The sequence below is a fragment of the Glycomyces luteolus genome, assembly GCF_027622875.1.
Lineage (GTDB): Bacteria > Actinomycetota > Actinomycetes > Mycobacteriales > Micromonosporaceae > Glycomyces > Glycomyces luteolus.
On sequence record NZ_JAPZVP010000008.1, the window covers coordinates 178161 to 233806 of the forward strand.

Below are 55646 nucleotides of genomic sequence, written 5' to 3' on the forward strand. Positions count from 1 at the left end.
CCCGACGGTCCCGGCGCCCCCACCACGGCGACGGGGGGGGCGCCCCCACCGGCCCCCCCGCCGCTTCGTGTCTGCGGTGCTTTAGCGCCGCTTGCGCTTCTTCGGCCCGCCGGAGCGGGCACCGCCCGAGCCGCTGGCGGCCTTCTCGGGCTCCTCCAGCAGTTCCAGCGGGAGGTCGTCGCTCTTGGCGAGCACGAGGCGGTCGTCGTCCTCGTCTTCGGCCTTGGCGCTCTTGCGGGCGGGCTTCGCGCCCTCGTCCTCCGCGTCGGTCCCGGCGCGCTTGTTGGCGATCTTCTGGTTGTGGCGCTTGTAGACCGCGCTGCGCTCGGCCATGTCGACCACCCAGGGGGCCGCCAGGAAGATCGAGGAGTAGGCACCCACGATCATGCCGACGAACAGCACCAGCGCGAGGTCCTTCAGCGTGCCGACCCCGAGGATGCCGACGCCGACGAACAGCAGCGCCGCCACCGGCAGCACGCCGATGATGGTGGTGTTGATCGAGCGCATGAGCGTCTGGTTGATCGCGTCGTTGACGCCCTCGGCGAAGGTCTTGCTGCGGGTCTGCAGCAGCTGCGCCGTGTTCTCCTGGACCTTGTCGAAGACCACGACCGTGTCGTACAGCGAGTAGCCCAGGATGGTGAGCATGCCGACGATGGTCGAGGGCGTGATCTCGAAGCCGACGAGCGAGTAGATGCCCGCGGTCAGCACGAGGTCGTGCATGAGCGCCCCGAACGCGGCCACGGCCATGCGCCGCTCGAACCTGATCCAGATGAACAGCGACACCAGGACCATGAAGACGATGAGGGCGATCAGCGCCTGCTTGGACACCGAGGCGCCCCAGGTCGCCGAGACCTCGGAGACCGAGATCGAGTCGACCCCGACCCCCGCCTCCTCGGCGATGGCGGTGCGCACGGCCGTCTGCTCGTCCGAGTCGAGCTCGCCGACGCGGATGATGAAGGCGCGGCCGTCGCCCGAGCCGGCGATCTGGCCGGAGGCGACCTCGGCCCCGGCGTCGGCGGCGGCGTTCTCGACGTCATCGAGGCTCACCGACGAGTCGGTGGCCGGCACGCTGTACTGGACGCCGCCCGCGAAGTCGATGCCCAGGACGAAGCCCTTGACGAGCATGACGACGACGAGCGCGCCGAGGATCACCGCGGAGGCGATGTAGAACTTCTTGCGTGCGGCGACGAACTGGAAGTCCGTCTCGCCGCGGTAGAGCTGGCTGAGGATGCCCGGCCGCTTCTCGTTCTGCTTGGTGCTCATGTGCGTTCCCTAGCCCTTCGCGGCGGCTTCGCCGGCGGCCGCCGGGGCGGTCTTGGTGTGCAGCCCCGAGAGGCTGGGCTTGTTGAGGAGGTTCCCGCGCGAGAGGAACTCGGCGATCGGGTGGGTGAACAGGAAGACCACCATGATGTCCACCAGAGTGGACAGGCCCAGCGAGAACGCGAAGGCGCGCACGGGTCCGATGGCCAGGATGTACAGGACGACCGCGGAGAGCATCGAGACGGCCGCGGCCGACAGGACGGTCCTCCGCGCCCGGACCCAGGCCCGGGGGACGGCCGAGCGGGCGGATCTGCCCCCGGCCATCTCCTCCTTGATGCGTTCGAAGTAGACGATGAAGGAGTCGGCGGTGATACCGATGGAGACCACGAAGCCCGCGATGCCCGCGAGGGTCAGCGTCAGGCCGATCTGGGAGCCCAGAAGCGCCACGGTCGGGTAGAGCACCGCGGTGGCGACGATGAGGCTGCCGAGGACCACGAAGCCCATGAAGCGGTAGTAGACCATGCAGTAGAGGAACACCAGGATCAGGCCGAGGACCATGGCGATCATGCCGGCCTTGAGCTGGTCGACGCCGAGGGTCGCGGTGACCTCGTTGACGGTCTCGACCACGAAGTTCGTGGGCAGCGAGCCGAAGTTGAGCTGGTCGGCCAGCTGGTTGGCCTCGGCCGCGGTGAACTCACCGGAGATCTGCGTCGAGTTCGACGAGACCTCCTGGATGGTCGGGGCGCTGACGACCTCGTTGTCGAGGACGATCGCGACCTGCGACTGCAGGTTCTCGGTGGTGAGGGCGCTCCACTTCTCGGCGCCTTCGGTGGAGAACTGCACGTTGACCACGAACTGGTTGAGGTTCGCCTGGTCGGTGCCGACGTCGGCGGAGGTGACGTCCGAGCCGAGCACGGTGGCCGGCTGCAGGAGGTACTTGTACTGGAAGGTCAGCGACGGGTCGTCGGCCGCGGCGGCCTCGGGGGCCGAGCACGCGGTGACCTCGATGTCGGGCTGCTGGACGGCGCCCGGGGGGCGCGAGTCGAGGGTCTCGCAGGTGATCTGCGGGAGGTAGAACTGGACGGTGGCCGGCAGGAGCGCGACCTCTTCGGGCTTGAGCGCGCCGAAGGGCTCCAGGAGGGCGCTGGTGGCCTCGTCGGGAGCGGCGGTGAGCGCCTGCGCCGCGGCGGCGGCGTCCGGGCCGACCTTGGCCCACACCTCGTCGAGGGTGGCGGCCGTGTCCTCAGTGGTGGGCGCCTGGCCGGAGCCTTCGGAGGTCTCCTCGGCCGCTTCGTCGGTCGGCGCCTCGGAGGCGTCCCCCGCGGGGGTCTCGGTGGACTCCGCGGTCGGCGTCTCGGACGCGCCGTCGGTGGGCTCCTCGGTCGGCGTCTCCTGCTCGGCGAGCTGCTCTTCGAGCGCGGAGGTGTCGGCGACGGAGTTGGTGACGATGCGGAACCGGAGTTCGGCGGGGGCGCCGACGGCGCGGAGGGCTTCCTCGTCGATGTCGTTGCCGGCGACATTGACGACGATGTTCTCGCTGCCCTCGACGTAGACCTCGGGCTCGGAGACGCCCGTGGAGTTGACGCGGTTCTCGATGATCTGGCGGGCCTGCTCCATGGTCTCGGGGGCAGGGGGCTCTTCGGTCCCCTGCTGGTACGCCGAGAGCGTCATGGACAGGCCGCCTTGCAGGTCGAGACCGAGCTTCGGCGTGGGGAACTTCCATCCGGAGCCCGCGATCGCGGCGACCCAGAGGAGCGCGAGCACCAGGATCAGCCCCACGAAGTAGGGGGCGACTGGCAGGCGCTTGCGCTGGATCTTCTTCCGTGGGCGGTCAGCGCCCGTTACTGAAGCCAATGGTCGGTCTCTTCCTCAGAACTCGAATAGGGGCGGGCGCGAGGACGCCGCCGCGCGCGGGTGGCGCGCCGCGGCTGTGCTCTCGCACACGTACCCTCGGCGGGGCTCATTCTAGGACGGGTGCCTCAAAGGCGGTGCAGGGCCCAGGGGGTGGCCTAGTACTCCTTGCGGTCCGGGTTGCCCGCGTGCTTGCCCTTGTCGTCTCCGTCGGTGGTCTCGTCGCTCGCGCGGAGCTTGTCGAGGTCCTCGTCGGAGAGGGTGGCGTCCGCTTCGGCGATCTCCTCGGCGGGGGCTTCTTCAGCGGTCTCGGTCTCGGCCGGGGTGACGACCTTGGCGATGGCCTGGCGGGCGAAGACCAGGAAGTTGTCGTCGCTGGCCTCGAGGGTGACGGTCTCCTCGTCGGAGTCGACGACGGTGCCGTAGAGGCCGCCGATGGTCATGACGCGGGCACCGGGGGCGACGTTGCTCTGCATGTCCTGCTGTTCCTTCTGCCGCTTGCGCTGCGGACGGATCATCACGAAGTACATGAGGGCGATGAAGCCCACGATCATGATGAGGAACATGATGTTCGAGGAGCCGCCGGCGCTGTCCTGCGCGAGGACGTCTGCGGATGCGAGCACGATAGTGCCTTTCGTCGTTGCCGTACAGAATGTCGATATCGTCGGTGGTGACGTTGGCGGAGTCTATCCCGCCGGGCGTGACGCTCCGTCCCCCCTAGGTCCCACCCTACGCGTCTCCGGTTCCGAAGAGCCCTTCGGCGTTCGGGGGGTTGAGTCCCAGGTGGTGCCACGCGGCGGCGGTGGCGACGCGGCCGCGGGGGGTGCGGGCGAGGAGTCCGGCGCGCACGAGGAAGGGTTCGCAGACCTCTTCGACGGTGTCGCGCTGCTCCCCCACGGCGACGGCCAGGGTGGCGACGCCGACGGGGCCGCCGTTGAAGGTGCCGGTGAGGGCGCGGAGGACGGCGCGGTCGAGGCGGTCGAGGCCGAGCGCGTCCACGTCGTAGAGGGCGAGCGCTTCGGAGGCGACCTTCGCGGTGATGACGCCGTCGGCGCGGACCTGCGCGAAGTCGCGGACGCGACGCAGGAGCCGGTTGGCGATGCGGGGTGTGCCGCGGGAGCGGCCGGCGATCTCGGCGGCCCCGGCGGGGGCGATGGCGACGTCGAGGATCCCGGCGGAGCGGGTGACGATGGCCTCGAGTTCGGCGTCGTCGTAGAACTCGAGCTGGCCGAGGAAGCCGAAGCGGTCGCGCAGGGGCCCGGTGAGGAGTCCGGCGCGGGTGGTGGCGCCGACGAGGGTGAACGGTTCGAGCTCGAGGGGGATGGCGGTGGCGCCGGGGCCCTTGCCGACGATGACGTCGACGCGGAAGTCCTCCATGGCGGTGTAGAGGAGTTCCTCGGCGGGGCGGGCGATGCGGTGGATCTCGTCGATGAAGAGGACTTCGTTCGGCCCGAGGCTGGTGAGGATCGCGGCGAGGTCGCCGGAGCGCTCGATGGCGGGGCCGGAGGTCTGGCGCAGGCCGACGCCGAGTTCGGCGGCGACGATCATGGCGAGGGTGGTCTTGCCGAGGCCGGGCGGGCCGGAGAGCAGGAGGTGGTCCGGGGAGGCGCCGCGCCGGCGGGCGCCTTCGAGGAGGAGGCTGATCTGCTCGCGGACGCGGGTCTGGCCGATGACGTCGTCGAGCTTGCCGGGGCGGATGCCCTCCTCGGCGAGGCGGTCGAGTTCGGTGGCCTCGGCGGCGGTGAGGGCCGCGTTCCACTCTTCGGCGGAGTAGTCGTCGGGTCGTTCCATCGCTTATCGCTTCCCGAGGAGTCGGATGGCCTGCTTGAGGAGCGAGGGCACGTCGGTGCCGTCGGCGCCTTCGGCGTCGAGCTTCTCGATGGCGGTCTCGGCCTCCTTGGCGGTCCAGCCGAGGGCTTGCAGGCCCTGGCTGACCTGGGTCCTCCAGCCGCCGGGGCGGCCTCCGGCCTGTTTGGGGACGCCGCCGAGGTCGACGGGGCCGATCTTGTCGGCGAGGTCGAGGACGATGCGCTCGGCGCTCTTCTGGCCGACGCCGGGGATGCGGGTGAGCGTCGCGGTGTCGCCGGTGGCGATCGCGCGGCGGATCGCTTCGGGCCGGAGCACTTCGACGGCGTCGCGGGCGATGCGCGGGCCGATCTTCTGGGCGTTCTGCAGCAGTTCGAACAGGTCGCGCTCTTCAGCGGTGTTGAAGCCGTGCAAGGTGATCGAGTCCTCGCGCACGATGGTGGAGATGGCGAGGACGGCTTGGGAGCCGACCTTGAGGTTGGCGAGGGTGTGGGCGCCGGCGTGGACGGCGTAGCCGACGCCTTGGACGTCGACGACCGCGTAGGTCTCGCGGACCGACGAGATGGTGCCGGTGAGCTGGGCGATCATCGGGAGCTCTCCTTGTTCACGGCCGCGGCGATCCTGGCTTTGACGCCGCCGCGCCACAGGTGGCAGATGGCGATGGCGAGGGCGTCGGCCGCGTCGGCGGGCTTGGGCGCCTCCTTGAGTCGGAGGATGCGGGTGACCATGGCGGTGACCTGGCGCTTGTCCGCGGTGCCGTTGCCGCACACGGCGGACTTCACTTCGGACGGTGTGTAGGTCGCGGTGGGCAGGCCGAGGCGGGCGCCGGAGAGGATCGCGATGCCGGAGGCTTGCGCGGTGCCGATGACACTGGCCACATTGTGCTGACTGAAGACGCGTTCGACGGCCACGGCCTCGGGCTCGTACTCCTCGAGGTAGGCGCGGAGGCCGTCGTCGAGGGAGAGGAGCCGGTCGGCAAGGGGCGCTTCGGGATCGGTGCGGACCACCCCGACCGCGATCATGGTGCCCGGTGCTCCGGGGCGGCCGTCGACGACGCCGACGCCGCACCGGGTCAGGCCCGGGTCGATCCCCATGACGCGCACGCGTTCCTCCTGTCGCTCGATTCGCGTCAGCTTATCCGGCCGGTCCGACGTTCGGCCCGAAGCACGTCGGAGGGAGCGGCCGCGGCGACGCCGACCGATCGTGATCGGTCGGGAATCGGACCGGTGGCCTTGCCCATAAACCACTTGCCGGTCGGCTAGTAACGTGCTTCGCTGGTATCGGCCGGACCTGTCGCGCCCGCCTCCCATCGGCGAGCAGCGCGAGGTGCGAGTCCGGCCCCCGCTGTCCTTCTCCGCTCCGCGAACCTGTTGGGATCACTGTGTCTGCTGCTGCCTTCATGCCGCCCGTCGCCGCGCCCGGACACTCGCGACGCTTCATCGCCACGATGGTGTTCGTGCTCGGCGCGCTCTCGGCGACCGCGCCGATCGCGATCGACCTCTACCTCCCCGCGTTCCCCGCCATGGCCGACGCCCTCGGCTCCCCCGAGAGCCGCATCCAGCTCACCCTCACCTCGATGATGATCGGCATGGGCCTGGGGCAGGCCTTCATCGGCCCGCTCTCCGACCGCATCGGCCGCCGCAAGCCGCTGCTCGTCGGCATGATGGTCTTCACGCTGACCTCGCTGGTGTGCACCGTCGCCCAGAGCGCCGACCTGCTCATCGCCATGCGCTTCCTCCAGGGCCTCAGCGGGGCCGCCGGGGTCGTGGTCGCCCGCGCGGTCATCCGCGACCACTTCGCGGGCGACGACATGACCCGCTTCACGGCCAAAATGATGTTCGTCACGATGCTCGCGCCGATGCTCGGCCCGATCGTCGGCGCGCAACTCATCCGCTTCGGCCCGTGGCAGACCGTGTTCGTGTTCATGGCGGCCCTGTCGATCCTGACCACCTTCCTGGTGTGGAAGTTCCTTCCCGAAAGCCTTCCGGCGCAGGAGCGCCGCGCGATGGGCGGGCGCGAGTTCGCCGCGTCCCTCTTCACGCTCGTCCGGGACGCGCGCTTCATCGCGCCCACCCTCGTGGTCATCATGAACTTCTCGATGCTGTTCACGTACGTCTCGACGTTCAGCTTCATCTCGCAGAACGAGCTCGGGGCCACGGCGGGCTTCTACTCGCTGCTGTTCGCCGCGGGCACGCTGGCGCTCCTCGCCGGGAACCAGACCAACATGCTCATGATCGACCGCAGCGAATCCCACCAGCGCATGGTCGCCGGCATGGCGATCTCGCTCGCGGGCGTCGCCTGGATCGCCGCCGTCCAGATCGCGGGCGCCGCGAACGTGTGGACGGTCCCGGCCGGGATCGTGCTCATGATGTTCGGCTGCGGCGTGCTCTTCCCGAACGCGGGTGCGGCCGCCATGTCCTCGCAGCCGCCGCAGATCGCCGGCACCGCCTCGGCGTTCATGGGCTCGATGCAGATGGGCGCGGGCGGCGCGATGCCCGCACTGGCGACGATCGGCGGCGTGACGCTCGCGAACATGACGATCGGCCTCGCGGTGTACGCGGTCGCCACGGCGGCCGCGGTCGTGTGGACGATCGCGGTGTACCGCAAGAAGCCCGCCGAGGCCGCCGCCGACGCGTAAGCGCGGTAGGGCCGGGTATCCGGCCCTCATGGAGGCAACGGTGACGATCCCGGTCGGCCCCGCCGAGCTGGACGGCGACCTGGTCCTGCCCGAGGAGGCGGAGGCGGTGGTGCTGTTCGCGCACGGGTCCGGTTCGAGCCGCCGCAGCCCCCGCAATCGCTTCGTCGCCGAACGGCTCCAGCAGGCCGGTCTCGGCACGCTCCTGTTCGACCTGCTCACGCCGATCGAGGCCGACGACCGCGCGAACGTGTTCGACATCTTCCTGCTCGCCGAGCGGCTGGTCAGGGCCACCCAGTGGATGCACGGGCGCCATGAGCGCCTGCGGATCGGGTACTTCGGGGCGAGCACCGGCGCGGCCGCCGCACTGTGGGCGGCCGCCGCCCCGGAACTGCGGATCGGGGCCGTCGTCTCGCGCGGCGGCAGGCCGGATCTCGCCGGTGAGCGGCTCACCGAGGTGACCGCGCCGACGCTGTTCATCGTGGGCGGCCACGACGAGGTCGTGCTCGATCTGAACCAGCGAGCCGAGCGCCTGCTCGGCGGCCCCAGCCAGCTCGCGGTCATTCCCGGCGCGACCCACCTCTTCGAGGAGCCGGGCACGCTGGAGGCCGCGGCCGATCTGGCGCGCGAGTGGTTCACCGATCACCTGGCGCCGCAGGGGCCTTGACCGCGCTGCTTCAGAACGCCGGATCGTCCTGGCCGGCTTCGGCGGCGGCCAGCAGCGCGTGCACCTCGTCGTCCGACGTCTGCGAGAAGTCCCGGTAGCTCTGGCCGACCGCCATCAGATGCGTCGGCTGGGTCACGCACACCACGTCGTCGACGATCGCGCCCAGTTCGCGGCAGACCGACGCCGGGGCGGTCGGGACCGCCACGACGACATGCTCGGGGCCGAGCTCGCGCACGGCCCGCACCGAGGCCCGCATGGTCATGCCGGTGGCCAGGCCGTCGTCGACCAGCATCGCCGTCTTGCCGTCCAGGTCGATCGGCGACCGGTCCCCGCGGTAGGCCTGCTCGCGGCGCTCGAGTTCGACCGTGGCGCGCTCGGCGGCCAGGTCGAAGCGCGCGGGCGCGATACCGAGCTGGTCCACGACCTCGTAGTTCATGACGACCGCGCCGCCGGTGGCGATCGCGCCCATCGCGAGCTCCTCCTGGCCCGGCACGCCGATCTTGCGGACCGTGAACACCTCCAGCGGGGCGTCGAGCGCCCGCGCCACCTCGAAGGCCACGGGCACGCCGCCGCGCGCCAGCCCCAGGACCACCACGTCCTCGCGTTCCCGGTAGTCCCCGAGTTCTCGCGCCAACGCGCGCCCGGCGTCGCGCCGGTCGGCGAACACCTGATCCCTCATAGGGCTGAAGTGCCCGCTCTACGCGCGGCCAAACCCTTCCCGAACAGGCAAGCAGGCCCGGAACCAGCGGTTCCGGGCCTGCTCCTGCCGTCTACTCGGCGTCGAGTTCCGCGAGGACCTCGTCGGAGATGTCGGCGTTGGTCCACACGTTCTGGACCTCGTCCGAGTCTTCGAGCGCGTCGACCACGCGGATGACCTTGCGGGCGCCATCGACGTCGACCGCGATGTGCATGGAGGGCACGAAGCCCGCCTCAGCGGAGTCGTAGTCGATCCCGGCCTCCTGCAGCGCGGTGCGGACCGCGACCAGGTCGGTGGGCTCGCACAGCACCTCGAAGCCGCCCTCGCCGAGGTCGTTGACCTCTTCGGCGCCCGCGTCGAGGACCGCCATGAGGATGTCGTCCTCGGTGAGCTTCTCGTCGGGCGAGACGATGATCGTGCCCTTGCGGGAGAACATGTAGCCGACCGAGCCGGCCTCGCCGAGCGAGCCGCCGTTGCGCGTCAGCGCCACGCGGACCTCGGCGGCGGCCCGGTTGCGGTTGTCGGTCAGGCACTCGATGAGCACCGCCACGCCGCCCGGCGCATAGCCTTCGTACATCAGGGTCTCGTAGTCGACGCCGCCGCCGTCGAGGCCGCCGCCGCGCTTGACCGCGCGGTCGATGTTGTCGTTGGGGACCGAGCTCTTCTTGGCCTTCTGGATCGCGTCGAAGAGCGTCGGGTTGCCCGTCGGGTCAGGACCACCGGTGCGCGCCGCGACCTCGATGTTCTTGATGAGCTTCGCGAAGATCTTGCCCCGCTTGGCGTCGATCGCGGCCTTCTTGTGCTTGGTCGTCGCCCACTTGGAGTGGCCACTCATACCGGCGTTCCTCGTTCCTACTACTCGACCGGTCCGGCGTCTGCGCCTCGGACCATATCCACGAAGTACTCGTGCACCCGCGCGTCAGGGGTCACCTCCGGGTGGAAGGAGGTGGCCAGGCAAGCGCCCGCACGTACGGCGACGATCCTACCGCCCTGCGCTTCGCCCGCCCCGTCACCGTTGTGGACCCTCGCCAGGACCTCGACGCCCTCGCCGATCCGCTCGACCCAGGGCGCGCGGATGAACACCGCCCGGAACGGCTCGCCCGCGACGCCGTCGATCGCGATCTCGGTCTCGAACGAATCCACCTGGCGGCCGAAAGCGTTGCGGCGCACCGTCATCGGGATCGCGCCGAACGAGCGCTGGTCGGGGCGGCCGTCGAGCACCTCGTCGGCGAGCATGATCATGCCCGCGCACGAGCCGAACACCGGCAGCCCGGCGTCCAGCCGCTTCTTGACGGGCTCGAACAGGTCGAAGATCTCCAGGAGCTTGCTCATCGTCGTCGACTCGCCGCCGGGGATGACCAGGCCCTCCACGGCGTCGAGCTCCGAGGCGCGGCGCACCGGCACGGCCCGGGCCCCGGCGGCCTCGAGCGCGCGCATGTGGTCGACCACGTCGCCTTGCAGGGCGAGCACGCCGATCGTGGGCACACGGGTCATCAGAGAACTCCAAAAGTCGCGAAGCATCGGGCGCCACAAGCGTAATTCGGGTTCGCTCCAGTGCCTACCTGGAAGATCGCGGCTGTGACCGAAAGCGGCCTGAACCCGGTCGACAGGCAGCGATCCGTTAAAGTCTGCCATCGAACGTGACGCACCCCTTCATGCCCGGGAGTAAGAACAAGATGGCCAAGACCTCGAAGCGCAACCCGATGCCCCGTGCCGTCCGGGCCGGACGCAACACGATGTGGATCGAAGCGGCGATCGCCCTCGCCGCCGGCGGGCTCATCGTGCTGCTCCACCACAAGGCGAACGACTTCGTGCCCCCGGCCGCCGTCCACGACGTCTACCGCGCCGCGGTGGGCCTCGGCGGCCTCGCGCTGTTCCTGCTCCTCGCCATCGCCCTGCTGCGCTTCCAGTGGCGCATCCTGTGGGTCCTCATCCTGCTCGTCCAGGTCGCCGCCATTCTCGGCCTCGGCTGGCTGCTGTTCACCGGCGGACTCTACTGGGCGCTCTGCATCGGCCTCGTCATCGTGCCGATTACGATCTTGGGAACGCTTACCGAACGTTTCGCCCGCCGCTGGTTCAACCACTAGGGCGATCCTCCGGCAGCGACCGAGCCGCCACCGCTGAAAGGCCACATAATGCTTCCGCAACCGAACTTCGGCCGCGACAAGGGCCCGATAGAGCCCGACAAGGATGAGACCGGTGAGGACGCGATGCCTCGCAAGAAGCTCTTCCGGCTGCAGATCGCGATGTGGGTGCAGGTGGTGTTCGCCGTGGTGCTCGGCAACCTCTTCGCGTTCAACTCGATCGGCGCGCGGAACGTCAGCCAGGCCGACATCCTGAAGCACTACCAGGACAACCCGCCCGCGGAGGGCGTCACGCCCGAGGAGATGGCGAAGACCGCCTACGAGACGTTCCAGAGCACCGGGTTCCTCGTCATGGTCCTCGCCATCGCGGGCTTCGCGATCATCGGCGCCATCGTCGCCGCGCTGTGCGCGATCCGCCTCAAGTCCCGCCTGAAGGCCGTGCGCTGGTGGGCCGTCGGCGCCACCGCGGTCCTCTTCGTGATCGGCATGTACATGTCCACGCAGTTCGGACTCCTGGTGGCCCCGTGGGTGTTCGCCTCGGTGCTGGCCCTGTGGTGGCTCTTCGCCAGCGACATCCGGTACTGGCTCAGCGAGTCCGCCAAGAGCCGCGCCGAAAGCTAGCCGTTCGGTTCCTCATCGGCGCCGTGCCGCTGGATGTAGTCGATGAAGGCCGCCCGCGCGAGCGGCTCGGCCGAGCCCCAGTCGCCCTTGGTGCCCTCCCGCCACATGCTCAGCAGATCGTCGATCGCCACCCCGATCTCGGACACGTCCGGGTCGAGGTCCTCGGCTTCGAGTGCGGTCGGGGTGTGCCGGAACAGGTCGATGAAGAACCGCCAGTCGCGGCGCTCGCGCGCCAGCGCGAACGCGCGTTGCTGGAGTTCGGAGGTGGGGAGCCGATCGAGGTTGTTTTCGTCCATGGTTCCTAGCCTAAAGCGTGTCAAAGCGGGTTCGGACGCCGTCGGCTCCTTAGGATCAGCCCCATGAGAAAGCTCGTCGTCGGCGCCCTAGCGGCCGCCGCCATCCTCGCCGCGACCGCGGCTCCGGCCCAGGCGAACTGGTTCCGGTACACCGATCCGGTCCCGGTCGACCCCGGCATCGGCGACGGTTCCGGCCCGCACAGTGAGTTCCACATCAGCATCGCCTCGGTCCGCGGCGGCGGCTCGGCCTCGATCACGCTGGCGTGCCCGCAGGAATGGAGCGAGCATCCGAACGCTGAAACCGCGTGCGGGCAGCTCGAGCAGGCGAACGGGTACGTCGAGGGGGTCGCGCCCGCCGACGGCATGTGCACCAAGGAGTACGCGCCTGTCCGGGTGCTGGTGGCCGGCCACTGGCACGAGACGGGGCACGTCTTCATGAAGACGTACGGCAACCGGTGCGAGGCGGTCCTCGCCACCGGCGGGAGCCTGCTCGACTTCTGAGCGCTATGTCGAGCGCGAAGGGGCCCGGGCCAAACCGCCCGGGCCCCTTCGCGTTCGGGTCTACCAGCCGCGCTTGGCGAGTTTCTGCTCCTCGGGGAGGGTGTCGACGTTGATGCCGACCATGGCCTCGCCCAGGCCGCGGGAGACTTCGGCGATGACCTTCGGGTCGTCGTGGAAGGCGGTGGCCTTGACGATGGCGGCGGCGCGCTTGGCCGGGTCGCCGGACTTGAAGATGCCGGAGCCGACGAAGACGCCTTCGGCGCCGAGCTGCATCATCATGGCCGCGTCGGCGGGGGTGGCGATGCCGCCGGCGGTGAAGAGCACCACCGGGAGTTTGCCGAGCTTGGCGACCTCGGCGACGAGCTCGTAGGGCGCGCGCAGTTCTTTGGCGGCGGCGTACAGCTCGGTGGAGTCGAGGGTGGTGAGCTTGCCGATGTCCTGGCGGATCTGCCGCATGTGGCGGGTGGCCTCGACGACGTTGCCGGTGCCGGCCTCGCCCTTGGAGCGGATCATGGCCGCGCCCTCGCTGATGCGGCGCAGGGCCTCGCCGAGGTTGGTCGCGCCGCACACGAACGGCACGTTGTACTGCCACTTGTCGATGTGGTTGGCTTCGTCGGCCGGGGTGAGGACCTCGGACTCGTCCACGTAGTCGACGCCGAGGGACTCCAGGACGGCGGCTTCGGTGAAGTGGCCGATGCGGGCCTTGGCCATGACGGGGATCGAGACGGCCTCGATGATGCCGTCGATCATGTCGGGGTCGCTCATGCGCGAGACGCCGCCTTCGCGGCGGATGTCGGCGGGGACGCGTTCGAGGGCCATGACCGCGACGGCCCCGGCGTCCTCGGCGATCCTGGCCTGCTCGGGGGTGACGACGTCCATGATGACGCCCCCCTTCAGCATGTCGGCCATGCCGCGCTTGACGCGGGCGGTCCCGATCTCGGCCTCGGGCTTCTGGGTCTCTGACACGGTCACCGGCTCCATCTGAGGTAGTACGTCGCGGGCAGGGTCGACTCGCGGATCGCAAGTCCTCCCGATATGCAGGGGTGATCTGACCTCGACGATTCTACGCCGCGACCCGCCTCACAGGCCCCCTGATACAAAGCGGGCGGACGGGACTTCAGTGCACCGGGTCCTCGATGTCCCAGTACTCGGGGCGGGGCAGGCGGTAGTGCAGGCGGAGCACGACGGACATGGGGAGGGAGCGGGAGGCGACGGCGTCGCGCACGAAGTCGCTGTGGATCTGGCGGGCGAGGGCGACGCGGCGGTTGGCGGCGTCGAGGTCGTCGGACCAGAGGGGGTTGCCGGCGAGGTCGCGCAGGGCGCGGGTGAGGTCGTTCTCGGCGTACTCGCGCAGTTCGCGCTGGCGCTGGGTGTCGGCGGGGACGGCGACGACGGAGAGGGCGAGGGCGACCACCTCTTCGAAGCCGGGGTTGCCGACGAATTTGAGGACGGTTTCGGCGCGGTCGTCGAGTTTGGCGAGGAGGGCGTCTTCGGCGGCTCGGGCGCGGCGGTGCAGGCGTTCGACTCGGGTGACCGTCCACGTCGCGTACGCGCCGACGACGGCCACGATCGTCACGAGCACAGCCAACCACCACATCGGGCTGATCTTACGGTGGCGCGCCCACCTCCGGTTTCCCGGTGGTGGACGCTTGTGCGGGTCCGGGTCTGCGTCTAGGTCTCAGATCCGGCTTCGTCGCGGAAGCTGCGGACCTGCCAGGCGGCCATGAGGCCGAGCAGGAAGGCCAGCGCCCCGACGATGATGTTGTTCCATGCGAGGCTCACCGGCGGATCGGTGATGAGCACCCACGGCGAGACCGCCAGCCAGATACCGACGGCGCACAATGCCCAGCTCATGCCGTACATGCGCTGGGGGGTCACTGTGAACCCGAGCGCGAGCAGCCCGACGGCGATGCCCACGATCAGGTTGTGCGTCGCGAAGTCCGCCTGCGTAGCCGAGAATCCGACCACCCAGGGGGAGATGATGCAGTACAGGCCGAGGAGGAAGATCGGGGCGTCGATCATCGCCACGTCCCTCCGGCCGAGCATCTTGTCGTATCTGGCCCGCATCTCGTGGACGTCCGGGTGCGTCGTCATAGGTTCGCCCCGGTGAGAGATATCGGCCATCGATCTGCCCTCCGTCGGGTCCGCGCGCGTGCGGTTCCGGCACGGGATTACGCGGCCCCTTCGCCTCATTATGTACCCATTTCGCACGCAGAGTAAAGAGGCGATCACTGCTTTTGTTCAGCGGCGCTCGGTGCCCGCTTCGATCGCGGCGCGGTAGACCTCGAGGAGGCGGGCGGCGACTTCAGGCCAGTCGTAGCGCCTGACCCACTCGTTGGCGCGTTCGACGTACGCCGTACGGAGTGGTTCGTCGTCGAGGAGTCTGGCGGCTTTGGCGGCGAGGTCGTCGGCGTCGCCGACGGCGAACAGCTCCCCCGCGTTCCCGTCGTCGAGGACGGAGCTGAACGCCTCGATGTCGGAGGCGAGGACGCAGGTCCCGGCGGCCATGGCCTCGGTGAGGATCATGCCGAACGACTCGCCGCCGGTGTTGGGGGCGACGTAGAGGTCGACGCCGGCGAGCATCGAGGCCTTCTCCTCGTCGGGGACGGCGCCGAGGAAGCGGATGCGGCGGGCGATGTCGGGATCGAGCCCGGCGACGGCCGCTTCGGGGTCGCCGCGGCCGACCACGAGCAGGTGCAGGTCGGGGCGTTCGGCGGCGAGGCGCGCGAAGGCGTCGCGGAGGATCGGGAAGCCCTTGCGGGGCTCGGTGTAGCGGCCCATGAAGCCGATGGTGGGGCCGTCGGGCCGGTCCAGGAGCGGGGCGGCCTTGCGGTAGAAGGCGACCGAGACGCCGTTGGGGATCTCGACCGCGCCGCCGCCGAGGTGTTCGACCTGGACTTTGCGGGCGTAGGGGCTCACGGCGATGCGCGCGGAGAGGCTCTCGAGCACGAGCTGCGCCATGTGCTTCCCGGCCGCGAGGATGCGCGAGCGGGTCATCGCCGTGTGGAAGGTGGCGACGACGGGGCAGCGGGCGTTGAGGACCGCGAGGCACGACAGGCTCGGGGTGAGCGGTTCGTGCACGTGGATGACGTCGAAGTCCCCTTCTGCGCACCACTTGCGCACGCGCGCGGCCGAGCGGGGCCCGAACGCGAGCCGTGCGATCGACCCGTTGTAGGGCACGGCGACGGCCTTGCCGCCGGGGACCACGAAGTCAGGGAGGCCGGCGGTCTCGGTGGCGGGGGCCAGGACCGACACGTCGTGTCCGGCGGCGATCAGGGTCTCGGCGAGGTCGCGGATGTGGAACTGGACCCCGCCGGGCACGTCGAAGGAGTACGGGCTGACGATCCCGATACGCAGGTCGCCCATGTCAGCCCGCGCTTTCCCGCGGTGCGTCGAAATCGGCGGACCAGAAGCGCTGCAGCATGTGCCAGTCGGCGGGGTGGGCGCGGATGCCCTCCTCGAAGGCCTCGGCCATCCGCTGGGTCGTGCCCGCGACGCGCTCGCGGAACGACCCGGTGCCGGTGTCGACCGGGCCGGTGATGTGGCAGACGGCGCGGTCGTCCTCGTAGTGGATCGCGGCGGTGAACAGCTCGACCTTGTTGCGGATCGCCAGCAGCGCGGGGCCGGTGGGGAACGTGGTGGCCTCGCCGAAGAACTTCACGTCGGTGCCGCCGCGGCCGAGGTCGCGGTCGGCGACGAGCGCGACCACGTGCCCGTTGTCGAGCGCTTCGCCAAGGGCCGCTTGCGGGTTGCGGTCGCCGCCGGAGGTCGGGATGATGTGCATGCCGAGCGATTCGCGGTATTCGAGGAAGCGCCGGTAGACCCCTTCGGGCTTGAGCCGCTCGGCGACGGTGGTGAGCCGGTCCTTGGCGACCGCGCCGACCCAGGCGCCCGCGAAGTCCCAGTTGCCGGAGTGCGGCAGCGCCACGATCGAGCCGAGGCCCCGCTGGGCGCGTTCGTGGACGGGCTCGTAGCCGTTCATCTCGAACCTGCGCTGCAGTTGGGCGGTACTCATCGACGGCAGCCGGAACGCCTCCAGCCAGTACCGCGCGTACGAGCGCATCGCCTGGCGCATGAGCGCCTCGTCGGGTTCACCGCCGACGACGCGGGCGAGGTTTCGGCGCAGCTGGCGCACGCCACGGCCGTCCTGCTTCAGGGCCCGGTCCGCGAAGCGGTTCCCCAGGGCGCCCGCGGCGCGCTCGGGAAGGAGCCGCACGCCGCGCCAGGCGGCCAGGTAGGCCAGCTCGGTGAGGCGCTCAGACATCGAGGCGCTCCTCGCTCGCGGCCAGCACGGCGCGGGCGAACACCAGGCGCTGCACCACGGTGATCGAGGCGAGCACGGCCAGCACGCCCATGCCGACCTCCAGCGCCCAGGGCACGCCCAGGACCTCGACGAAGACCGCGACGGCCGCGATGATGAGCCGCTCGGGGCGCTCGGCGATGCCCACATTGCACTCGGCGCCGAGCGATTCGGCGCGGGCCTTCACGTACGAGACCATCTGCGAGGCGATGAGCGCCCAGAGCGCCAGCGCGCTGCCCAGGCCCCGGTCCTCCGCGAGGAGGAAGTAGGCGAGGCCGGCGAAGATCGCACCGTCCGCGAGGCGGTCGCAAGTGGAGTCGAGGAGCGCGCCGTAGCGGCTGCTGGTGCCCTTGACGCGGGCGATCGCGCCGTCGAGCATGTCGGTGAGCACGGACGCGGCGACCACGATGAGTCCCGCGAGCAGGTGGCCGGGCGCGAGGAGCAGCACGGACGCGCCGACGACCACTGCGGTCCCGGCCACGGTGACGGCGTTGGCGGACACGCCGACGCGGATGAGGACCTTCGCGGCGGCGTCGACGTAACGGCGCACGCCCGCTCGGCCGGAGGTCCGAAGGAACTTCGCCATGGTCTCCTGTTTTTCTCAGACTGGCCCAGATGGGTGTTCGGGCAAGTGGGTCGGTCCTCGCCCCCGGACCGGGCCGGGGAGGAGTCCCGCCTTGACTCTAACGGGGTCCGGCCCGTCACACCCGCTCCCATGCGGCCGCGAGCTCCGCCCGGGTGTCCTTCAGCAGTTGAGGGAGGGTCTTGGTGCGCCCGATGATCGGCATGAAGTTCGCGTCGCCGCCCCAGCGCGGGACGATGTGCTGGTGCAGGTGCCCGGCGATCCCGGCGCCCGCGACCTGGCCCTGGTTCATGCCGATGTTGAACCCGTGCGCGCCCATCACGGCGCGCAGGACGGTCATGGAGCGCTGCGTGAGCGAGCCCATCTCCGCGATCTCGTCGGCGTCGAGGTCGGTGTAGTCGGGGACGTGCCGGAAGGGCACCACCATGAGGTGGCCGTTGTTGTACGGGTACTTGTTCATGACCACGTACATGGCCGCGGCGCGCGCGACGATGTTGCCGTCCTCGTCGTCGAGCTTGGGGATCTCGCAGAACGGGCAGCCCTCGACGTCCTCGTCGTCGCCTGTGGGCTTGCCTTCGCCTTGGATGTAGGACATGCGGTGCGGGGTCCACAGCCGCTCGTACCCGTCGGGGACGCCGACGCCTTCGCGCTCTTCCACGGAACGATCCTAGGCCACGCGGGACCCGAGCTGGAAACCCGACGAAAACACCGTGACACGCGGTGTCGGTTAAGCTCCGGACGTGACGTTGCCCCAGCTGTACCTCGTAGTGCTGATCGGCTGCGTCACGGTGCTCCTCTCCATCGCGGCGCTGCGCGCGACGCAGCGGCTCGGGCTTCCGGCGCTGCTGGTGTTCCTCGGGGCGGGCCTGGTGCTCGGCGAGGACGGCGTGGGCATCCCGTTCGAGGATTTCGAGCTCGCCCAGGCGCTCGGCACGTTCGCGCTGGCGCTCATCCTCATCGAGGGCGGCCTCTCGACCCGGTGGACGGCGATCTCCAAGCAGCTCGCCCCGGCGGGGATGCTGGCGACGATCGGCATCGGCGTCTCGGTCGTGGTGACCGCGCTCGGCGCGCATTACGTGCTCGGTTTCGGCTGGCAGCTCTCGCTCACCCTCGGCGCGGTCGTGGCATCGACCGACGCGGCGGCGGTGTTCTCCGTGCTGCGCGGCATCGGACTGCCCAAGCGGCTCAGCGGCACGCTGGAGGCCGAGTCGGGTTTCAACGACGCGCCCGCGGTGATCCTGGTGCTCGCGTTCTCGGCCGCGGCGGGCATCCCCGACCCGGCTCACCTGCTCGGTGTCCTGGTGTGGGAGCTCGCGGTCGGCTCGCTGACCGGCGTCGCGATCGGATTCGGGGGCGCCTGGCTGCTGCGGCGCCTGGCGCTGCCGGTCTCGGGCCTGTACCCGCTGGCGGTCTTCAGCCTCGGCATGGCCGCGTTCGCGGCGGCCGGGATGCTGCACGCCTCGGGGTTCATCGCGGCCTACCTGGCGGCGCTCGTCCTCGGCAACTCGCACCTGCCGCACCGGGCGGCGACCCAGTCGTTCGCGACGGGCCTGGGCTGGATGGCGCAGCTCGGCATGTTCGTCATGCTGGGGCTGCTCGCCTCGCCGTCGAGCCTGCTGCAGGCGATCGTGCCGGGCCTGGTGCTCGGGGTGGTGCTCACACTGGTGGCCCGGCCCATGGCGGTGTGGGTGTCGTTGCTGCCGTTCAAGTTCACGTTCAAGGAGCAGGTGCTCATGTCGTGGGCGGGCCTGCGCGGGGCGATCCCGATTGTCTTGGCGACGATCCCCCACGCGGCGCATCTGCCTGGCGCGCAGAATCTCTGGGATATCGTGTTCGTCCTCGTGGTGGTCTTCACGCTCCTGCAGGGCCCGACGCTGCCGTGGGTGGCGCGCAAGCTCGGTCTCGCGCAGGAGGGGGTCGTGCAGGAGATCGACATCGAGACGGCGCCGCTCGACGCGGTGGACGGTGAGGTCCTGACGATCACGGTCCAGAAGGCCTCGGGCCTGGCCGGCATCAGGATCTTCGAACTGCGGCTCCCCGAGGGCAGCGCCATCGCCGGAGTGGTGCGGGGCGACCGCCTCTTCGTCCCCGCAATGGCTGACCGCCTCCGCAGCGGCGACCAGCTCATCGTCGTGACGACCCCGAAGCTCCGCGAAGCGACCGAGCAGCGCCTCACCGCCCTGGCCAGGGCCGGAAGGCTCGCCCGCTGGCTCGGAGAAACCGGCAAGAACTGAAACGTGGTTAAGCCATCTTCCAAGAACGGTCGCCGACAGTGGCAGTCAATTCGACGTGCCCGCCAACCGCCGCAACATAATCTCTGACAACGTCAATGCCGGAGACCTCTCCTGATTCGATCTTGGATACCCGCGCCTGGCTCACACCGAGTTTCTCAGCGACCTCATCCTGCTTGAGGAGGGCAGCCTTGCGCATCTCGGCGAGCTGGTGCCCACGCACGTATGCATCAAGACGCGCCCTAGATGCTTCCTTGGCATCAATCTGCGAAGCATCGTCGCGGGCGTCAGCCTTCTGCCTACGAGCCTTGACTTCTTCCCATTTCGAGTACTTAGAGCGTGTCTCAGTTGGCGTGCAAGGCATCTGGTATAGATCGTGCATGGACGAGTTCACCAGGCGCCTTGTGCCCGATGGGTTGTGGGAGATTGTCGAGCCGCTGATTCCGGCCTCGCCGAAGCGGGCACAGGGCGGTGGTATCCCTCGGGCTGATGACCGGCAGGTGTTCGCGGCGGTCGTGTTCGTCCTGACCACCGGTTGCGCTTGGCGGCTCCTGCCGCCGGTCTTCGGCGTCTCGCACCAGACCGCGCACCGACGCTTCACCGAATGGTCCGAGGCAGCGCTGTGGGCCAAGCTCCACCGCACCGTGCTCGACCGGCTCGGCGCCGCCGGCGAGATCGACTGGTCGCGGGCGATCGTCGACGGCGCGAGCCTGCGCGCCAAAAAGGGGGATCACTGACCGGTCCAAATCCGGTCGATCGTGGCAAGTCCGGCTCGAAGATCCATGTCCTGTCCGACCGCGCCGGACTGCCACTAGCACTCGGGGTCTCAGCCGCGAACATGCACGATTCGCAAGCCTTCGAGCCGCTGGTCCAAGGCATCCCGAAGATCCGATCGCGACGCGGCCCGCGTCGCAGGAAACCCGCGAAGGTCCACGCCGACAAGGCCTACGACATCCCCGACTGCCACCGTGCGCTGCGCGAGCGGCACATCGGCGACAGGATCGCCCGCCGCGGCATCGAGTCCTCGGCCCGGCTCGGCCGCCACCGCTGGGTCATCGAACGGACCATCGCCTGGCTCGGCGGCTACCGCCGCCTCACCATCCGGTACGAGCGCCACGGCCACCTGTTCGCCGCATTCCTCGCCCTCGCCGCCGCACTCACCTGCTATAAGAAACTCGCCAACTGAGACACGCTCTTAGTCACCTTTGGCCTCCATCTCTCAAGGATTCTTGGTGCTCGGCAAACCGTGCATCCGCTAGCGGGATCGCATCGTCATACCAACTCTTCCATCTTCCGGATTTGCTCCTGCAACCAGGAATATCGCCGCGCGCCCCCGATCAAACGCGAACAGAATCCTCACTTCCGTATTCCCTGACGAAGGTGGCCTCAGTTCCTTCATATTCTGGAAGCTACTTCCATTTATCCGATCCACCAAAGGACGGCCCAAAGCCGGACCGTTGGCAGCCAGCTGATCGATTGCGCATTCAAGTAGCATCGACACGCTGTCATGTCACCAAAAGAGTGGGGGGGGGGGGGGCCCCCACCCCCCCCCCCCCCCCCACCGGCGTTCGTCTCGCGTTAGGCCTCTTCGGTTGCGGCGCTGGGGCCTTCGTTCACTCGGGACTTGACGATCTCGGCGACGTGGGCGATGGCCTCGTCGGCGGGGACGCCGTTGCGCTGGGAGCCGTCGCGGTAGCGGAACGAGACGGTGCCCGCGTTCTGGTCGTCGTCTCCGGCGATGATCATGAACGGGGTCTTCTGGAGCTGGGCGTTGCGGACCTTCTTCTGCATCCGGTCGTCCGAGTGGTCGACCTCGCCGCGGATGCCCGCCGCGCGGAGCTTGCCGAAGAACGCCTCGAGGTAGTCGGCGTTCTCGTCGCGGACGGGGATGCCGACGGCCTGGACCGGTGCCAGCCACGCCGGGAACGCGCCCGCGTAGTGCTCGGTGAGCACGCCGAAGAACCGCTCGATCGAGCCGAAGAGCGCGCGGTGGATCATGACCGGCTGCTTGCGGGTGCCGTCCGCCGCCGAGTACTCGAGGTTGAAGCGCCCGGGCTGGTTGAAGTCGAGCTGGATGGTCGACATCTGCCAGGTCCGGCCGATCGCGTCCCGCGCCTGCACCGAGATCTTCGGGCCGTAGAAGGCCGCGCCGCCCGGGTCCGGGACCAGGTCGAGCCCGGACTCCTCGGCGACCTGGCGCAAGGTGGCGGTCGCGGAGTTCCACAGCTCGTCGTCGCCGATGAACTTCTCCGACTCGCCCTTGGTGGAGAGCTCCAGGTAGAAGTCGTTGAGCCCGTAGTCGCGCAGCAGCTGCAGCACGAACTCGAGCAGGCTCTTGATCTCGCCCGGCGCCTGCTCCTGGGTGCAGTAGATGTGCGCGTCGTCCTGGGTCAGGCCGCGCACGCGGGTCAGGCCGTGGACCACGCCCGACTTCTCGTAGCGGTACACGGTCCCGAACTCCGACAGGCGCAGCGGCAGCTCGCGGTACGAGCGCCCGCGCGAGCGGAAGATCAGGTTGTGCATCGGGCAGTTCATGGCCTTGAGGTAGTAGTTCGCGCCCTCGAGCTCCATCGGCGGGAACATGGTGTCCGCGTAGTACGGCAGGTGCCCCGAGGTGTGGAACAGCTGCTCCTTGGTGATGTGCGGGGTGTTCACCAGCTCGTACCCGGCCTCGCGCTGGCGTTCGCGCAGGTAGGACTCCATCTCGTGCCGGATGATCCCGCCCTTGGGGTGGAACACCGGGAGCCCGGAGCCGAGCTCGTCGGGGAACGAGAAGAGGTCGAGCTGCTGCCCCAGCTTGCGGTGGTCGCGCTTCTCGGCCTCAGCGAGGCGCGCCAGGTAGTCCTTCTGGTCCTGGATGGTCGGCCAGGCGGTGCCGTAGATGCGCTGGAGCTGCGGGTTCTTCTCCGAGCCCATCCAGTACGCGGCGGCCGACCGCATGATCTTGACGGCCCCGATGAGCTTGGTCGAGGGCAGGTGCGGGCCGCGGCAGAGGTCGCCCCAGACGCGTTCGCCGTTGCGGTCGTGGTTGTCGTACGCGGTGAGCTCGCCGCCGCCGACCTCCATGACCTCGTCGGCGTCGGTGCCCTCGCCCTTGGTCTCGATGAGCTCGAGCTTGTACGGCTCGTTCGCGAGTTCGGCGCGGGCCTCGTCGAGAGACGCGTACTTGCGTCGGTGGAAGGTCTGCCCCTGCTTGATGATCTGGAGCATCCGCTTCTCGACGGCCTTGAGGTCGTCCGGGTTGAACGGCTCCTCGACGTCGAAGTCGTAGTAGAAGCCGTCGGTGATCGGCGGGCCGATGCCCAGCTTGGCCTGGTGCAGCTCCTGCACCGCCTGCGCCATGACGTGCGCGGCGGAGTGGCGCATCACGTTGAGCCCGTCGGGGCTGCCCAGCGGTACGGGCTCGACCTTGGTGTCGGCTTCGGGGGCCCAGGAGAGGTCGCGCAGCTGCCCGTCGGCGTCGCGGACGACGACGATCGCGTTCGGCCCGTTGCCGGGGAGGCCGGCCTCGGCCACCGCTTCAGCGCACGTGGTGCCAGCAGTGACCCACAGCGGTTCGATGACGGCTGGGCTGCTGTGGTTCGGCGCTGCGGGTGCCACGGTTCTCCTCGTTCGGTGCTGGTCATCGGAGTTTCCGATGTCGGATAACGGGTCCATGGTAGTAGCCGCGAGGCGGTGGACTCCATCGCATTAGTCCCGTGGTGAGCGCGTCGGAGATTTCTTCGGGTCGGGACTTGACCTTGGTCCTGACACCAAGGTTTACGGTCGTCGTATGACCGCAGCAACCGTCACCCTGACCGTCGGGAAGCTCGCCGAGGAGGTGGGCGTCTCGTCCGATGCCATCCGCCACTGGGAGCGCGAGGGCCTGTTCCCCGCGCCCGAGCGCAGTCCGTCCGGTTACCGCCGGTACGGGACGGCCGAGCTCGACCGGGCGCGGTTCATCCGGGCGTGCCAGCGCGCGGGGCTGCGCCTGGCCGACATCGCGGACCTGCTGGCGGTGCGCGACACCGGCACGTGCCCGTGCGAGCCGGCCGGGCAGCATCTCGAGCGGCGGATCGGCGAGATCACGGCCGAGATCGTGCGGTTGGAGGGGTTGCGGAGCCAGCTGACGGACATGCTGCGGGCGGTCGACGCGGGCTCCTGCGAACCGCCGCTGCCTGAGAACTGGTGTCCCCCGGTCCCGGAGAAACCTGCGAGTGGTGAATCCGCTGAGTTCGTCGTTGGAGGTGAGTGCAAGTGATGATGACTGACGAGTGCTGCAACTGCTGCAATGACACCGCGTGCGACTGCGGTGGACAGGAATGCTGCCACGGCTGCTGCGAGAAGTAGGCGAACGAGACGCGCCCGCCACCGTCCCATCGGGACGGTGGCGGGCGCGTCTTGGCGTGTCGCGGAGTGGCTTCGCAAATCGGGCGTTGCGAAGCGCCCCCGGTTTTCGGCTTGTCCGGCGGGTCCGACAGGTTCGCTCGGTCGGAACCCCTCGGCCGCCTACTCGGCGGTGAGGACGATCTTGCCGAAGTGGCCTCCCGCGCCCATGATGCGGTGGGCTTCGGCCGCCTCCGCCAACGGGATGCGGGTCGTGACGACCGGTTCGATCTCGCCTGAGTCGAGTGCGGGCCAGATGCGTTCGAAGGCTTCGGCGAGGATCTGGCGGCGCTGCTCGAGCGGGCGGGCCCGGAGGGTGGTGCCGGTGATGGTGGCGCGCTTGGCAAGGAGGCCGCCGAGGTGGATCTGCGCGGCGGCGCCCTGCTGGAGGCCGATGATCGCGAGGCGTCCGTCCTGCGCCAGGGCCTTGAGGTTCGGCTCGAAGTAGGCCGCGCCGATCACGTCGAGGATCGCGTCCGCGCCGCCCGCTTCCATGGCGAGCGCGGCGAAGTCCTCGCTGCGGTAGTCGATGACGCGGTCGGCGCCGAGGGCTTGGAGCTTCTGGGTCCATTCGGCGCGGGCGGTCGTCCAGGTCTCGGCGTCGGCGAGCTTCTTCGCGAACTGGATCGCGAACGTCCCGATGCCGCCCGCGCCGCCGTGCACGAGCACGCGCCGCTTGCGGTCGGCCTCCGAGTCCAGCAGGTAACCCAGGTTCGAGTACACGGTCGCGGCGACTTCGGGCAGTCCGGCCGCGTCGATCAGCGACACCTTCTCGGGCTTGGGGAGCACGAGTCCGGCGTCCACGGTGGCGTACTGGGCGTAGCCGCCGCCGGGGAGGAGGGCGCAGACCTCGGCGCCGAGGAAGGACGCGTTGTCGTCGCTGCCGACGTTGACGATCGTGCCGGAGACCTCGAGGCCGGGCCAGGCGGGGGCGCCGGGCGGGCTCGGGTAGTGCCCGGCGACTTGGAGGAGGTCGGCGCGGTTGACGCCGGCCGCGGCGACCTCGATGAGGACTTCTTCGGGGCCGGGCGCGGGTTCGGGGACCTGGGCGGCGGTGAGGCGGCCGTCGGCGACGGTCATGGCAAGCATCTCCGCATAGTATGACTCCGGTCGGAGTCCCCGGCGCGATACCCGTCAGATCGTCACGTTAGTCCCGTCTGGATTTGCGAGATCTATTGTGCTGCAAAGCATCAGGGGTTTTCACTCGAGTGTCCAGGGAAGAGGTGCGCTTCGGGGTCGATCGCGACCGCGGCGTTGTTCACCGCCGTGGCGGCCTCGCCGAAGCCGGTGGCGATGAGTTTGACCTTGCCCGGGTAGGAGGCGATGTCGCCCGCGGCGTAGACGCGCGGCAGGCTGGTGGCCATCGTGGAGTCGACGGCGATGCTGCGCCGGTCGAGGTCGAGGCCCCACTCCCCCAGCGGCCCGAGGTCGGCGGTGAAGCCGAGCGCCGCCACGATCGCGTCGGCCGGGAGTTCCTGGGAGCCTTCGTCTTTCACGTCGATGGTCACGCCGCTCACCTGCTCGGTGCCGTGGATGGCGGTGACCTGGGCGTTGACGCGCACCGGGACGCCGAGGTCCCGCACCTGGTCGACGGTGGCCTGATGGGCCCTGAACTTCTCGCGGCGGTGCACGATCACGGTGCTGCGGGCGATGCCGTGGAGGGCGATCGCCCAGTCGAACGCGGAGTCGCCGCCGCCTACGATCACCACGTCCTGCCCGGCGTGGGCGGCGAGTTCGGGGACGAAGTAGACGATGCCCGCGCCGTGGAAGTCCTCGGCCGCGGGCAGTGGCCGGGGCGCGAAACTGCCGAGGCCGCCGGTGATGAGCACGGCTTCGGCCTCGATGACCTGGCCGTCGGCCAGTTCCAGCACGGGCTTGCCGTCGTGGTGCTCGAGCTTGCTCGCCTGGCGGCCGAGGAGGTACTCGGGCTCGAACGGGGCGGCCTGGCGCAGCAGGTTGTCCACGAGGTCGCGGCCCTTGATCGAGGGGAATCCGGCCACGTCGAGGATCTGCTTCTCGGGATACATGGCCGTGATCTGGCCTCCCGCTTCGGGAAGCGCGTCGAGGACGGCGGTCTTCAGGCCGCGGAAGCCCGCGTAGTAGGCCGCGAAGAGACCGGTGGGCCCGGCGCCGACGATCGCGAGGTCGACGGTGAGGACTGGCATGGACGATCACCGACTCCGTTGTAGGGACACGTCTCGACATCCTAGCGATCGAGCGGCCCCGATGGGGCTTCGCGGAGACGCGCCTCCGCGAAGCCCCCTTCGGATCTAGAGCGTGCGGAACGGTCCGGACACTTCGAACGTCATGCCGCCCGAGCCGGAGCCGGTGGTGCCGCGCTGGGACGAGAAGTAGAGGCGGTTCCCGGCCGGGTTGAACGCGGGGCCGGTGATCTCGGAGGAGCCGTGGCCGGAGAGCCGCAGGAACGGCGCCACGATGTCGTCGGGCGTGATGATGCAGATCTCCTGGTTGCCGCCGTCCTCGGCGACGAACAGGTCGCCGCTGGCGGTGGAGCCGGTGATGTTGTCGATGCCGGTGAGCGGCGGGTTGGGGGTGAGCGAGTCGTCGTAGGCGATCTGGATGGAGTTCGCGGCAGTGTCGTAGGCCCACACCCGGTTGTCGCCCTTGGTGGTGAAGAAGCAGACGCCGTCGGCGTAGTAGCAGCCCTCGCCGCCATTGAAGCGCTTGGTGTTCGCGACCTGGTTGCGGGTGGCGGTCGGGGAGCCGTCCGGGTCGGGCACGTTCGCCCAGGCGAGGTTCCCGCCCGACTCGGTGAGCACCTGGAGCTGACCGGAGGAGAGGTTCCCCCAGGTGGTGGGCTTGAAGCGGTAGAACGCGCCGTCCGACACGTCCTCGGTCAGGTAGATCACCCGCAGGTCGGGGTCGGCCGCGGCGGCCTCGTGCTTGAAGCGGCCCATCGCGGGGCGCTGCACCGCGGCGGCACCGGTGAGCGGGTAGGTCTCGTAGACGTAGCCGAGGTCGACCTCCTCGCAGGACAGCCAGCTGTTCCACGGGGTCGCGCCCCCGGCGCAGTTCTGGCGCGTGTTGGAGAGCGTGCGGTAGGCGGCGGTGATGGTCCCCGAGGAGTTGAAGCGCAGGGCGCTGGCCCCGCCGCCGGGGCTGATCTCGGAGTTGGAGGTGTAGACCCAGCCGGTGCCGTCGGCGAAGCAGGCGCCGCCGTCCGGGGCGTTGTGCCACGTGTAGGAGGTGCCGGACACGGTCTGGGAGGAGCGGGCGACGATGCGGGAGGTGAAGCCCTGCGGGAGCATGACGCCGTTGGCGTCGGCGGACCGCAGGGAGCCGTACGGGCTCGGCCCGGTCTGGGCGGGGTAGGCGGCGAAGGACGGGCGGGTCATGGTGAAGCCGAAGGCGACGGAGCCGGTGCCGACCACGGCTGCTCGCAGGACGTTACGACGTTGCATGAGGCGGTTCCTTTGCGGGCGATGATGGGGATCGCTTGGCCCACATACCGTAAGGAATCGACGGCGCTCCGCGTGGCAACTCGGCGGGACGGGTCGGTGATGACTCGGTGACCGCGACGTGAACGTCGTTCGCGCACAACGCCGTCCCCGCCGCGTGCGGCCTCAGCTCGGTTCCAGAACCGCCAGCGGGTTCCCTTGGGCGACAAGATCACCCGGGCCGGCCAGGAGCTTCAGGACCCGGCCGGACTGCGGTGCGAGGACCGGCGTCTCCATCTTCATCGCCTCCAGGACGAACAGCGTGTCGCCCGCCGCGACCTCCTGCCCCGGTTCGACCAGGGCCTTCCACACCGCGGCCGCAAGCGGTGCGGCCACCACGGCCCCGCCCGGCGGGGCGGCCACGTCCTCGGTCGGGGCGGCGGGCGGTTCGGCCTGCTGGCGGTCGAACTCGCCCGATGCCTCCCAGGCGGCGGGGGGGGGGGCGCGACCCGCCGGAGGGCGCGGGCGGATAGCGGCGGGGGGCGAGGGGCGGTTCGGCCTGCTGGCGGTCGAACTCGCCCGATGCCTCCCAGGCGGCGCGTTCGGCACCGAACGCCTCCGCGTGGCGCGCTTTGAAAGCGTCGATGCCATCGGCGTTCGCATCGAGGAAGCGGCGGTAGTCGGCGTAGCGGAACTCGCCCTCGGCGGTCCGCGGGACGAAGCGGCCCGCGTCCATCTCGGCCCGCAGCTCCCCCAGCTCCTCGGTGCCGACCGGGTACCAGCGGATGCGGTCGAAGAAGCGCAGCAGCCAGGGCTTGCCCCCGGTGAACGGCCCGCGCTGGCGGTGGGTGTTCCAGACCTGCACGGTGCGGCCGACGAACTGGTAGCCGCCGGGCCCCTCCATGCCGTAGACGCACAGGTAGGCGCCGCCGATGCCGACCGCGTTCTGCGGCGTCCAGGTGCGCGCCGGGTTGTACTTGGTGGTCACGAGCCGGTGCCGCGGATCGAGCGGGGTCGCAACGGGCGCACCGAGGTAGACGTCGCCGAGGCCGAGCACCATGTACTCGGCGTCGAACACCGTGCGGTATACATCGTCCACAGTGTCCAGTCCGTTCATGCGGCGGATGAACTCGATGTTCCAAGGGCACCAGGGCGCGTCGTCGCGCACGCCGTTCATGTACCGGTCGATGGCCTCGCGGGTGGCCGGGTCGTCCCAGGACAGCGGCAGCCAGACCTCGCGGCTCGGCACGGCGAGCTCCGCCGTGGACGGCAGCGTCGATTCGATTGCCGCCAGTTGATCGACGAGCGCGGACTGGCGCAGCCGAGCCGGGTCGAAGTGGACCTGGAGGCTGCGCACCCCTGGGGTGAGGTCGAGCAGCACGCCGTCGCCGAGCCGCTCGGCGACGGCCTCGGCCAGGGCGTGCACGCGCATCCGCAGGGCGAGGTCGAGCAGGTTGGGCCCGTATTCGACCAGCACGTTATCGTCGCCGGAGCGGCGATAGGCGACCGCCGGGGCGTCCGGGCGGGCCGCGATGCCCTCGAGCACGCCGCCGTCAGCGACCGCGGGGCGGTCGGGGGCCGGGGCGAGCGCGGGGCGGCGCCGGGCGGCTGGGACGCTCGCGTCGCTGACGGGGACGAAGCGGACGGCGTCGCCGGGCCGCAGCTGCCCGAGCCGCCAGCGGTGTGCCGCGATCACCGTTGCGGGGCAGACGAAGCCGCCGAGACTCGGCCCGTCGGGGCCGAGGAGGACGGGCATGTCGCCGGTGAAGTCGACGGCGCCGATCGCGTACGCGTTGTCGTGGATGTTCGAGGGGTGGAGCCCGGCCTCGCCGCCGTCCGGTCGGGCCCAGCGCGGTTTGGGGCCGGTGAGGCGCACCCCGGTGCGGGCGGAGTTGAAATGGACTTCCCAACGGGCGCTGTAGAAGTCGTCCATGTCCTCGCGGGTGAAGAACTCCGGCGCGGCGTGCGGGCCCTCCACCACGGGCAGCTCCCACGTGTTCGTGAAGCGGGGCCGGTCCGTTTCGGGCACGGGGGCGGTGGCGGTGGGTCCGGCGTGAGCGGCGCGGAGCACGTCGCCCGGTTTGAGCGCGCCTCCGGTGAGGCCGCCGATCTCGCCGAGGGTGAAGGTGGCGGCCGAGCCGAGGTAGCGCGGTACGTCGAGGCCGCCGCGCACGAGCAGGTAGGTGCGGATGCCGGTGGTCTCGGGCGCGCCGATCGCGAGCTCGGCCCCTGCGGGGACGGTGAACGGCTCCCATTGCGGCGCGGGCGCTCCGGCCAGGGTCAGCGGGGCGGGCGCGCCCGTGACGCACACGGTGGTGTCGTGGCTGAACCGCAGCGTCGGCCCCTGCGCGACGCATTCGAGGCCCGGGGCGCCTTCGGGGTTGCCGAGAGCGCGGTTGCCGAGCCGGAACGACAGGTCGTCCATCGGGCCCGAGGGCGGCAGGCCCACTTGCCAGTAGCCGGTGCGGCCGGGCCAGTCCTGGATCGTGGTCTGCGTCCCGGCGGCGAGCACGTCGATGCGGGGGCGCGGGTCGCACACGTCGGCGAGGGTGGCGGTGGTGTGGCGGGCGGCCGCGAACTCGGGGTGGGCGAGGGCGGCGGCGAGCTGGCCCTGGTTGGTCTCGACCCCGGCGATACGCAACTCCCCCAAGGCGTTCGCGGCGGTGGCGATGGCGTCCGCCCGGGTGGGGCCGTGGCTGATGAGCTTCGCGATCATCGGGTCGTAGTGGGGGCCGACCTCGGCACCGGCTTCGATCCACGTGTCGACGCGGACGCGTTCGGGGAGGGTGAGGTGGGTGACGGTGCCGGTGGAGGGCCGGTGGCCCTGGGCGGGATCCTCGGCGTACAGGCGGGTCTGCACGGCGTGGCCGCTCGCGCGCAGCGGCCGGCGCATCGGGGCCGCGTCGCCTTGGGCGAGGCGGAGCATCCACTCCACCAGGTCCACGCCGAAGACCGCTTCGGTGACGGGATGCTCGACCTGGAGGCGGGTGTTCACCTCGAGGAACGCGACCTCCTCGCGTTCGGTGTCGTAGAGGAACTCGACGGTGCCCGCGGAGCGGTAGCGCACGTCCGCGCAGAGCCGCTGCGCCGCTTGCTGGTAGCGCTCGCGCAGGTGGTCGGGGACGGCGGGGGCGGGGGCCTCCTCGATCACCTTCTGGTTGCGGCGCTGGAGGGTGCAGTCGCGGTCGCCGAGGATGGTGACCGCGCCGAGGCCGTCGCCGAAGACCTGCGCCTCGAGGTGGCGGGCGCGGCGCACGAGTCGTTCGAGGAAGAGCCCGGCGTCGCCGAAGCCGGTCTCGGCGAGGCGCTTGACGCTGTCCCAGGCCTCGCGGAGCTCTGCGGGGTTCGCGGCGGGGCGCATCCCGATGCCCCCGCCGCCTCCGGTCGCCTTGAGCATCACGGGATAGCCGATCCGTTCAGCTTCGGCGAGGGCGTGCGCCACGCCGTCGAGGAGCCCGGTCCCGGCGAGCAGCGGGACTCCGGCGGCCTCGGCGGCGGCCCGCGCGGTGTGCTTGGCGCCGAAGAGTTCCAGGTGTTCGGGGGCGGGGCCGACGAACGCGATCCCGGCGCCTTCGACCGTGCGCGCGAACCCGGCGTTCTCGGAGAGGAACCCGTACCCGGGGTGGATCGCGCCCGCGCCGGTCGCGGCGGCGGCCTCGAGGATCCTTTCGGGCCGCAGGTAGGAATCGGCGGGGGCCGGGCCGCCGATGCGCACCGCCGTGTCGGCGGCGTCCACGTGCGCCGCGCCCCGGTCGGCGTCGGAGTAGACGGCCACGGTGCGCAGTCCCATGCGCTTGGCCGTGGCGATGACGCGCACGGCGATCTCGCCGCGGTTGGCGATGAGGAGGGTGTCGAGGGACAAATCAGGACTCCGCTCTCGCCGAAGCTTGCGAGGGGCTCGGCGCGGTGACGGCGACGCGGATGGCGGTGGGGTTGAACGCGTTGCACGGGTTGTTGATCTGGGGGCAGTTGGAGATGAGGGCGATGACGTCCCGCTCGGCGCGCAGCGCGACTTCGAGGCCAGGCGCGGAGATGCCGTCCACGATGCCGAGGCAGCCGTCGTCCTCGACGGGCACGTTCATGAACCAGTTGATATTGCCGGTCATGTCGCGCTTGCCCAGGCCCCATTTCGCGCCTTCGTGGAGGAAGTTCTCGACGCACGCGTGCTGGGCCCAGGTCTGGTGGCCGTAGCGGAGGGTGTTGGACTCCTTCGAGCACGCGCCGCCGATGGTGTCGTGGCGGCCGCAGTTGTCGGCGGTCACCGTCGCCAGTGGACGGTGTTCGACGTCGCGGAGGATCGACCCGGTGGTGAGGAACAGCGCCCCGGCAGCCGCGATCGTGTGCTGGGCGCTGTAGCGCAGCGCGGTGTCGGCGGCGTCGAAGAGGAGGAAGTCGACGGCCTGGTTGCCTTCGAGGTCGGTGATCCGCAGGGTCTGCCCGGCGGCGACGAGACCGGACCAGGGGGCGCGGGCGGCGACCCTCTGCTCTTGAACGACCTGTTCGGTGGGCGTCTTGATGGTCATGCGGCGGCTCCGATCCGGGCGGCGGTGTTGGCGAGGGCGCGGCGGCCCTCCGGGGTGGCGTCCCAGCGGGCGTCGCCGGGGCCGGTGGGACGCTCGCGCCAGGCGAGGACGCGGACCGGGGTGGCGGTGTAGTCCTCGCGCGGGTCGAGCGCGTGCGGGGCGTTGGCGAGCATGACCAGGAGCGGGGCCTCGGCGAGGAGGCGCACCCTCCGGCCGGGCCCGGCGCCGCCGAGCCAGTGGAGGCGGCCCTCGCCGTCCGCTTTGAGGCCCTTGAAAAGCGCGATGGTCTGCGGGAGGTCGCGGGCGGTGAGGTCGTGCTTGGCGGCGGCGAGCTTGAGCAGTTCGCGGGCGGCCGGGGTCGGGCCCCACGGCGTGCCGTCGCCGTAGCGCTCCTTGTGCTGGGCGGCGGAGGGGGCGCCGCAGAACGCGTCGTGGCGTCCGGACTCGTCGAGCACCAGGCTCGCCAGCGCGCGGCCCTGGTCGGAGAGCAGGAGGCTGCCCTGGCCGAGGTAGGCGTTCCACTGGACTTTGACGGTGTCGGGGACGCAGAGGCGCTCCCAGGGGGCTGTGGCCCAGGCGAGGGCGAGGTGGACGCAGGCGTCGCCGTGGAGGTCGGTGATCTCGAGGACGGTGCCGGGGGCGATCACCTGGTGGGCGTATCCGCCGCCGCCGACGGTCTCGGCCCAGAGGAGCTGCTCGGGGTCGAGGTATTGGGGGGTGCGGGGGTAGTCGGCGGCGGGGACCCAGGCGCGTTCGGTTGCCGCGGCGGCGGCCTCTTGGGCGCGGGCGTGGTCGCGGGCGGCGTAGGTGCTGCCGGTGGCCGATGGTTCGGCTTGGGGTTCAGGGGTTTCGGTCATGGCGGCCTCCGCTCCGATCTAATTTCTATCGATTGACAGAAATTAACTCCGCGAGTGTTCGCGGCCGTGACTTCCGGGTTTCGGCTTCGTTGCGTGGCGCGCACAACCGCTCGGCGCGTGCGGGCTCGGTGAGCGGCAAAGGCTCCCGCGGGCGGCGAAGTGGCCGTACGCGGGAGCCTGGCTGCGGCGCTTAGGCTTTCGCGGCCGCCGGTTCGAGGACCACCGCGGGGGTCCGCACGGGCGCTCGGTAGGCCTTGGCCGGGCGCATCAGTGCGACCGTGACGTAGGCGGCGGTGCCCGCGAGGAACGCGATGAAGGTGGGCCAGCCGTCGAAGGACGCGGTGATCGCGTCGTTCTCGAAGTACAGCAGGTCGTTCGGGGCGCCGTACACCGTCGGGGTGAGGGCGAACAGCACGAGGCGGACGGTGAAGCCGACGGCGATCGCGGCCGCCGCGGAGGCCGCGCCGCCGCGCTTCCACCAGAGCCCCAGGGCGAACGGCACGACGAGCCCGGCGAGCATGAGGTCGAAGGCGAGGGTGAGCAGGATGCCGGTCTGCGGCACTCGCACCGCCACGAGGACGGCGAGGCCCACGATCGGGAACATCGCGATGCGGCTGGCCCGCAGCAGCGGGTCCTTGCCCGCGCCGAAGATCTTCAGTTCGGGGAGCTTGCCGGCGTCGGTTTCGCGGATGCCCGCGATGTTGCGTGCGGCGACGGCGCCGGTGCCGAGGATCGCGCCGTTCGCGGTCGAGCACGAGGCGGCGACGATGGCGGCGAGCACCAGCATGGCGAGCCAGGCCGGTGCGTGGTCTTCGAGGAGCGTGAAGAGGACCGCGGAGCCCGCGTCGGGGCCGACGATGTCGACCGCGGAGAGGGCCACGTAGCTGAACGGGATGCCGATGAGGAGGGTCCCCGCCGCACCGAGGAAGCAGGCCCGTCGGGCGACGGAGGGGCTCTTGGCGGAGAAGATCCGCTGCATGAAGTCGATGGCCACGATGTCGCCGACGCCGAGGGCGATCAAGGTCGCCCAGTTGACCGGTGCGCCTTGGGCGGGGTCGGTCAACTGGCCGAGGTCGAAGGCGCCCATGCCTTCCGGGACGGTGATCCCGTGCGTCAAAGCCACCCAGGTGAACAGGGCGGCGGTGCCGATGATGGTGATGATCATCTGGGCGGCGGCGGTGTACGAGTCGGAGAACATGCCTCCGGCGACGGTGTAGGTCATGACCACGGCGACGATGAGCAGCACGCCGAGGGTGTAGTCGATGCCGAGGAAGTGCTCGAACAGGAAGCCGCCCGCCACGAGGTTCCCGGCGAGGAGCAGCACGTACGCGCCGATCATCGCGACCGAGGCGATCAGTTCGATGCGGCGGCCGTACCGGCGGGCGTACCAGTCGGGGAGGGTGAGGAGTCTGGCGGCGTTCATGCGGCGGGCGAAGAACAGGCCGGTGAGGAGCAGGCACAGGGCGAGCCCGATGGGGAGGGTGGCACCGGCCCAGAAGCCGAAGCCGTAGGCGAGGTCGGTGTTGCCGAGGGTGGCGTTGGAGTCGACCGCCTGGGCCATGAGCCCGGCGGTGACGAGCGGGACGCCGAGCGTGCGGCCCGCGACGAGGTAGCGGCCGGAGTCCCCGTCCACTTTCTTGGAGACGACGAGGCCGATGACCAGGACGACGACGATTGAGAGCCCTACACCGAGGAGTATCATCGGGCACCTTCCGGGGTTGATTTCTATCAGTCGATAGAAATCAACCGCCCGGGGATTTCGATCAACTGACAGAATTTATTTCACCGGCATGAACACCCCCGCACAGCGGCAACACGCCAATGCGGGCCCGGTGTCCCGGACCGCGCTCGCCGACCGGATCAGAAGCCCGCGAACTAGACTGGTGCGCGCACCCAGGACAGGAAGGCGTACCGATGCCCACCGCAGCGAAGGAGTCCCCCGCGGACCGGCCCAAGCGGCGGGTCGGCCGCCCCAGGGTCGCCCCGGAGCCCGGCGGCGGCACCGCCGGGGACGCCGACCCACGCGACCAGCTCCTCGCCGCCGCGGCCGAGCTCTTCACCGTCCAGGGCTACACCGCCACCTCCACGCGCGCGATCGCCGCCAGGGCCGGGATGCGCCAGGCCAGCATGTACTACCACTTCCCCAGCAAGGAAGCCCTGCTCAGCAGCCTGCTCGAGACCACCGTGGCCCCCTCGCTCGAATTCGCCGAATGGGCGCTGGCCGAGCAGGACGCCTCCGCCGAGGCGCGGCTGTGGGCGCTGGCCCGCATCGACGCCGCGCAGCTCGCCGGGGCCAGCCACAATCTCGGCGCGCTCTACCTGCTGCCCGAGGTGCGCCAGGAGGTCTTCGCGCCGTTCCGCGAGATGCGGGAGCGCCTGCGCGTGTCCTACCGCGAGCTGCTCGGCCGCACCGGCGCGGCCCGCGATTACCCGCCCGGCGCCCTCGCCCAGCGCGCGCACCTCGTCTTCGGCCTGGTCGAAGGCGTGATCCTCGCCCGCCTCGAGAACGCCCCGGTCGCCGACCCGGCCACGTATTCGGCCGGCGTCGCCGACGGCGTGCTGCGCCTCGCCGAATGCGGCGACCTCGCCGCCGCGCGCCTCCAGGGCCTGCGGCTGTGCGCCGACTGGATCGACCGCTCCGAGCACCTCCCGAGCACGACGACGGCAAAGGACCGCGCATGACGATGGCCCCCGGCAAGACCGCGCTTATCACCGGCATCACCGGTCAGGACGGCTCGTACCTGACCGAGCTGCTGCTCGCGAAGGGCTACACGGTCCACGGGATCGTCCGGCACGCCTCGTCGGTCATCGCCAACACCTCCCGTCTCGACGCGGTCTACCAGGACCCGCACGAGTCGGGGCGGAAGCTCTTCCTGCACAAGGGCGACGTGACCGACGCGGGGATGCTGGTGAACCTGATCCGGGACGTGCAGCCCGACGAGATCTACAACCTCGCCGCGCAGAGCCACGTGCGCGTCAGCTTCGACCTGCCCGAGTACACCGCGAACGTGACCGCGCTCGGCGTGATCCGGCTCCTGGAGGCCGTGCGCGCCAGCGGGATCGACACCCGGATCTACCAGGCGTCCACTTCGGAGATGTTCGGTCTGGCCGCACCGCCGCAGGACGAGACCACGCCGTTCCACCCGCGCAGCCCCTACGGGGTCGCGAAGGTCTACGCGCACTGGGCGACGGTGAACTACCGGGAGTCCTACGGCATGTTCGCCGTCAGCGGGATCTGCTTCAACCACGAGAGCCCGAGGCGCGGCGAGACGTTCGTGACCCGCAAGATCACCCGCGCCGTGGCCCGGATCGAGGCGGGGCTCGAGCAGAAGGTCTTCCTCGGCAACATGGACGCGGTGCGCGACTGGGGCTACGCGCCCGAGTACGTCGAGGCCATGTGGCTGATGCTCCAGCAGGACGAGCCCGTCGACTACGTGCTCGCCACCGGCCGGCCCGCCACCGTGCGCGACTTCGCCGAGGCCGCGTTCGGCCACGCGGGCCTCGACTGGCGCGACCACGTCGAGCACGACGAGCGCTACGAGCGCCCCGCCGAGGTCCCCGAGCTCATCGGGAACCCGGCCAAGATCGCCCGCGAGATCGGCTGGACCGCGAAGGTCCACTGGGACGAGCTGGCCCGGATCATGGTCGACGCGGACCGGAAGGCCCTCTGAGATGGTTACCCTCGGGGCATGACTGATCTCAGCGCTCCGATCGAGCTCAACGACGGCATCGCGATGCCCCGCATCGGCTACGGCACCTACAAGGTCGGCGACGACGAGGCCCAGCAGGCCGTCGAGTCCGCGCTCGCCGCGGGCTACCGGCTCATCGACACCGCCGAGATGTACGGCAACGAGGTCGGCGTCGGCCGCGCGGTGGCCGCCTCCGGGGTCCCGCGCGAAGAGGTCTTCCTCACCACGAAGGTCTGGAACGACCACCACGGCGTAGGGCCGGCCCGCGCCGCGCTCGAGGCCTCGCTGGAGCGCCTCGGCACCGACTACCTCGACCTGTACCTGATCCACTGGCCCTCCCCGAAGCAGGGCCTGTACCCCGAGACCTTCCAGGCCCTGCTCAAGGCCCGGGACGAGGGCCTGATCCGCTCTGCTGGCGTCTCGAACTTCCTGCCGGAGCACCTCGAGAAGGTCCACGAGGCCACCGGCGTGTACCCCTCGGTGAACCAGGTCGAGCTGCACCCGTACTTCAACCAGCCCGAGCTGCGGGCCTGGCACGCCGAGCGCGGCATCGCCACCGAGTCGTGGGGTCCGCTGGGCCAGCGCACCGGCTCGGTCCTCGCCGAACCGGCCGTCACCGCCGCCGCCGCGGCGCACGGGAAGAGCCCGGGCCAGGTCGTGATCCGCTGGCACCTGCAGAACGGCTGCATCGTGATCCCCAAGTCCTCCAAGCCGAGCCGCATCGCCGAGAACTTCGACGTGTTCGACTTCGCGCTCTCGGACGACGAGATGGCGGCGATCGACGCGCTGGAGACCGGCCGGCGCCAGGGCATCGACCCCGGCTCGAACGAGCGCTGACACTGACGCGAGCGGGGCGGGCGGTCTGGCCGCCCGCCCCGCTGCGATTCTCGGTGGCGCTACTCGATCGGGACGCCCGCCGCGAGCCGCCGCAGCTCGGCGACATGCCCGTTGAAAGCGTCCTTCCCCACGGGGGTGAGGGCGGCCCAGGTGCGGGTGCGGCCGTCCAGAGGGGACTTTCTGACGCTGAGGTATCCGGCGTCTTCAAGGGCCTTGAGCTGTTTGCTGAGAACCGAGTCGCTGACACCAAGCGCTTCGCGCAGGGCGGCGAACTCGACCTCGTTCATCGCCGAGAGCATGGAGCAGATCCGCAACCGGTTGGGCGCGTGGATGATCTCGTCGAAACGCGGCTCGGTCATGAGGTCTCGCGAAGCTCGGCCCGGAGCACCTTGTCGAAGTGGCGGCCCCACACTGCGATGGCCACCGCGACGACGAACCCGACGATCGGGGCGGTCCAGCGGATCTCCATCCCGATCGCGAAGGCCGCGCCGATGATGACCACGACGAGCAGGCTCCCGAAGAACCGGAAGATGCTGCGACGCGCTTTGGGCCCGCCTTCGGTCCCGTTGAGCCACACGCCGGATTTGCGGCGGTAGGCGGTCACGAGTGCGCCGAGGCCGGCGCCGTAGGCGATGAGCACACCGATGAGGATCGAGGAGTGCAGGTCCGCGAAAGTGACGGTGATGAGTCCGCCGACCAGGAGGCCGAGCGCGGGGTGGTACCACCACGGGGTGTAGAGGCGGTCGGCGATGTCGGAACGGGACTGCTCCACGGACGCGAGGGCGGCCTGGGCTTCTTCGGGGGTGAGTCGACTTTCCATGCCGGAAAGCCTAATCGCGACTTTCCATGGCGTCAAGTCGAGACTTTCCATAACGGCAAGTTTCTCGATCTGCCTCGATGCGCAACCGCTCGCCAAGTGGGTAGGCTCTCGCGCATGAGCGAACTGAGCACAGCGATCACCATGTCCGGCGGTGCCGAAATCCCCCGCTACGGCTACGGCACCTTCAGGATCGAAGACGGCAGCGACGTGCAGACCGCCGTCGAGACCGCGCTCGAGACGGGCTACCGCCTGGTCGACACCGCGGTCGGCTACCACAACGAGGCCGGCGTCGGCCGGGCCATCAAGGCCTCCGGCGTCGCCCGCGGCGACATCTTCCTCACCAGCAAGACCTGGGACCACGGCTACGACGAGGTCCGGCGCAATCTCACCGAGTCCCTGGAGCGGCTCGGGACCGACTACCTCGACCTGTACCTGCTCCACTGGCCGCGCCCGCAGGTCGACCGCTACGTCGAGTCCTGGCAGGCGCTCCTCGACGCCCGCGCCGAAGGCCTCCTCCGCTCCGCCGGCGTCTCCAACTTCACCATCGACCACCTCGCCCGCTGCGAGGCCGAGACCGGCAGCGCCCCCGAGATCAACCAGGTCGAGCTGCACCCCTACTTCAGCCAGCCCGAACTGCGCGCCTGGCACGACGAGCACGGCGTCGTCACCGAATCCTGGGGCCCGCTCGGCCTGCGCGCGGGCGGCCTCTTCGACGAACCCGCCGTCAAGGCCGTCGCCGAAGCCCACGGCCGCACCCCCGCCCAGGTGGTGCTCCGCTGGAACCTCCAGCGCGGCAACGTCGTCATCCCCAAGTCCGTCACCCCCGAGCGCATCCGCGAGAACTGGGCGGTCCTCGACTTCGTCCTCACCGAAAAGGACCTCGCCGAAATCGACGTGCTCGACACCGGCGTCCGCCAGGGCGGCGACCCTCTCGAAGTCAACTAGCGCAACCGAACCGGCGGGGGGGGGGGCGGCCCGGGGGGGCCCCGCCCCGGGGGCGGGCGGGGGGGGGGGGGCGCGCCCGGCCCCGCCCCCCCCCCCCCCCCACCCCCCCCCCCCCCCCCCGGCCGGCGCCCCCCCGCGGCGCCCCCCCCGACGCCGTGCGCAGTTCGAGCGGGCCGTCGCCGACTAGATGAAGACCAAGCCCCGTTCGCTGGGCGCGGGGGTGTCGAGGAAGGCGTAGTCGTCGCCTTCAGCGATGTTCTCGAGGTCGCCGACCGGTGTCAGGACCATGGGGAAGGCTTCGCTGTTCTCGGGAATGCTGAAAAGGGCGGTGTACCGGAGCGTGCCGCCCGTATCGGGAAGTTCCTCGGCGCTCATCGAAAGCGGCGGGAGGGGCTCGCTTCCCGGCTTCGCGGCAAGCGATGCCTCCGGGTCCAGGTGCCAGACGAGGTTGTCCTCGTAGGTGCACCAGTTGAACGTCACCTGCAGAAAGACCGATTCCTCGGCAGCCCAGCCCAGGTCCTCGCGCCAGACGCTGCGGTCGGCTTCGAGGAAGTCGCTGTGGCAGCTCAGGTCCCAGGCCTTCTCGTCGTTGAGCACCGTGACCTCGGCAGAGAAGCTGTCGCCCTGGACCACATCCGTGCTGAGCCCGTTGTAGTAAGCCATGATCGGCTCGACCTGCTCGCCGGTGCGCAGGTTCAGGCCCTGGGCGCGGCCGTCGTCCTCGATCCACAGGACGGCGTCGTCGCCGGTGGGCACGGTGAGCGCGAGGAAGTCGCCTGGCGCGGGGATCGCGTCCAAGTCGAAGCGCTCGTCGCCGGAATCGATCCAGGCGGTCACCTTGGACGGGTCGTCTTCGAACTCGGCGGCGTAGTCGGGGCCCAAGGCGATCTGGTTGATCAGGACCTCGGTGCCGTCGGCGAGCTTCGGCAGGTCCGCGAGCGCGGTCGCGTGATCGGCGGCATCCTCCGGCATCTCGGTGCCTTCGAAGTGGCAGAGGATCGAGAGACCGAAATGGGGGCCGGCGATGTCGGCGTCGTTGCCGAGGAACCAGGAGCCGTCGCCGTTCGCGCACCAAGCGGTGTCGGTGGCGCCGGTGATGAGCTCGTGGGCCTCGGTCCGATCGAGGAAGGGAATCGACGAGCAGCCGGTGGCGGTGAGGGCCACTGCGGCCAAAGCGAAGAGGGGTTTGATTGTGTTGGTTTGCGATGGGGGCACAACGGGACCCTAAGCGATCACCTTCGGTAATGACTCAGTAGACGGTAACGATCTGCGATTCATCAGATACCATCGCAAATTCACCGCGTAGGGTACCGGACGACCGCTCGCGGAACGGGCACAATGTCCGCCGGAGGCCATCGAAGGCCTCCTGCCCGACCGGGCGCAGCGCGAGGCCTTCACCGAGGCGCTCCGGCACGTGCCGCTCGACTACTTCGCCGAGGTCGCGCCCGACCCGCGGCCGCTGCCGACGTGGGGCGCCTACCTGCAACTGAGCGATACCTACGATGCCGAGGCTGCGGCAGCGGCCCAGCGCGGCTGGCCGGTGCGCCGCTTCGACGGCGACCACCTGACGATCCTCACTGATCCGCGCCCGGTCGTCGACCGCATCCTCGAGCTGACCGTCGAACGCCTCTGACGTGCTGCACCCGCGAGGTCAGAACGACGCGACCCATTCGGCCGCTTGCAGCGGCTCTCGGATCTGCCACTGGTCGCCTTCGCCGTCGACGATCTCGCCTACGGGCTCGAATTCGATCGTGACCTCGGAATCGATGTCCGGGATCAGGAAAAACGCCTGAACCTCGATGCCGTACCCCTCGACTTCGCGCTCATACCAGGCGATCGGCGCATCGGCTTCGCCGCTGGCGAGCGTTATCGAACGCTGCTGATCGAGGTTCCAGGTGAATTCGTCGTAGTCGCGGCACCAGTAGGTGAAAACGCCGAGGTACACGCTGCCCTCTGGAGCCCACCCGAGTTCCTCTGTCCAGGGGCTCCTCCAGGCGTTGCCTCCGTCGTACTGGCATGAGAGCCAGCTCCACTCGTCTCCGTTGTCGATGTGGACCTCTTCGTAACTGAAGCCGCTGAAGAGATCGGAATACGCCGCAAGGTTCGTGTAGTACGAGAACACCGGCTCGATTCGTTCTCCGGTGCGCAGGTCGAGACCTTGGGCGCGGCCGTCGTCCTCGACCCAGAGCACGGCGGGGACGTCGGTCGGTGCCGTCACGACGATCCAGTCGCCTCGCTGCGGAGGAGCGTCGAGGTCGAACTCCCGGTCGCCGATCTGTACCCAGGACCGGACCTCCCAACCCGCGATGTCGAGGAAGTCCGACTCCGGGTCGGTCGTGAGGTGGTTGGCGATGAACTCGCTGCCTTTTTCGGCGCGGGGCAGGAGGGCGATCGTCGAAGCGCGCTCGGCGACCTCGTGCGGCAGCGTTTCGCCGGTGTACCGGCACTGGATCCCCACCGAGAAATGCGGGCCTTGGAGGATCGAGTCCTGCTTCAGGACATAGCCGCTTTCGCCTTCGGCGCACCAAGGTTCGGCGTCATTGTCGTGATAGATCTCGTAGGACTCGGTCTTCTCACCGATGGGTATGTATCCGCAGGCCGTACCGCTCAGGGCAAGAGCGATCAAGGGCACGAGCGAACGCAGGATTCTATTGTGATTTCGGGGCACGACGGGATCCTAGAGAATCACCTTCGGTGATGGCTCAGCAGACGGTCACGCTCTGCGATTCAGCCGATACCGTGGCGAACCGCCCACAATGCGGCCTGGGTGCGGTCGGCGGCGCCGATGCGGCGGAGGAGGTTCGTGACGTGGGTCTTGACGGTCTTCTCCGAGACGCCGAGGGCGCGGGCGATCTGGCGATTGGTCTGGCCCTTCGCGATGAGGCCGAGGACCTGGCTCTCGCGCGGCGTCAAGGACGGTGCCGAAGGGGCGCTGATGTTGCCGCTCATCAAGCCGCGCATGGCGACCGGCGAGAGCAGCAGCTGCCCGGCGTGGACGGTGCGGATCGCGCTGGCCAGCGCGTCCGGGTCGATGTCCTTGTACACGAACCCGGCCGCTCCGGCGGTGATGGCGTTCGGGACGCGTTCGGCGTCGGTGGCCGAGGTGAGGACCAGGACGCGGGGCGCGCCGCCGGTCGCGCCGAGGCGTTCGAGCACGCCTTGGCCGTCGAGGCCGGGCATCTTGAGGTCGAGGAGGACCACGTCGGGGTGGTGTTCTTCGATGGCGCGCAGGGCTTCCTCGCCGTCGCCCGCTTCGCCGACGACGGTGAAATCGGGTTCGAGTTCGAGGTAGCCGCGGAGGCCGCGGCGGACCACGGGGTGGTCGTCGACGAGGAGGAGTCGGATCTCAGTCACGTTCGGCCTCTTCGGGATCGGTGAAGCCTTCGAGTTCGAGGGTCACGGTCGTGCCTTCGCCCGGGGCGGTCTTCAGGTCGAGGTCGCCGCCGAGTGCCTTGGCCCGCTCGCGCATTGAGAGGAGCCCGAGCCCGCGGGTCGCGGCCTCGGCCGCGTCGAAGCCCTCGCCGTCGTCGGCGATGGTGATGCGCTCGGATTCGACGGTGACGGCGACGTGGCGGGCGCGGGCGTGCCGGAAGGCGTTGCTGAGGGCTTCCTGCACGAGCCGGAGCACTTCGACCTCGCCGTCCCGGGAGAGGTCCACCGGGGAGCGGAGTTCGAACGTGACCTCGGTGTCGTGCAGGCGGTCCAGGAGGGTGACGTGCCTCCGGAGGGTCTCGACCAGGCCGTGGGCGTCGAGGTCGGCGGGCCGGAGCTCGACGATCACCGCGCGCAGCTCGGCGATGGCCTCGGCCGCGAGGGTCTCTACCTCGCCGAGTCGGCGCGCGGCGGCCTCGGGGTCGGTGGGGGCGAGCTTGCGGGCGGCGCGGGCGGAGAGCCGCAGGGAGAACAGGCGCTGCATGACCGCGTCGTGGAGTTCGCGGGCGAGCCGGTTCCGCTCCTCGACGACGGTGAGCTCACGGCTGCGCTCGTAGAGGCGGGCGTTGGTGATCGCGATGGCCGCGTGGGAGGCGAGCAGTTCGATCAGCTCCGTGTCGGACTCGCTGAACCCGGGCTTGCCGAGGTCGTTGGTCAGCACGACGATGCCGATGGTGCGGATGCAGTCGGAGCCGCCGCCGAGGTCCGGACCGCAGTCGCGGATCGGGACGCCGAGCAGCGCGGCCATGGTCGGGTGGGCCTTCGGCCACCACTGGAAACGCGGGTCGCGGCGCAAGTCGTCGAGGCGGATGGGTTCGCTCTCGGCGAGGATCGCGGCGAGCATCCCGTGCTGGCGCGGGAGCGGCCCGATCTCGAGGCGCTGCGCTTCGCCGATGCCGTCGGTGATGAACTCGGCGAACCCGCCTTCGTCGTCGGGGATGCCGATGGCGGCGTAGTCGGCGCCGACGAGGCGCCGGGCCGAGGAGACGATCACTTCGAGCACCTGGTGCACGGACAGGTGCCGGGTGATCGCGCCGACGGCCGCCGACACCTCGTGCAGCAGCGAGGTCGCTTCTCGGGAATGCCCGGTCGAATCGGAGGCGGTCACGCTGCCAATCTAGTCCACGCGGCACCTTCCGGGCCTCGGTCGCTGGTCTTAGGACCTGCGCCGGAGGCACCACCGCGACCTCGGCCCGATGCGCCCGGGCCGCGCCGGAAATAGCGTGGGGCCATGAGTGAAGCACAGCTGCCGCAAGTGGACGACCGCACCGCCATCGTCACCGGGGCCTCCGCGGGCCTCGGCGAGGCGCTGGCCGAGCGCCTGGCCGCCTCCGGCTGGGACCTGATCCTGACCGCCCGCGGCGAGGAGCGCCTGGCGCGCGTCGCCGAACGGCTCGGCGTCCGCTACCTGGCCGGGGACGTCACCGACGACGCCCACCGCCGGGAACTGGTCGCGCTGGCCGGGAACCGGCTCGACCTGCTGGTGAACAACGCCTCGACCCTGGGCGAGGTGCCGCTGCCGCGCCTCGCCGACGCCGACCTGACCGTCTGGCCGCGCCTGTTCGAGATGAACGTGTGGGCCCCGATCGCCTTGGCGCAGTTGGCGCTTCCGGTCCTGCGCGAGCGGGGCGGGGCGATCGTGAACATCTCCTCCGACGCCGCGACGGGGCCGTATGCCACGTGGGGCCCGTACGGGTCGACGAAGGCCGCGCTCGACCAGCTCTCGAACGTGCTCGCCGCCGAGGAGCCCGCCGTCGCGGTCTGGGCGATCGACCCCGGTGAGATGTCCACCGCGATGCTCGCGGCGGCGGTGGGCGAAGCCGACGCGGCGGAGGCCGACCCGCCTTCGCTGGCCGCGGCGTCGATCTACTCGCTCGTCGGCGCCCGCTGGTGCACCTGCGAGTGGCAGGCGCCCGAGAGCGGCCGGTACGCGGCCCGCGATTTCGACAAGCTGCACAATCACACCCATGAGGAGGCGCGGGCGTGAGCGCGACCTTGACTTCCTCGTTCGAGTTCGCGCTGGACGCCGCTTTGGAGGCCGTCCAGCCCGCCGAAGTGCGCGGGACGGGGCGATCCGACGTGCGTCTCCTGGTGTCGGACAAGGCAACCGGCGCGATCCGGCACCACCGCTTCGAGGACCTCCCGGTCCTGGTGCGCCCCGGCGACCTGCTCGTGGTCAACAACTCGGCGACCCTCCCGGCGGCCGTGCCGACCCGGCAGGGCCTGCGGGTCCACTTCTCTTCGACGCGGCCTGACGGGTCCTGGCTGGTGGAGCTCCGCGACCGGGACCGCCCGTTCCTGGGCGAGGTGCCAGGCGGAATCGTGGACCTCCCCGGCAAAGTGCCCTTGCGGCTGGAGCGGCGTTTCGGCAAGCGCCTGTGGGTGACCCGACCGCCGATCGAGTCGGTGCCCGAGTACCTGGCCCGCTACGGCGGGCCGATCAGGTACTCGTACATCGACCGCGACTGGCCGATCAGCGACTACCAGACCGCGTTCGCGACCGTTCCCGGATCAGCCGAGATGCCCAGTGCGGCAAGGCCGTTCACTCCGGAGATGGTGACCCGCCTGGTGTCGGCAGGAGTAGGGATCGCTCCCGTGACCCTCCACACGGGAGTCGCCTCCCTCGAGAGTGACGAGGACCCGTACCCGGAGTGGATGGAGGTCGGCGAGTACACGGCTCGGATGGTCAACGCCGCCAAGGATTCGGGCAGCCGCGTGATCGCCGTCGGGACGACGGCGGTCCGCGCGCTGGAGAGCACCGTGGTCGGCGGCAAGGTGGTCGCGGCCTCGGGCCACACCGAGCGGATCATCTCCCCCGAGCACCCGGCCCAGGTCGTCGACGGTCTGCTCACCGGCTTCCACGAGCCGCGGTCCACCCACCTGGCCATGCTGGAGGCCCTGTGCGACACCGACCTCCTACGCGAGTCGTACAGTGCGGCAATCGAATCCAGGTATCTCTGGCACGAGTTCGGCGACGTTCACCTGATCGCTTGAGGCGCCGCCCGCTTGCGACCGAGAGGTGCGCTGCTTGTGGTCGGCCACGGCTTGCCTCTCGGCGGCGTTCTGGAAGCTCAGATCAGCGTCGCGCTCCGCGTCTTCCAGGTCGGTTGGACCGCCGCGCTCACCGCGGTCCAACTGGCCAGCGACGGAGCGGCGAAAGGTCGCTCGGGGCGGCTGGCCGGGGCCGGGTCCTCTTCGGCACGGCTTCAAACGGGCGGCGATGAAGAGGTGAGCGGTTGCTCGGGGGTGCGTCGCCGAGGCCGGGTCGTCTTCGGCGTGCGGTTCAGGCAGGCGGCGATGGAGGGGTGGGCGTTCGCTCGGGGTGGCTGGCCGGGGCCGGGTCCTCTTCGGCCCGGCTTCAAACGGGCAGCGATGAAGAGGTGAGCGGCTGCTCGGGGGTGCGTCGCCGGGGCGGGGCCGGTCGTCGCCACCCGGCAGGCGAAGCGGGCCGGGCGGGGCCGGTCGTCGCCACCCGGCAGGCGAAGCGGGCCGGGCGGGGCCGGTTGCCGCTGCCGGCCGGGCCGGGCCGGGCGGATTCGAGCCGGTGCCGAAGCGACCTGGCGAGTCCGGCTCGAAGCCCGATGAATCGGGCCAGACTGCGGAGCGACAAAGCGGGCGGCGATGCCGGAGCAGTCAGCGGCGGGCGTCGCCTCGGTCGCGGCTGCGGTGCGGGCCGTGCGCACGGTCGTGGTCGTCATGTCCTCTCGCCTCCTTCCCGCTACTCCTCGCGCTTCCCCCGCCTCGGCCTCCCTGGCCTAGGCTTGCGATTCAGGCTTCGGGCTTTCGCCTGAGCCTGCGATTCGCGGCCCTGACCTTCTCAGGCACCAGCCGCTAGACCCCTGCCTCCGCATACTTCGGGGCACCGGCCTCTGAGCCTTTGCCCCTCTCGCAGTTCAGGGCACTGGCCTCCAGACCCTCACTCCCACTTGCATATCGGGGGCGCTGGCCTCTTCATTCTTGGCCCTTGGCTCCTGATCCTCCGATCGGGCCTGGGCCTGCCGGCAGGCACCATGTGGGTGCTCGCCGCTGTCCGTCCCGGGTCTCGCCCCGGTCCGGGGGTGCATGCCGTGTCCCCGTCCCTGCCAGGACAGTTCAACAGCTCATCGCAAAGGGCCGTGGCCGAGTGACGCCGGAGCTCCTCATGGCTCCGACACCGGTCTCAACGTCCGTGCAATGCAGGCATATGGCCAGAGGCTTATGTCGTAGTCTGCTTACCACCATATCGTTCACCTACACGGATTCCGTATCCCTGTACGTACCTCAATTATCCACGCCCCCAACCACTCCCGCATCACCCACACGCAGGTAAAGCATTCACGTTCCGCCCGGCCCAGCCCCGCGCCGGCCCCGCCCAGCCCCTCACCGAACCCGCAGGCAAAAGGCCCGCCCCAACCCACCCCTTCGTCGCCGCCGCTTTGACCAAGAGCCACCACGACCCGAAGGCCGTACGGGGTCAAACCCGAGCCGGGATCGAACCCGTGCAGCGAGAACACCGCCTCTCGGCAGTACGATCGAGGGGTGAGCAATCCGATCGAGCAGCATGGCGGCCCCTTCGGCATCGGGCCGAGGCGGCGGACGCGGTTCGCGATCCCCGATTCGCCCGTAGTCGCCGTCGTCACGGCCGTCATCACGCTCGCGCTCGCAGTGGTCCTGTTCATCTCGGCGATGCCGGGTGAGGAACGGGTGCTCTACTTCGAGGGCCAACAGGTCAGCCCCTCGGAAATCTGCCAGACCACCGGCCCCGACGGCGAGACCCTCCTGACCGCATGCGCCGAAGTCGGAGAATTCGAGACCCGCCCGACCGGCTGGAGCGTCGTCCCGGCCGTGATCGCCGGGGTCCTGGCGGCCGCCGCCGTCGTGGTCCTCGCCGGTGTGCCGAAGCAGCTGCGCGAACGCCGGCAAGAAGAGCTCGCCCGCCTGGAGCGGCTCACCGACGAGGACTTCAAGGGCTAGTCGACGTAGATGTCCGGCTGGAAGTCCTCCTGGCCCGGCACGACCGCGTACCCCGACAGGTCCGTGACGCCCTCGGCGGCGAGCAAGTCCTCGACCATCACCGCATTGCCGGTGTAGTCCTTCGGGTTCTTCGCGAGGATCGCCAGCGCCGCATCCGCCACGATCTCGGGCTTGCGGCTGCGGTCGATCATCGGCTGCCCGCCGAGGGCGAACGCGACGGCGGCCGTGGCGATGGTGGTCCTGGGCCACAGGCAGTTCGCGGCCACGCCCGGTTCGGTCTCGGAGGTGCCGAGGGTCATGATCGTCATGCCGTACTTCGTGGCCGTGTACGGCCCGCCCGCGAACCACTTGGGGTCGGTGTTCAGCGGCGGGCTGATGGTGAGCACGTGGGCGTGGTCGGAGCCGCGCAGGTACGGGAGGGCGGCGCTGATGGTCGCGAAGGTGCCGCGCAGGTTGACGCTCGAGATGAGGTCGAACTTCTTCAGGCTGAGCTCGCCGATGCCGGTGAGGTCGAGCGCGGAGGCGTTGTTGACGCAGATGTCGAGCCCGCCGAACGCGGCGGCGGCGGTGTCCACCGCCTCCCCCACCGACTCGGCGTCGCGGAGGTCGCCCACGATGGGGAGCGCCTGCCCGCCCGCGTCCTCGATGAGCTTCGCGGTCTCGTAGAGGGTCCCGGGGAGCTTCGGGTGGGGTTCGCCGGTCTTGGCGAACAGCGCCACTTTGGCCCCGGCCGCGCCGAGTGCGACGGCGATGGCCGCGCCGATGCCGCGGCTGGCGCCGGTGACGAACGCGGCCCTGCCGTTCAGGTTCGACGTGTTGATGGCTGGCTCCATTGCTCTGCCTCCAAGTGTTCGGTGTCACCCGAATACTACTAGTCAGTAACTTCTGGCGGAAGACCGCCGGGGACGACACTCCGATCGAATGCTGAATGCCAGCTGAGAGCGCGTCCAGAAGTCCCCTGGAAACGCTCTCGAACCCTTTCAGCCCCGCTGAGGCTGCAATAGGCTGGCCGAACAAAACGACGAACCGGGCAACCGACGAAGACCCGGCACGAGTACTGAGGAGCGGTGGATGACTTCGACCAGCGGGCCAGCCGGGGCAACACCGCCTGCGGTGCCGCTCCGGGGCGACGGGTCCCCGGCACGGCTCCTCGTAGTGGATGACGAGGAGAGCCTGGCCGACCTGCTGGTCGAAGCCCTGTCCTTCCAGGGCTACGAGGTCACCGCCGCCCGCTCGGGCACCGAGGCGCTGGCTTCGCTCGAGAAGGTCCGCCCGGACCTCGTGATCCTCGACGTCAACATGCCCGGCCTCGACGGCTTCGGCGTGGCCGACCGGATGCGCGCCTCGGGCGACGAGACGCCGATCATCTTCCTCACCGCCCGCACCGCCCCGAGCGACCTGCGCGACGGTTTCGGCTCCGGCGGCGACGACTACCTCATGAAGCCCTTCCGTCTCGAAGAGCTGTCCCTGCGCGTCTCGGCGGTCCTGCGCCGCACGCTCGGCAAGGAGTCGGCTTCGAAGCGCGGCGGCGAGACGGTAGCCGTCGCCGACCTCATCCTCGACCTCGCGGCCCACCAGGTGACCCGGGACGGCAAGACGATCGACTTGTCCCCCACCGAGTTCCGGTTGCTTCGCTACCTCGCGGCGAACACCGGCCGGGTGGTGTCCAAATCGGAGCTGCTGCGGCAGGTCTGGGGCTACGACTTCGAGACCGAGTCGAGCCTCGCCGAGACGTACGTGTTCTACCTGCGCCGCAAGCTCGACAAGCTCGGCCCGCGGCTCATCCACACCGTCCGGGGCGTCGGTTACATGCTGCGCCCGCCGCAGGCATAGCGCGACATGGCCATCAGAACGAAGATCGCCGCGGCGATGGCGGTCCTGCTCATCGTCGCGGTGAGCATCATCGGCTTCGTCACGGTGCAGGCCGTCTCCAGTCACCTGATCAACCAGCTCGACCAGAAGTTGCACGGCGTCCTGGACCAGGGGGGAATCCGCTCGGGCCCGAGCGTTGTGACCGGCGAAGCCCCGTACAACGAGTTCGCGATCTTGATCTTCGACGAATCCGGTGACGTCGTCGGCCGCGCCGCCGCCGGCTACAAGGGCGACCCGTATTCGATGCCCGAGATCACCTCGCCCCCGGACGAGAGCGGCTTCTTCACCGTTGCCAGCGTCGACGGCGAGATGACGTACCGGGCGGTGACCGCGGCCGATGTCGAGGTCGCGTTCAACGGCGTCCCGGGGACCTACACGATCGTCGTCGCCACCTCCATGGAAGGCGTCGAGGCCACGATCGCGACCCTGACCCGCACGGTGCTCGTCACCGGGCTCGTGGTGGCCGGGCTCGGCATCCTCGCCGCCTGGATCATCACCCGGCGGGGCCTGCGCGTGGTCGACCACATGGTGGCCGACGCCGAGACCGTCGCCTCCGGGAGCCTCGACCACCGGATCACCGCCGCCGATCCGCGCACCGAAATGGGCCGGTTGTCCTTGGCGCTCAACCGGATGGTCTCGCGCCTCACGGACGCGATCACCCAACGCGACCGCCAGCACGAGCGCCTGCGCCAGTTCGTGGCCGACGCCGGGCACGAACTGCGCACCCCGCTCACCGCGATCGGCGGCTACGTGCAGCTCTACGAGTCCGGGGCGACCCCGCAGGGCGAGAAGCTCGACCGGGCAATGAGCCGCATCGGCAGCGAGAACGCCCGGCTGGCGAAGCTCGTGGACGACCTCATGGTCCTCTCCCGCCTCGACGAGGAGGTGGGCGGCGACCGCGAACTGGTCGAACTCACCCAGCTCGCGCAGGACGCCGTGGACGACGCCGAGGTCGCCGCCTCGACGCACCCGATCAGCCTCACCGCGCGTCGGCCACTCACCGTGGTGGCGAACGAGGGCCAGCTCCGGCAGGTGCTCGTGAACCTCCTGACCAACGCCCGCGTCCACACCCCGCGCGGCACCGCAATCGAGGTCTCGGTCGCCGAGAACGCCGGCTGGGCGGTCCTCCGCGTCGCCGACCACGGCCCGGGCATCCCGGCCGAGCACCGCCAGAAGGTCTTCGACCGGTTCTACCGGGCCGACCCGTCGCGGTCGCGCGCCACCGGCGGCTCCGGACTCGGACTCTCCATCGTCTCGTCCATCGTGGCCGCCCACGGCGGCGAGATCCGCCTCGAGAGCGAGCCCGGTGAGGGCACCGTCATCGAAGTGCGCCTGCCGGTCGCGCGTCTCGAATAGCGCGCCGAGCGCGCATCAGAGCCAGCCGCGCCGCGCGGCCAGCATGCCCAGGTGGAACCGGTTGGCCGCGCCGAGGCGGGCCATCAGGTCCGCGACGTGGCGCCGGAACGTCCGCACCGAGACGCCCATGGCCCGCGCCGCGGTCTCGTCCTTGCCGTGCGCGGTGAGCAGTTCGAGCACGCGCCGCTCCGTCGCGTCGGGCCCGTCCGGCACCGGCACGAGGTCGGCCGCGGCATTCCACGCCAGTTCGAAGTGGTCGACCAGGCTCGCGACCATGCCCGGCTGGCGGACCATGTACGCGCCCGCGCGATGGTCGGCCGGGTCGATCCGCACGAACGCGACCGCCCGGTCGTAGATCAGCACGTTCCGCAGCACCGCGTCGCTGACGCGGTGGCGGTCCCCGGCCTCGTGCAGGCGGTGCACGCGGGCCGAATACGGCTCGGAGTCGAGCACCGAGCGGTGCACGATCGTCCGGTAGACCACGTCGGAACGCAAGCGGCGCAAGGTGTGCGCGGTGACCTCCGCGCGCTCCGCGAACGGCTCGGGGCCGTGCATCGCCAGCACTTCGCGTGCGCTCGCGCTGATCTCCAGGACCCGCAGCTGCGTGGCCTCGACCCCGTCGAGCCGCTCCACGGACTCGATCGCGGCCGCCTCGCGGTGCTCGGTCAGCAGACCCGGCAGCACCGCCCCGGCGGACGCGATCCCCCGCAGCTCCTCGCCGACCTCGGACAGCCGCCGCGACACGAGCCGGTCGAACGCGGCCCCCGGATCCGCCGGGAGGCAGCGGCCCTCCACGTCCACGTGCACGATGCCCTTGTCGGCCAAGCGGACGACGCTCGCGGCGGCACCGTCGCCGAGCTCCCTGTCGAGCTCGTCGGCCCGCACACCGGGCGCGCGGAGGAGGCGCCGCCAGACCTGCTCGTCCCGCGCCGACAACCCGAAACTCTGGAGCGTCACAGCGCGATGCTATCGGCCCCGGCAGGAAGCTGCACGGCCGGAACAGGTTCCTGCCAGCGCTGACCAGTGCCTTCGGCGCTCGGTCCGCATAGGATCGGCGTTGCGGCCGCCCCGGGCCGCGCCCCGCTTCCTCGATCGGAGTCCCTCGCCGTGCCTGCTGTACGCGTCCTCGTCTCCGGTGCCGGCATCGCCGGCACCACCCTCGCCTATTGGCTGCACCGCAACGGTTTCGAGCCGGTGGTGGTCGAACGCGCCCCCGCATTGCGCCCCGGCGGGTACAAGATCGACATCCGCGGGGCCGCGCTCGAGGTCGTCGAGCGGATGGGCCTAATGGATCCGATCCGCCAGGCCCGCACCGATATCCGGAGCGCCTCGATCGTCAACGCGAAGGGCCGGAAGGTGGCCGGCCTCGACGGCGACACCTTCGGCGGCCGCGAGCACGGCGACGCCGAGATCCACCGCGGCGAGCTCGGGCACCTCCTCTACGGGCTCACCGAATCCGCCGTCGACTACCGCTTCGGCGACTCCGTCAAGGCCCTCGAGCCGACCGGCGACGGCGTCGACGTCGCGTTCGAGCACGGCGCGCAGGAGCACTTCGACCTGGTCGTGGGCGCCGACGGCCTCCACTCGCGCACCCGCGGCCTCGCGTTCGGCCCCGAAGCCGACTACGTGCGCGACCTGGGCTACGGCGTCGCGTCCTACAGCGTCCCCAACGATCTCGGCCTCGACCGGTGCGAGCTGACCTACGTCGGGCCGGGCCGCACCGCGCTGGTCTACAACGCCGCCGGGAACGAGCACGCCACCGCGCTGTTCCTCTGGGCCGCCGCGGCACTCGACTACGACCGGTCCGATCGCGCCTCGCAGGTCGCGCTCCTGCGCGAGGCCTACGCGAACGAGGGCTGGGAGGTCCCGAAGCTGCTCGCCGCGGCCGAGACCGCACCCGACTTCTACTTCGACTCGCTCAGCCAGATCCACATGGACCGGTGGTCGCAGGGCCGCGCCGCCCTCATCGGCGACGCCGCGCACTGCGCTTCCGCCGCTTCCGGGCAGGGTACGAGCCTCGCGCTCGTCGGCGGCTACGTCCTCGCCGGGGAACTCGCGAAGGCGAAGGGCGACCCGGCGGCCTTCGCCGCGTACGAGGGGCTGATGCGGCCGTTCGCGAAGGCGAACCAGGCCCTCGGCCCGTCGAACGTCAAGGGCATGGTCATCCCCACCAAAGCGCGCATCGGCGCCAGCATGGCGTTCCTCGCGCTCGTGTCGCGCCTGCCGGGGAAGGAACGCCTCATGGGCCCGGTCGTGAAGGCCATCCACAAGGCCGCCAACGCGATCGACCTGCCGCATTACGGAGCGTGAGCCGATCGGGGAGGACGCCGGCGCGTGCTAACGTCAGCGGTCGTGACACGCCTCCTCCCCGAATGGTTCGTCGAACGCATCAACCCCGTGCCCGACGAGGACGACCTCCCGGTCTCCACGCTGGAGCTGTTCTTCGACCTGATCTTCGTCTTCACCGTCGCCCAGTTCACCGCGATCATCGCCCACGACCCGCTCATCGGCCTGCTCCAGACCGTGCTCATGTTCGGGTTCCTGTGGTGGATGTACGCCGGCTACTCCTGGCTGACCAACGTGATCCCGCCCGAGCGCCCCGCCCGCCGGATCCTCCTCCTGATCGCCATGGCCGGATGGCTCGTCATCGCCCTGACCATCCCTGCCGCGTTCCACGGCGGCGGCGGCATCTGGATCGCCGTCGGCCTGCTCGTGGTCGTGCTCGTCCACGGCCTCATGTACCTCCAGGCCGCCCGCGCGTTCGGTGCCGTCTTCATCGCCAACCTCGCCGCGGTCGCGTCCGTCTTCGCCGCCGAGATCGGGCCTGAAGGCCTGTGGCGCTACGTGTTCTGGGGCCTGGCCTCGGCGATCGTGTGGTCGGTCCCGATCTGGCACGGCCAGCGCGGCCTGCGCCTCCACCCCGCTCACATCACCGAGCGGCACGGCCTCGTCGTGATCGTCGCCCTCGGCGAATCGGTGGTGGCCATCGGGATCGGTGCGGCCGGACTGCCGATCGACGCGGATCTGCTCGTCGCCGCGGTCCTCGGACTCGCGATCGGCGCGTGCATGTGGTGGTCGCTGTTCGTGCACGACCTGCCCGCGACCGAGCACGCACTCACCACCACAATGGACGCGGTGAAGCGCGTGCGGAAGGTCCTGGCGGGTCTGTCCTACGCGTTCATTCCGGTACTCATCGGCATCCTGGTCACCGCGGCGGGCCTGAAGAAGGCGGTCGGGCACGCCACCGAGCCGCTCGACCTCCCCGCGTCGCTGCTGCTCTCCGGCGGTGTGGCGCTGTTCCTGCTCGGCACGGCCGGACTGCGGTTCTCGATGCCGCTGCCCGGGCCCTGGCAGCGCGTGGCCCTCGCGGCGGCGGTGCTCGTGGCCGCCCCGCTCGGCCTCGTCAACACCGCGCTCCAGTTGGGCGCCATCGTGATCGTCCTGGTCGCGGGGCTCGAGATCGAGCGAAGGGTCGCTAGATCCGCGCTGAAGCCAGCGCTTTCGGAATGACCAGCGGCGTCCCGGTCTCGGGGTCGTCGATGATCCGGCACGGCAGGTCGAAGACCTGCTGCACGGTATCGGCGGTCACGATGTCGGCCGGGGCGCCCTCGGCCACGACCTCGCCGTCGCGCATCGCGATGAGGTGGGTCGCGTAGCGGGCGGCCTGGTTGAGGTCGTGGAGCACCGCCACGAGGGTGCGGCCCTCGCGGTGGAGCTTCGCGCACAGGTCGAGGACCTCGATCTGGTGCGTGATGTCGAGGAACGTGGTCGGCTCGTCGAGCAGGAGCAGCGGCGTCTGCTGGGCGAGGACCATCGCGATCCACACGCGCTGGCGCTGGCCGCCCGAGAGCTCGTCTACGCCGCGCGAGGCGAGTTCGCTGATGTCGGTGGCGGCCATGGCCTCGGCGACCACGCGTTCGTCCTCCGCCGACCACTGCTTGAGGATGCCCTGGTGCGGGTAGCGGCCGCGCGCGACGAGGTCGGCCACCGTGATGCCGTCGGGCGCGATCGGCGACTGCGGGAGCAGGCCGAGGCGGCGCGCGACGGCGCGGGTGGGCTGGGAGTGGATGTCCTTGCCGTCGAGCAGGACGCGCCCGGCCGAGGGCTTCAGCATGCGCGCCAAGGCTTTCAGCAGCGTGGACTTGCCGCATGCGTTGGGGCCCAGGATCACCGTGAACTCCCCTTCGGGGATGTCGACGCTGAGGCCTTCGCTGATGGCGACGCGGCCGTAGCCGATGGTGGCGTCTTCGACTACGAGTGGACCTGCGGTCACGACATGACCCCCTTCTTGCGTTGAGCGATGAGCAGCCAGACGAGGTAGAGCCCGCCGACCACGCCGGTGACGACCCCTGTGGGCAGTTGGCGGTCGCCGACGCCGACGACGGCGATCATGTCGGCGCCGGTGACGATGAGGGCGCCGATGATCGCGGAGAGCATGAAGCTCCTGGTGGAGCCGGTGAGGCGGGCGGCGATGTGCGGGGCAGCGAGGGCGACGAAGGCGAGCGGCCCGGCGACCGCCACTGCCCCGGCGGTGAGCACCGAGGCGGTGACGAGCGCGGTGACGCGGGTGCCGGTCACGTGCACGCCGAGGCCGGTCGCGCTCGCTTCGCCGAGGCGCAGGGCGTCGAGTCCGCGCGAGAGGAGGGCCACGACGATGAGGCCGGCTCCGAGCACGATCGCGACGGTCCGGGCCTGGCCCCAGTCGCGGCCCGAGAGGTCGCCGGTGAGCCAGTAGACCGCCCGGAACGCGTCCACGATGGTGGTGCGGGTGAGCAGGTAGCCGTTGACGCCCGCGAGGATCGCCGCGACCCCGATGCCCACCAGGACGAGCCGGTACCCGGACGGGTCGCCGCCGCGGGTGAGCGCCCAGATCACGAGGCCGGTGGCGAGCGCCCCGAGCGCCGCGAACCCGGCCGTGAGCTGGAGGGTGGCGTCGGTGAGGATGATCGCGACGAGCGCGCCGGAGGTCGCGCCCTGGGTCAGGCCGAGGATGTCGGGGCTGCCCAGGGCGTTGCGGGTGAGGTTCTGGAACAGCGCGCCCGAGAGGCCCATGCACGCGCCGACGGC

54 protein-coding genes and 3 pseudogenes (1 of these 57 only partly in view) are annotated in these 55646 nt (G+C 70.3%); 20 read left to right on the top strand and 37 right to left on the bottom strand.

Annotated features, from left to right (window positions below):
* Positions 1-81: 81 nt before the first annotated feature.
* From secF to ruvC, 6 genes are all read right to left on the bottom strand, one after another.
* A complete protein-coding gene (gene secF, locus O1R50_RS12290; RefSeq protein ID WP_270110341.1) occupies positions 82-1263 on the bottom strand; it encodes a protein translocase subunit SecF in 1182 nt (393 codons plus the stop codon).
* A gap of 9 nt (positions 1264-1272) precedes the next feature.
* Positions 1273-3114 carry a protein translocase subunit SecD gene (gene secD, locus O1R50_RS12295; RefSeq protein WP_270110342.1) on the bottom strand — a complete coding sequence of 614 codons (1842 nt, stop codon included), beginning with the start codon at positions 3112-3114 and terminating at the stop codon, positions 1273-1275.
* A gap of 155 nt (positions 3115-3269) precedes the next feature.
* Positions 3270-3734, bottom strand: coding sequence for a preprotein translocase subunit YajC (gene yajC / locus O1R50_RS12300; protein WP_270110343.1), 465 nt, complete (start codon positions 3732-3734; stop codon positions 3270-3272).
* A gap of 106 nt (positions 3735-3840) precedes the next feature.
* Positions 3841-4902, bottom strand: a complete 1062-nt coding sequence (ruvB, locus tag O1R50_RS12305) for a Holliday junction branch migration DNA helicase RuvB (protein ID WP_270110344.1) — start codon at positions 4900-4902, stop codon at positions 3841-3843.
* Between the two features lie 3 nt (positions 4903-4905).
* Positions 4906-5505 carry a Holliday junction branch migration protein RuvA gene (gene ruvA / locus O1R50_RS12310; protein ID WP_270110345.1) on the bottom strand — a complete coding sequence of 200 codons (600 nt, stop codon included), beginning with the start codon at positions 5503-5505 and terminating at the stop codon, positions 4906-4908.
* On the bottom strand, positions 5502-6020 hold the full coding sequence (ruvC, locus tag O1R50_RS12315; RefSeq protein WP_408612677.1) for a crossover junction endodeoxyribonuclease RuvC: 519 nt from the start codon (positions 6018-6020) through the stop codon (positions 5502-5504). Before ruvC ends, ruvA begins: the two co-directional genes overlap by 4 nt.
* A 344-nt stretch (positions 6021-6364) precedes the next feature.
* Here ruvC and O1R50_RS12320 point away from each other — a divergent pair, with 344 nt between their 5' ends.
* Together O1R50_RS12320 and O1R50_RS12325 are read left to right on the top strand one after the other, a co-directional pair.
* Positions 6365-7555: a multidrug effflux MFS transporter gene (locus O1R50_RS12320; RefSeq protein ID WP_456298964.1), complete on the top strand. Its 1191-nt coding sequence runs from the start codon at positions 6365-6367 to the stop codon at positions 7553-7555.
* Positions 7533-8219, top strand: a pseudogene (locus O1R50_RS12325) (dienelactone hydrolase family protein); the annotation flags it as partial. The gene O1R50_RS12320 and the pseudogene O1R50_RS12325, both read left to right, overlap by 23 nt.
* A 10-nt stretch (positions 8220-8229) precedes the next feature.
* On the opposite strand, the gene O1R50_RS12330 reads toward O1R50_RS12325, so the two are convergent.
* The 3 genes from O1R50_RS12330 to pdxT all read right to left on the bottom strand — a co-directional run bounded on the left by O1R50_RS12330 (position 8230) and on the right by pdxT (position 10410).
* Positions 8230-8898, bottom strand: a complete 669-nt coding sequence (locus O1R50_RS12330) for a phosphoribosyltransferase (RefSeq protein ID WP_270110348.1) — start codon at positions 8896-8898, stop codon at positions 8230-8232.
* Between the two features lie 91 nt (positions 8899-8989).
* Positions 8990-9751, bottom strand: a complete 762-nt coding sequence (locus O1R50_RS12335; protein WP_270110350.1) for a YebC/PmpR family DNA-binding transcriptional regulator — start codon at positions 9749-9751, stop codon at positions 8990-8992.
* 20 nt (positions 9752-9771) lie between these two features.
* A complete protein-coding gene (pdxT, locus tag O1R50_RS12340) occupies positions 9772-10410 on the bottom strand; it encodes a pyridoxal 5'-phosphate synthase glutaminase subunit PdxT (protein ID WP_270110351.1) in 639 nt (212 codons plus the stop codon).
* Between the two features lie 146 nt (positions 10411-10556).
* On the opposite strand from pdxT, the gene O1R50_RS12345 reads away from it, so the two are divergent.
* Together O1R50_RS12345 and O1R50_RS12350 are read left to right on the top strand one after the other, a co-directional pair.
* Positions 10557-11003 carry a hypothetical protein gene (locus O1R50_RS12345; RefSeq protein ID WP_270110352.1) on the top strand — a complete coding sequence of 149 codons (447 nt, stop codon included), beginning with the start codon at positions 10557-10559 and terminating at the stop codon, positions 11001-11003.
* 48 nt (positions 11004-11051) lie between these two features.
* Complete coding sequence (locus tag O1R50_RS12350) at positions 11052-11621, top strand: hypothetical protein (RefSeq protein WP_270110353.1); 570 nt, start codon at positions 11052-11054, stop codon at positions 11619-11621.
* Here the strand turns inward: O1R50_RS12350 and O1R50_RS12355 are convergent.
* Positions 11618-11917 carry a hypothetical protein gene (locus O1R50_RS12355; RefSeq protein ID WP_270110354.1) on the bottom strand — a complete coding sequence of 100 codons (300 nt, stop codon included), beginning with the start codon at positions 11915-11917 and terminating at the stop codon, positions 11618-11620. The two genes, O1R50_RS12350 and O1R50_RS12355, sit on opposite strands and share 4 nt — an antisense overlap.
* Before the next feature lie 63 nt (positions 11918-11980).
* Here O1R50_RS12355 and O1R50_RS12360 point away from each other — a divergent pair, with 63 nt between their 5' ends.
* Positions 11981-12418, top strand: coding sequence for an SSI family serine proteinase inhibitor (locus tag O1R50_RS12360; protein ID WP_270110355.1), 438 nt, complete (start codon positions 11981-11983; stop codon positions 12416-12418).
* 60 nt (positions 12419-12478) lie between these two features.
* On the opposite strand, the gene pdxS is transcribed toward O1R50_RS12360, so the two are convergent.
* The 7 genes from pdxS to O1R50_RS12395 form a co-directional block, all read right to left on the bottom strand.
* Positions 12479-13399 carry a pyridoxal 5'-phosphate synthase lyase subunit PdxS gene (pdxS, locus tag O1R50_RS12365; protein ID WP_408612678.1) on the bottom strand — a complete coding sequence of 307 codons (921 nt, stop codon included), beginning with the start codon at positions 13397-13399 and terminating at the stop codon, positions 12479-12481.
* 136 nt (positions 13400-13535) lie between these two features.
* Positions 13536-14015: a hypothetical protein gene (locus O1R50_RS12370; RefSeq protein WP_270110356.1), complete on the bottom strand. Its 480-nt coding sequence runs from the start codon at positions 14013-14015 to the stop codon at positions 13536-13538.
* Positions 14016-14089: 74 nt separating this feature from the next.
* Positions 14090-14542 carry an SPW repeat protein gene (locus tag O1R50_RS12375; protein WP_408612679.1) on the bottom strand — a complete coding sequence of 151 codons (453 nt, stop codon included), beginning with the start codon at positions 14540-14542 and terminating at the stop codon, positions 14090-14092.
* 117 nt (positions 14543-14659) lie between these two features.
* Complete coding sequence (locus tag O1R50_RS12380; protein ID WP_408612683.1) at positions 14660-15775, bottom strand: glycosyltransferase family 4 protein; 1116 nt, start codon at positions 15773-15775, stop codon at positions 14660-14662.
* Positions 15776-15785: 10 nt separating this feature from the next.
* Entirely contained in the window at positions 15786-16682 is an 897-nt protein-coding gene (locus O1R50_RS12385; protein WP_270110360.1) for a phosphatidylinositol mannoside acyltransferase, read from the bottom strand.
* On the bottom strand, positions 16675-17304 hold the full coding sequence (gene pgsA, locus O1R50_RS12390) for a phosphatidylinositol phosphate synthase (RefSeq protein WP_270110361.1): 630 nt from the start codon (positions 17302-17304) through the stop codon (positions 16675-16677). Before pgsA ends, O1R50_RS12385 begins: the two co-directional genes overlap by 8 nt.
* A 115-nt stretch (positions 17305-17419) precedes the next feature.
* Positions 17420-17959: an HIT family protein gene (locus O1R50_RS12395; RefSeq protein ID WP_270110362.1), complete on the bottom strand. Its 540-nt coding sequence runs from the start codon at positions 17957-17959 to the stop codon at positions 17420-17422.
* A gap of 82 nt (positions 17960-18041) precedes the next feature.
* Between O1R50_RS12395 and O1R50_RS12400 the strand changes: the two genes are divergently transcribed.
* Positions 18042-19535: a potassium/proton antiporter gene (locus O1R50_RS12400; RefSeq protein ID WP_270110363.1), complete on the top strand. Its 1494-nt coding sequence runs from the start codon at positions 18042-18044 to the stop codon at positions 19533-19535.
* Positions 19536-19542: 7 nt separating this feature from the next.
* Here the strand turns inward: O1R50_RS12400 and O1R50_RS12405 are convergent, their stop codons facing one another.
* Positions 19543-19926 (bottom strand): helix-turn-helix domain-containing protein, encoded by a 384-nt coding sequence (locus O1R50_RS12405; protein WP_270110364.1) that lies wholly within the window; start codon positions 19924-19926, stop codon positions 19543-19545.
* Between O1R50_RS12405 and O1R50_RS12410 the strand changes: the two genes are divergently transcribed.
* Positions 19913-20718, top strand: a protein-coding gene (locus tag O1R50_RS12410) for an IS5 family transposase (RefSeq protein WP_408612680.1) whose coding sequence is annotated in 2 segments (ribosomal slippage) — positions 19913-20252 and positions 20252-20718 — 807 coding nt in all. Because the reading frame shifts where the segments join, the coding sequence is not laid out codon by codon here. The two genes, O1R50_RS12405 and O1R50_RS12410, sit on opposite strands and share 14 nt — an antisense overlap.
* Before the next feature lie 13 nt (positions 20719-20731).
* Here O1R50_RS12410 and O1R50_RS26330 read toward each other — a convergent pair.
* A pseudogene (locus O1R50_RS26330) lies at positions 20732-21027 on the bottom strand (type II toxin-antitoxin system RelE/ParE family toxin).
* Positions 21028-21110: 83 nt separating this feature from the next.
* Positions 21111-23132, bottom strand: a complete 2022-nt coding sequence (gene thrS, locus O1R50_RS12415) for a threonine--tRNA ligase (protein WP_270110366.1) — start codon at positions 23130-23132, stop codon at positions 21111-21113.
* Positions 23133-23304: 172 nt separating this feature from the next.
* Here thrS and O1R50_RS12420 point away from each other — a divergent pair, with 172 nt between their 5' ends.
* Positions 23305-23772, top strand: coding sequence for a MerR family transcriptional regulator (locus O1R50_RS12420; RefSeq protein ID WP_270110367.1), 468 nt, complete (start codon positions 23305-23307; stop codon positions 23770-23772).
* Positions 23773-24020: 248 nt separating this feature from the next.
* On the opposite strand, the gene O1R50_RS12425 is transcribed toward O1R50_RS12420, so the two are convergent.
* The 7 genes and pseudogenes from O1R50_RS12425 to O1R50_RS12455 form a co-directional block, all read right to left on the bottom strand.
* Entirely contained in the window at positions 24021-24986 is a 966-nt protein-coding gene (locus O1R50_RS12425) for an NAD(P)H-quinone oxidoreductase (protein ID WP_270110368.1), read from the bottom strand.
* A gap of 101 nt (positions 24987-25087) precedes the next feature.
* Positions 25088-26062, bottom strand: coding sequence for an NAD(P)/FAD-dependent oxidoreductase (locus O1R50_RS12430; protein ID WP_270110369.1), 975 nt, complete (start codon positions 26060-26062; stop codon positions 25088-25090).
* A gap of 105 nt (positions 26063-26167) precedes the next feature.
* Complete coding sequence (locus tag O1R50_RS12435) at positions 26168-27319, bottom strand: alkaline phosphatase PhoX (RefSeq protein WP_270110370.1); 1152 nt, start codon at positions 27317-27319, stop codon at positions 26168-26170.
* A 162-nt stretch (positions 27320-27481) separates the two neighbouring features.
* Positions 27482-31157, bottom strand: a pseudogene (gene uca, locus O1R50_RS12440) (urea carboxylase).
* 1 nt (position 31158) lies between these two features.
* Positions 31159-31818: an urea amidolyase associated protein UAAP2 gene (locus tag O1R50_RS12445; RefSeq protein ID WP_270110372.1), complete on the bottom strand. Its 660-nt coding sequence runs from the start codon at positions 31816-31818 to the stop codon at positions 31159-31161.
* Positions 31815-32675 carry an urea amidolyase associated protein UAAP1 gene (locus tag O1R50_RS12450; protein WP_270110374.1) on the bottom strand — a complete coding sequence of 287 codons (861 nt, stop codon included), beginning with the start codon at positions 32673-32675 and terminating at the stop codon, positions 31815-31817. Before O1R50_RS12450 ends, O1R50_RS12445 begins: the two co-directional genes overlap by 4 nt.
* Positions 32676-32865: 190 nt before the next feature.
* Complete coding sequence (locus tag O1R50_RS12455) at positions 32866-34377, bottom strand: sodium:solute symporter family protein (RefSeq protein WP_270110375.1); 1512 nt, start codon at positions 34375-34377, stop codon at positions 32866-32868.
* 212 nt (positions 34378-34589) lie between these two features.
* Between O1R50_RS12455 and O1R50_RS12460 the strand changes: the two genes are divergently transcribed.
* From O1R50_RS12460 to O1R50_RS12470, 3 genes are read left to right on the top strand one after another with little or no spacing between them, the layout of a single operon-like run.
* On the top strand, positions 34590-35357 hold the full coding sequence (locus O1R50_RS12460) for a TetR/AcrR family transcriptional regulator (protein WP_270110377.1): 768 nt from the start codon (positions 34590-34592) through the stop codon (positions 35355-35357).
* Positions 35358-35359: 2 nt separating this feature from the next.
* Positions 35360-36346, top strand: coding sequence for a GDP-mannose 4,6-dehydratase (gene gmd / locus O1R50_RS12465; RefSeq protein WP_408612684.1), 987 nt, complete (start codon positions 35360-35362; stop codon positions 36344-36346).
* Between the two features lie 18 nt (positions 36347-36364).
* Positions 36365-37201, top strand: a complete 837-nt coding sequence (locus tag O1R50_RS12470; protein ID WP_270110380.1) for an aldo/keto reductase — start codon at positions 36365-36367, stop codon at positions 37199-37201.
* A 59-nt stretch (positions 37202-37260) separates the two neighbouring features.
* On the opposite strand, the gene O1R50_RS12475 is transcribed toward O1R50_RS12470, so the two are convergent.
* Together O1R50_RS12475 and O1R50_RS12480 are read right to left on the bottom strand one after the other, a co-directional pair.
* Positions 37261-37560, bottom strand: a complete 300-nt coding sequence (locus O1R50_RS12475; RefSeq protein WP_270110382.1) for a transcriptional regulator — start codon at positions 37558-37560, stop codon at positions 37261-37263.
* The gene (locus tag O1R50_RS12480; protein WP_270110383.1) at positions 37557-38021 is read right to left on the bottom strand and encodes a hypothetical protein; all 465 of its coding nucleotides are present in this window, start codon (positions 38019-38021) and stop codon (positions 37557-37559) included. Before O1R50_RS12480 ends, O1R50_RS12475 begins: the two co-directional genes overlap by 4 nt.
* A 114-nt stretch (positions 38022-38135) precedes the next feature.
* Here O1R50_RS12480 and O1R50_RS12485 point away from each other — a divergent pair, with 114 nt between their 5' ends.
* Positions 38136-38966 (top strand): aldo/keto reductase, encoded by an 831-nt coding sequence (locus tag O1R50_RS12485; RefSeq protein ID WP_270110384.1) that lies wholly within the window; start codon positions 38136-38138, stop codon positions 38964-38966.
* Positions 38967-39149: 183 nt separating this feature from the next.
* Here O1R50_RS12485 and O1R50_RS12490 read toward each other — a convergent pair whose 3' ends face one another.
* Complete coding sequence (locus tag O1R50_RS12490) at positions 39150-40139, bottom strand: hypothetical protein (RefSeq protein ID WP_270110385.1); 990 nt, start codon at positions 40137-40139, stop codon at positions 39150-39152.
* Between the two features lie 241 nt (positions 40140-40380).
* On the opposite strand from O1R50_RS12490, the gene O1R50_RS12495 reads away from it, so the two are divergent.
* Positions 40381-40599, top strand: a complete 219-nt coding sequence (locus O1R50_RS12495) for a hypothetical protein (protein WP_270110386.1) — start codon at positions 40381-40383, stop codon at positions 40597-40599.
* An 18-nt stretch (positions 40600-40617) separates the two neighbouring features.
* Here the strand turns inward: O1R50_RS12495 and O1R50_RS12500 are convergent, their stop codons facing one another.
* From O1R50_RS12500 to O1R50_RS12510, 3 genes are read right to left on the bottom strand one after another with little or no spacing between them, the layout of a single operon-like run.
* Entirely contained in the window at positions 40618-41634 is a 1017-nt protein-coding gene (locus O1R50_RS12500) for a hypothetical protein (protein WP_270110387.1), read from the bottom strand.
* Between the two features lie 59 nt (positions 41635-41693).
* Positions 41694-42320 carry a response regulator gene (locus O1R50_RS12505; RefSeq protein ID WP_270110388.1) on the bottom strand — a complete coding sequence of 209 codons (627 nt, stop codon included), beginning with the start codon at positions 42318-42320 and terminating at the stop codon, positions 41694-41696.
* A complete protein-coding gene (locus O1R50_RS12510) occupies positions 42313-43506 on the bottom strand; it encodes a GAF domain-containing sensor histidine kinase (protein WP_270110389.1) in 1194 nt (397 codons plus the stop codon). Before O1R50_RS12510 ends, O1R50_RS12505 begins: the two co-directional genes overlap by 8 nt.
* Positions 43507-43629: 123 nt before the next feature.
* Between O1R50_RS12510 and O1R50_RS12515 the strand changes: the two genes are divergently transcribed.
* From O1R50_RS12515 to O1R50_RS12525, 3 genes are all read left to right on the top strand, one after another.
* Positions 43630-44385, top strand: a complete 756-nt coding sequence (locus tag O1R50_RS12515; protein ID WP_270110390.1) for an SDR family NAD(P)-dependent oxidoreductase — start codon at positions 43630-43632, stop codon at positions 44383-44385.
* Positions 44382-45392 carry an S-adenosylmethionine:tRNA ribosyltransferase-isomerase gene (locus O1R50_RS12520; RefSeq protein WP_270110391.1) on the top strand — a complete coding sequence of 337 codons (1011 nt, stop codon included), beginning with the start codon at positions 44382-44384 and terminating at the stop codon, positions 45390-45392. The genes O1R50_RS12515 and O1R50_RS12520 overlap by 4 nt, the downstream gene beginning before the upstream one ends.
* 1524 nt (positions 45393-46916) lie before the next feature.
* Positions 46917-47351 (top strand): hypothetical protein, encoded by a 435-nt coding sequence (locus O1R50_RS12525; protein WP_270110392.1) that lies wholly within the window; start codon positions 46917-46919, stop codon positions 47349-47351.
* Here O1R50_RS12525 and O1R50_RS12530 read toward each other — a convergent pair.
* Positions 47348-48184 (bottom strand): SDR family oxidoreductase, encoded by an 837-nt coding sequence (locus O1R50_RS12530; RefSeq protein WP_270110394.1) that lies wholly within the window; start codon positions 48182-48184, stop codon positions 47348-47350. The two genes, O1R50_RS12525 and O1R50_RS12530, sit on opposite strands and share 4 nt — an antisense overlap.
* 238 nt (positions 48185-48422) lie before the next feature.
* Between O1R50_RS12530 and O1R50_RS12535 the strand changes: the two genes are divergently transcribed.
* Positions 48423-49184 (top strand): response regulator transcription factor, encoded by a 762-nt coding sequence (locus tag O1R50_RS12535; RefSeq protein ID WP_270110395.1) that lies wholly within the window; start codon positions 48423-48425, stop codon positions 49182-49184.
* 6 nt (positions 49185-49190) lie between these two features.
* On the top strand, positions 49191-50579 hold the full coding sequence (locus O1R50_RS12540) for a sensor histidine kinase (RefSeq protein ID WP_270110396.1): 1389 nt from the start codon (positions 49191-49193) through the stop codon (positions 50577-50579).
* Between the two features lie 15 nt (positions 50580-50594).
* Here the strand turns inward: O1R50_RS12540 and O1R50_RS12545 are convergent, their stop codons facing one another.
* Positions 50595-51536 carry a helix-turn-helix transcriptional regulator gene (locus O1R50_RS12545; protein ID WP_270110397.1) on the bottom strand — a complete coding sequence of 314 codons (942 nt, stop codon included), beginning with the start codon at positions 51534-51536 and terminating at the stop codon, positions 50595-50597.
* 150 nt (positions 51537-51686) lie between these two features.
* On the opposite strand from O1R50_RS12545, the gene O1R50_RS12550 reads away from it, so the two are divergent.
* Positions 51687-52889, top strand: coding sequence for an FAD-dependent monooxygenase (locus O1R50_RS12550; protein ID WP_270110398.1), 1203 nt, complete (start codon positions 51687-51689; stop codon positions 52887-52889).
* A gap of 42 nt (positions 52890-52931) precedes the next feature.
* Positions 52932-54089 (top strand): low temperature requirement protein A, encoded by a 1158-nt coding sequence (locus O1R50_RS12555; RefSeq protein ID WP_270110399.1) that lies wholly within the window; start codon positions 52932-52934, stop codon positions 54087-54089.
* On the opposite strand, the gene O1R50_RS12560 is transcribed toward O1R50_RS12555, so the two are convergent.
* Both O1R50_RS12560 and O1R50_RS12565 read right to left on the bottom strand, forming a co-directional pair.
* A complete protein-coding gene (locus O1R50_RS12560) occupies positions 54055-54852 on the bottom strand; it encodes an ABC transporter ATP-binding protein (RefSeq protein ID WP_270110400.1) in 798 nt (265 codons plus the stop codon). The genes O1R50_RS12555 and O1R50_RS12560 overlap by 35 nt on opposite strands.
* Positions 54849-55646 carry the 3' portion of a FecCD family ABC transporter permease gene (locus tag O1R50_RS12565; RefSeq protein WP_270110401.1) on the bottom strand. It continues 249 nt past the right edge of the window, so the window shows 798 of its 1047 coding nt (coding positions 250-1047); its start codon lies beyond the right edge, outside the window; it ends in the stop codon at positions 54849-54851. Before O1R50_RS12565 ends, O1R50_RS12560 begins: the two co-directional genes overlap by 4 nt.

What these genes read in the sequence shown, in the direction of transcription:
- secF (WP_270110341.1), bottom strand. Translation starts at nt 1,263, where the DNA reads ATGAGCACCAAGCAGAACGAGAAGCGGCCGGGCATCCTCAGCCAGCTC.
- ruvB (WP_270110344.1), bottom strand. Translation starts at nt 4,902, where the DNA reads ATGGAACGACCCGACGACTACTCCGCCGAAGAGTGGAACGCGGCCCTC.
- ruvA (WP_270110345.1), bottom strand. Translation starts at nt 5,505, where the DNA reads ATGATCGCCCAGCTCACCGGCACCATCTCGTCGGTCCGCGAGACCTAC.
- O1R50_RS12320 (WP_456298964.1), top strand. Translation starts at nt 6,365, where the DNA reads ATGGTGTTCGTGCTCGGCGCGCTCTCGGCGACCGCGCCGATCGCGATC.
- O1R50_RS12330 (WP_270110348.1), bottom strand. Translation starts at nt 8,898, where the DNA reads ATGAGGGATCAGGTGTTCGCCGACCGGCGCGACGCCGGGCGCGCGTTG.
- O1R50_RS12335 (WP_270110350.1), bottom strand. Translation starts at nt 9,751, where the DNA reads ATGAGTGGCCACTCCAAGTGGGCGACGACCAAGCACAAGAAGGCCGCG.
- pdxT (WP_270110351.1), bottom strand. Translation starts at nt 10,410, where the DNA reads ATGACCCGTGTGCCCACGATCGGCGTGCTCGCCCTGCAAGGCGACGTG.
- O1R50_RS12350 (WP_270110353.1), top strand. Translation starts at nt 11,052, where the DNA reads ATGCTTCCGCAACCGAACTTCGGCCGCGACAAGGGCCCGATAGAGCCC.
- O1R50_RS12355 (WP_270110354.1), bottom strand. Translation starts at nt 11,917, where the DNA reads ATGGACGAAAACAACCTCGATCGGCTCCCCACCTCCGAACTCCAGCAA.
- O1R50_RS12360 (WP_270110355.1), top strand. Translation starts at nt 11,981, where the DNA reads ATGAGAAAGCTCGTCGTCGGCGCCCTAGCGGCCGCCGCCATCCTCGCC.
- pdxS (WP_408612678.1), bottom strand. Translation starts at nt 13,399, where the DNA reads ATGGAGCCGGTGACCGTGTCAGAGACCCAGAAGCCCGAGGCCGAGATC.
- O1R50_RS12370 (WP_270110356.1), bottom strand. Translation starts at nt 14,015, where the DNA reads ATGTGGTGGTTGGCTGTGCTCGTGACGATCGTGGCCGTCGTCGGCGCG.
- O1R50_RS12375 (WP_408612679.1), bottom strand. Translation starts at nt 14,542, where the DNA reads ATGGCCGATATCTCTCACCGGGGCGAACCTATGACGACGCACCCGGAC.
- O1R50_RS12385 (WP_270110360.1), bottom strand. Translation starts at nt 16,682, where the DNA reads ATGTCTGAGCGCCTCACCGAGCTGGCCTACCTGGCCGCCTGGCGCGGC.
- pgsA (WP_270110361.1), bottom strand. Translation starts at nt 17,304, where the DNA reads ATGGCGAAGTTCCTTCGGACCTCCGGCCGAGCGGGCGTGCGCCGTTAC.
- O1R50_RS12420 (WP_270110367.1), top strand. Translation starts at nt 23,305, where the DNA reads ATGACCGCAGCAACCGTCACCCTGACCGTCGGGAAGCTCGCCGAGGAG.
- O1R50_RS12425 (WP_270110368.1), bottom strand. Translation starts at nt 24,986, where the DNA reads ATGCTTGCCATGACCGTCGCCGACGGCCGCCTCACCGCCGCCCAGGTC.
- O1R50_RS12430 (WP_270110369.1), bottom strand. Translation starts at nt 26,062, where the DNA reads ATGCCAGTCCTCACCGTCGACCTCGCGATCGTCGGCGCCGGGCCCACC.
- O1R50_RS12435 (WP_270110370.1), bottom strand. Translation starts at nt 27,319, where the DNA reads ATGCAACGTCGTAACGTCCTGCGAGCAGCCGTGGTCGGCACCGGCTCC.
- O1R50_RS12445 (WP_270110372.1), bottom strand. Translation starts at nt 31,818, where the DNA reads ATGACCATCAAGACGCCCACCGAACAGGTCGTTCAAGAGCAGAGGGTC.
- O1R50_RS12450 (WP_270110374.1), bottom strand. Translation starts at nt 32,675, where the DNA reads ATGACCGAAACCCCTGAACCCCAAGCCGAACCATCGGCCACCGGCAGC.
- O1R50_RS12455 (WP_270110375.1), bottom strand. Translation starts at nt 34,377, where the DNA reads ATGATACTCCTCGGTGTAGGGCTCTCAATCGTCGTCGTCCTGGTCATC.
- O1R50_RS12460 (WP_270110377.1), top strand. Translation starts at nt 34,590, where the DNA reads ATGCCCACCGCAGCGAAGGAGTCCCCCGCGGACCGGCCCAAGCGGCGG.
- gmd (WP_408612684.1), top strand. Translation starts at nt 35,360, where the DNA reads ATGGCCCCCGGCAAGACCGCGCTTATCACCGGCATCACCGGTCAGGAC.
- O1R50_RS12470 (WP_270110380.1), top strand. Translation starts at nt 36,365, where the DNA reads ATGACTGATCTCAGCGCTCCGATCGAGCTCAACGACGGCATCGCGATG.
- O1R50_RS12475 (WP_270110382.1), bottom strand. Translation starts at nt 37,560, where the DNA reads ATGACCGAGCCGCGTTTCGACGAGATCATCCACGCGCCCAACCGGTTG.
- O1R50_RS12480 (WP_270110383.1), bottom strand. Translation starts at nt 38,021, where the DNA reads ATGGAAAGTCGACTCACCCCCGAAGAAGCCCAGGCCGCCCTCGCGTCC.
- O1R50_RS12485 (WP_270110384.1), top strand. Translation starts at nt 38,136, where the DNA reads ATGAGCGAACTGAGCACAGCGATCACCATGTCCGGCGGTGCCGAAATC.
- O1R50_RS12515 (WP_270110390.1), top strand. Translation starts at nt 43,630, where the DNA reads ATGAGTGAAGCACAGCTGCCGCAAGTGGACGACCGCACCGCCATCGTC.
- O1R50_RS12530 (WP_270110394.1), bottom strand. Translation starts at nt 48,184, where the DNA reads ATGGAGCCAGCCATCAACACGTCGAACCTGAACGGCAGGGCCGCGTTC.
- O1R50_RS12535 (WP_270110395.1), top strand. Translation starts at nt 48,423, where the DNA reads ATGACTTCGACCAGCGGGCCAGCCGGGGCAACACCGCCTGCGGTGCCG.
- O1R50_RS12540 (WP_270110396.1), top strand. Translation starts at nt 49,191, where the DNA reads ATGGCCATCAGAACGAAGATCGCCGCGGCGATGGCGGTCCTGCTCATC.